This window comes from Longimonas halophila (genome assembly GCF_002554705.1).
In the GTDB taxonomy this organism is placed as follows: domain Bacteria; phylum Bacteroidota; class Rhodothermia; order Rhodothermales; family Salinibacteraceae; genus Longimonas; species Longimonas halophila.
Genome location: NZ_PDEP01000005.1, coordinates 1 through 57671, shown reverse-complemented (window position 1 = coordinate 57671; position 57671 = coordinate 1). Strand labels below are relative to the sequence as shown.

The window sequence follows — 57671 nt, the reverse complement described above, 5'->3', positions numbered from 1 at the left end:
TCGGCGTCACGCTCATCGCCGTCGCGTTTGGCGGATACCCGGCCTATAAAGCCGCTCGGTTGGATCCGATCGAGTCGTTGCGATACGAGTAGGCGGCGGCCAGCTTTTTAGCAGCATGTCTTGCCGCTCATTCGGTCTTGTAGGGCGAATGGACCTGCTGTGTGCACCACGAGTCGCAGTGGCATCGCTCCCGCCGTGCGCAGTCCCGCGTCCTATCTCACACTCAGGACGCCGGAGCGTCCGCATGCGCGTCCAACGGGGGACCGTTGGATGCAGCAAACAGGAGGTTGGTACGTGAACGAAAACCCTCCTTCTGACGGGCGCGGGCCGTATCTGTTTAGCCCTCTCGTCGCATGGCACAACAGGCATGACCTACGGCCCCTCCGCCGTGCGACGCAGACTGTTCAGGGGCTCTGCCCCGCTAACCCGGCCTGAAGGTCGCCCAGGACGTCCCCCCGTGAGCATGCGGTCGCTACCGAGACGCCGTACCAGGGGCAAGACCTGTCAGGTTTTCGAAACCTGACAGGTCTACAGATACCGCTATTTGCCCAATCTCTGCTTGCAGTTGCAGGCCGTAGCTGAGAAATTCCAGTGCACTTGTTTTCCACGCCTTCCCCTGCTACACTGCTCCATGCCCAACGCCTCAGCCGCCAAACAAGCCGCCGGAACCGCCGCTGCCGATCTCGTCGAGTCGGGCATGACGCTCGGACTGGGCACCGGCTCCACCACCGCCTGTGCGCTGGAGGCGCTGGGCACGCGCATCCAAAACGACGGACTCGACATAGTCGGCGTGCCCACCTCGTTTGCCGCCGAGCGCCTGGCGAATCAGCACGACATCCCCCTCACCACCCTCGACGACGTGCCACGCCTTGACCTCGCCCTCGACGGCGCCGACGAAGTGGACCCGGAGGGCCGCCTCATCAAAGGACGTGGCGCGGCGCACACGCGCGAAAAGGTCGTCGCCCACGCCGCCGAGCGCTTTGTCGTGCTCATCGACCCCTCAAAGCCCGTTGACGAACTGGGCCACGCATTTCCACTCCCCATTGAGATTGTACCCATGGCCCTGGGTCCTGTGCAGCGCCTCATCGAACAGCTCGGCGGACACCCAGAACTGCGCATGGGCGCTGCCAAAGACGGCCCGGTCATCTCCGATCAGGGGCTGTGGATCGTAGATGCCCACCTCGACGGCATCACCGATCCCGAAGCGCTCAACCGCACCCTCAACGACCAGCCCGGCATCCTCGACCACGGCCTGTTCTTGGATCTCGCCACCGATATTCTGTGCGGCGAGGCAAATGGCAGCGTGACGCATACCGTGGTGTAGCGTTTGTTTTGCATCCCGATACTGCATCCCTCACACAATCGGGTTATGCATCAGCGCGGCCACGCTTCAGCGTTAAGAGTAGCCCGGCGAATAGTGAGCCTGCCAAAGTCGGGGCCCTCGTCGTCCTCTATGAAATAGAAGGCATCCGTCACGCTCCTCAGCACCCCCGGCGTTTCAATTCCATGAGCGAGTAGCGTCCCCTCCCGATCGAACACGTCAAGAAAGTACCTGGGAGCGTCATCTCCCCTGTTTTTGTTTTGGTGCTGAACAAAGACGTAGTTCTGATGGACGAAAAGGTCGCGAATGGTGGAGTAGGGCTGACTGAACAGCTCGCGCCGGTCTGCCATGAAGGCTTCACGCGAATCGTACTGCTCTGATTCTGCCTCCAAAAACGCCGTAGACGGCGAATCCACGGGAAACGACACGACATGCTCTCCCTCCAATGTGTAGCTCTGGACGCCAGGGTTATGCACATTGGCCACAAACACCGTATCTCCTGCAACATTGCCTTTCCAGGTTGCCGTAAACGGCGTTTCGTCTACGAAGGCCATGTCCTGGAGGGGAGTCCCGTCTGCATCATACACCCGCACCGCACAGATCGAAGACTCACACGCATTGGGCCCAATGGTCACCATCCGAGAACGCCCCCCGTGCTCCACCGGAAACAGATGGTCGGTCTGAATGGCCCGGCCCCACATGGCTACATGATTCAGTGCAGCATCGAACACCTGGATACGCAAGTTGCCACGTTCGTACACGAAGATCTGTTCGGAATCGGGATCCGGCTTCATTTCAAACGGCATCTGGACATCGCCTGGCCCCTGACCCAACTGTCCGGTTTCGGCAAGGCGCGTGCCATCGTGGTCGTAGATGGCGATCTGATGGCTCTGATAATCGGCAATATAGATGCGCTCCGCGGTAATGTGCGGGTTGATGATCGCAGTCAGGGGAACCGTCTCATCGCCTTCCAGCACGGTCTCGCCTGTGACGGTGAAGGCGTCGTCGAAGGGAGTGGGATCGGCTTGTCCCCGTGCGTTCGCTGCGGTAAGGGCGGCCACAACGAACAGCAGCCCTGTCAGCATGCAGTGCGTACGTAGACCATGTGGCATAGTGATCGTGGCGTTTTTTTTTGCGTTGGCGACCTGCAACAGACAGATGTGAAGTCTACAAAAAAGAGGCGCCCTGCACAAGGACGCCTCTTTTTGCTACGCCGATACTGGTATTTCGTAACTGGTCAGCGGTTGGTGATACTGTGCGAAGTGCCGTTGCGTCGTTAGGGGAGACGCAAGGGCACTCTTGTTACCGTCCCTGCCCCGCCACAATGTCGGCGGCTTCGTGCTCTTGGGACATCTGTTCGAGCGTTTTGCCCATCGTTTCTTCGATGTACTGCTGCACGAACACGATACAAAAGCCCCAAGGTAGCACTACTTTTTACGATGCAACGTCACAGTTTCCACATCGCCAGGCGGTGTATGTACGACAACGAAAAACGTCTCCCCAGCGTCGACGAGTTCGCCGTCTGCCGGGAAGCAGTGCATCGCAGCACGCTCTCTGCTTGCATCTTCATAGGTCCAGCGCTGACCGTCGTGCTTGTGGGCTCTGAGCACCCAGATCCCGCCTGCTGGATCGCCCTTCATCTCCAGAACGGGAGCAAACGTCTCTGGAAACGGGACCTCCTCAAGCGCACGGGGGCGGATCTCGCGATATGGATTTTCCCGTCCAAAAAGCACTTCACCTTCAGGAAATCTGCGATGTGCCCATGCCGCTTGGTCTTCATCTGTGATCGGAATCGGCTCTTGCTCTGCCAGCGGAAGGCGGCGCTCCAATGTGCCTTCCAGTGTTTCTATGATGATAGTGCCCGAACCGGGCGTCCATACGGCTCGGTGTCCGTCATGGGTGACGGTCCATGTCGTTTCGGGCCGAAACGGAACGGCTACGCTCATGCTTCGCATCACCTCGCCTCCGTCGATACGCACAGTGGGCTGCTCCTCCTCGATTTCATCAATAACCGTTTCCGCATCACCGGAAACCCGCAGTACCGTTTGCTGACTTTCTTGAAATGGGCTTACGCGCACAAGCAGGCCGTTACCTGCTTGTTCAAGGCGTGCGGCTACCCCCGACGCTTCCACGCGGCGCTCTTCTTGTGGCGTGCCATCGTGCATATATGCAAGAATGCGGTTGGCACCGGGCTGTGTGTCGAGTAGGTATACCGCGTCTTCGTCAACAGCCAACCCCTGTGGGTTTTGCACCTCGCCCGGTCCTTCTCCCTTTGCTCCCCAGGCCATGTACGAACCCGATTCCAAATCGAACCGATGTAGCACCGGATCCGACTGGGTCAGCACGAAAACCGTCTGATCGGCCACCCGTGCAGTTACAACCTCATGAAGGATCTGCTCTTCTCCAAGGGTGTGAGCAATATCAGGCGATATGCAGTCGTTTTGGGCGTATGCAGTTGTCGATCCTATCGAGCAATAGCACCCAAAGACAAGAACAAGCGCACCGACCCAGATGGCACGTGGAGACCTGTTGCTCATGATGCAACACTGAATTCTAATACCAGATGCGAGACGTCGATGTATACGTTTGGTTGGAGGCCGCCCGGGATATGCGCTTCGCGCTCCTGATCCCGGGCTAAGGAAACCCATAGCCGGGGACCACTTGCGTCCCCGGCAACAGTAAGGCACGATTCGTCGCCCACCGATTGCAAACACCTCTCTGACGCTCTTACGCAGATGGTATAGCTCGTAGAGGGGTATGCACTTGAACCAGAAGCTCATCATTTCCTGTATGATGACACGCACGGGGCGGAGCCCCGAATCATAGCGTCACGAGGCGGAGCCTCGCGACGAGAAGACAGAGGATGTTCAATAATGGGGTCACTGCATGTTTCTCAACATAAGAAAAGAGGCCAGATAATCAAGTTAGAACAGCCTGAATGCGGCTTCCCTTCGTGTTGTTGAACCCAGTCAGTATCCGTACAAAAAGAAACGCCCTCTTCCGAGAGCGCCTCTGTAGTTTTTGGGATACGTGGGCTACGTGTTTACGACCGCTGCCCCGCCGCAATGTCAGCGGCTTCGTGCTCTTGGGACATCTGTTCGAGCGTTTTGCCCATCGTTTCTTCAATGTACTGCTGCACGAATACGAACGCAATCACGCCAAAAGCGGCGTAGATGCCGTACGATACGCCCAATCCTACACTGGCGAGCAGCACCGGAAAGGTCATGGTAATCGTAAAGTTCGAGAGCCACTGCACCAGTCCCGCCATGGCCAGGGCAGCCCCCCGGAAGCGATTCGGAAACATCTCGCCGAGCATCACCCACATGATGGGGCCCCACGAGAATGCAAAGAACGCAATGTACGCATTCGCCGCCAGCAACGCCACGAGTCCGGCATCGTCGCTGAGTTGCAGCCCACCGTCTGGGCCGAGGCCCCCGGTGCTGAAGACAAAGGCCATCACTCCAAGTGCGGCAGCCTGCCCCAGCGCGCCAATCAGTAGGAGCGGACGGCGACCCACTTTGTCGATGAGCGCAATCGCGATGAAGGTAAACCCGACGTTAACGGAGCCACTGATCACATTCTGCATCAGCGCGCTCGACTCGTCGAATCCGGCAGCCTGCCAGAGCGTAGCGCCGTAGTAAAAGATGACGTTGATGCCGGTGAACTGCTGCAGCGCCGCGAGCCCGAGTCCGACCCAGACGATGGGATGCACGCGCCCGGTGTGCTCACTGACGATGTCAGAGAGGCGCGGCTTGCGACTTCCCACGACCGTTTCCTTAATGTCGGCAACGGTTTGGCGCGCCGTCTCTTTGGCGTTAAGCAGGCGTTGCAGCACATCCTGCGCCTCCCCTTCGCGTCCGGCCGCCACCAGGTAGCGGGGCGACTCGGGAATAAACAGCAGGCTAATTAGGAAGATGGATCCGGGGATGATCTCCACCCAGTACATCCAGCGCCAGGCCGGAAAGTCGAACCAGAACAGGTCGGAGGCGCTTCCAGCCGCTCCCGCAATGAGGTAGTTGCTGAGGAACGCAATAAACAGCCCCACCACAATCATGAGCTGCTGCAACGTAGCCATGCGACCGCGAATGTGCGCGGGCGAGATCTCGCTGATGTAGGCCGGCGCCAGCACGCTCGCCGCCCCCACAGCGACGCCACCTACGATCCGAAAGAAGACGAACGAGGTCGAGCCCCACGCCACGCCCGAGCCCCACGCGCTAAAGATAAACAGGCAGGCCGTGGCAATCATTACCAGGCGGCGGCCAAACTTGTCGGCCACGGTACCGGCAAAGAACGCCCCCACTGCGCTTCCCAGCAGCATCGAGGCCACGTTGAAGCCGGTACCCACCGCATCCGAGTTGAACGCCTCTTGCAGCGCGTCCACGGTGCCGTTGATGACACCGCTGTCGAATCCAAACAGAAACCCGCCCAGGGCGGCGGACATCGAGATGAGGATGACCAGCAGGGTGTTGCCCTGACCTTCGTCGGGCGCGGGAATCTCTAAGTCGTTTTCTTGCATGGAGACGGGTGGGTCGATGCGCGTAGGTGAGTGCAGACGTGCAATGTAAGAATGCTACGGCAGCGATGCCAATTCGGCGTTTGGGATGCGCAGCGTGTGCGCGGTGTCGAGGGATGCATCCATAATTTGAATGTGTAGCTGCTGCGTGTCGGCGTCGTAGTGGAAGCCGCCGTTTTCGGCGACCTCCTCAGCCGAGTCGCGCTGCGGCAGGTCGGTGCCGTTGTGCATCACCGCCGTGGGCGCGTCGGCAAGGCGGTGCACGGTCGGTGCCAGCGTGCGCGTGGTGGGCTGCCCGTCGTACGATCCAGTAGCCGCTTCTACCGTGAGGTCAAGCGCGGGCATGCCGTCCACGGTATGGCGGGTCTGGTGCAGTGCGGTGGTCGCGTAGGCACCGTCTTCGTACGCCAGCGTGCTGCCGTCGTCTTCGTAGAGCGAGGCGCTGTACTGGGCATCGGGGCCTGGGTAGACGTCCAGGTGCAGTTCGTTTTGGGGCTGCGCGCCGGTGTGCGGTGCCACCGGACGCATTGGGATGATGCTTCCGGCCCGCACAAACAGCGGCATCTCATCAAGCGGCGCATCTACGGTGACGGACTGTCCGCCTGCGTGGGCCTCTCCGCTCCAGTAGTCGATCCACGTGCCTTGGGGCAGTTCAACTGTTTTCTCGCGCTGCCCTTCGGCCATGACCGGGGCTACGAGAAAGGCATCGCCAAAGAGGTAGGCGTCGTCATAGTTCGCAAGCGCCGGGTTGTCCGCATCCGCAAAAAAGAGCGGACGCGTAAGCGGCATGCCGGTGGTGTGGTTTTCGTGGGCGAGCGTGTAGAGGTACGGCATGAGGCGGTAGCGCAGCTGCACGTAGTCGCGCACAATGGACAGCGTTTCGTCGCTGAAGCGCGTGGGCTCGGTGGCCTGGTCGTCTACGCCGTGCGGACGCATGGTGGGCGTGAAGGCGCCATGCTGCAACCAGCGCGTGTACAGCTCGTCGGTCGTGGTGCCGTTGGTGAACCCACCCAGGTCGGAGCTGTAGTAGGCGAGCCCCGACAGGCTCATGTTCAAGAGCATGGGCGGCTGCGACTGGAGACCGGTGAAGCTGCGCCCTACGTCGCCCGACCACAGGAAGGTGCTGTAGCGCTGCATGCCTGCCGATCCGGCGCGCGTCAGGTTCACGAGGCGCTGGTTGGGACGCCAGTCGCGGTAGCCGTCAAAGAGCGTCTTGGCCCAGAGCAGGTTGTATGCGTTGTGCACCGAGGCCACGCTGCCTTCGTAGTGCCGCATGCCTTCGGGATGCTCTTCGGGCTCGCCGAGGTCGGTCCAGAGGCCGCCCATTTCCTCACCCATGAAGACGGGATACTGCCCCCACCACCAGGCGCGGGCGGCGGGATTCGTAAGGTCGACCAGCGCGGCCTGGCAACCTTCGTCGCTATTGGTCACCGATTCGGTGCACGACCACCAGTTGTCAATCAGATACGTGTCGCCGCTGTCGTCTTGGGCGAAGTAGCCCGCCTGGTCGCCCTCATCGAAGAGGTCCGATTCGGGAACGAGGAAGGGCTCGGTGATGGCAATCGTCTCGACGCCGTCGGCGCGCAGATCGCGCATCATCTGGAACGGCTCCGGGAAGCGCTCGCGGTTCCAGTCCAGGTCGCCCATGTGTTCGAACCAGTAGAGGTCGAGGATGAGCGCGTCAATGGGGATGTCGTTGGCGCGCAACTCGTCAACGATGGCGCGGGCATCGTCTTCGGTGCGGTAGCCGTACTTCGACTGGATGTAGCCGAGCGCCCATTTCGGCGGCATGGGCTGGCGTCCGGTGAGCGCGGTGTACTGCTCCAGTTGCGCCGGGACGTCCGGGGCTGCCATCAGGTAGTAGGTGAGGGCACCGCCCTCTACATCCACCGAAAAGGTATTGGATTCGGCAGCACCGATGTCGAGGCGCGTGGGCCAGGTGGTATCCACGTACAGTCCGTATCCGCTACTGGTAACGGCCAGCGGCACGTTCACCTTCATCTGCGGAGGCGCCTCCTGGTAGCCGTACTGCTGCGTGTTGTAGAGATCGAACGCCTTGCCGCGCAGGTTGAGCGATCCGGCACGTTCTCCGGTCCCGTAGACGCGGGTATCGTCGTCCAGGTGAAAGCCGAGGCGGTGGCCGTCGTCGTTACGGGTGTAGCGCGTGGATTCGCGGGTGAGCGGCGTGCCGTCGGCCTCCGTAAAGCGCAGTTGGAGCGGCGCTTTCTGCACGTGCACGGCCAGCGCCTCGCTGCGCACCCAGAGCGCATCCTCGCGGTCGCGCACGGTAGGCGGTGTAGCGCCCGCTTCTTGTACGACCGCAACCGACGAATCGGGGCGTGCGGCACTGGGCGCGGTCCAATCCACGCGCACGACGTCGGGGGCGTAGAAGGTGACATGCGCTGTGGCGCTGTCGCCTTCCACAACGACGGTAGACCCGTGCATGTCGTGGTCGATGTAGTTGCCGGTGGACTGCGCCCAGGCGGAGCCGGGCATCCAGAACAGCAGCAGGAGCAGGACACATCCGGCGTACCGAGACGGGGAGTTCATATACACGTAACAGGTTCGTCAAACAAAACAGAGAGCATACGGCCCCGAGAGGCCGCATGATGGAGAACGTGGACGCCCCGCGCTTACACGGGGTCTTCGTCGGAGGTCGCGTTTGACTCGGCGTCGCTCCAGATGATAGAGGTGGCCGGCGGCAGCAGGGCCCCGGCGTCGTTGGATCGCACCAGCGCATCGGACTCGTGCCACACGGTGCCGTAGCGCTCGCGGAGTTCGTCAGGCAAGATCACATCCGCCGCCTGTGCGCCTACGTTGTGCGCAATCAGGAGCGATTCGCCAGTATCGCTGCGGCGCTCATAGATGGAGAGGCGCTCAGGCATCCCTTCGTAGGTCACCGGATGCAGCGATCCACGGCGCAGGGCGTCGGTTTCGTGGCGCAGGTGGATGAGTTCGCGGTAGAGGTTGAGGAGCGAGCCGTCTTGCGCATCTTGCACCGATACCGGCGTCACGGTGCTGTCGGTGGAGTGCTCGGGCTCAATCCAGGTGGCGCGCAGGCTGTCTTCCTCGGCGGGGGCCCAGAGCATAGGCTCGCGGATGTTTGGATCGGGCTTGGTGCCGTACATCCCGATTTCTTCGCCGTAGTAGACGTAGGGCGAGCCCGGCAGCGTAAACAGCAGATACGCTGCGGTGCGCATATGCATTGGCTGAGGCAGTTCGTTCAGGATGCGCGGCTGGTCGTGATTCGTCAGGAACGTGGCATCAATAAAGGAGGGCGCGATGTCGTCGTAGGTCGCCCGCGTATCCGCCAGATCGACCGCCAGCGAGTCGCCCTCGCCGGTTTGAAACGCCTCGATGATGTTGCCCGAAAGGTCGAAGTTAAAGAGCGAGTGCAGCCCTTCGAAGTAGGGCGCGACCGCTTCGGCATCGTCCCACACTTCGCCCACAAGCAGCACGTCGGAGTCAGCAGCCTCCATTTCAGCGCGGAAGGTGCGCCACCAGTCTTTGGTATCGTCGGCGCGGTCGTCTTCGTAAATATGCTTTGCGGCGTCGAGGCGGAAGCCATCCACGCCTTTGTCGAGCCAGTATTCGCCAATGGAAATGATCGAGTCGCGCACAGCCGGGTTGTCGAAGTTGAGGTCGGGCATACCGCCCCAGAAGTAGCCGTAGTAGCGCTGGTCGTTGAGGGCCGCATCGACCGAGTCGACATCTTCGACCGGGTGCCACTGCTGTCTGTTATCGGTGTCGGGCCCGGCGTCTACCTCGGCTTCGGCGACGGCCTCTGCATCCTGCCAGACGTAGAAGTCATAGTACGGACTGGTCGTGTCGGCCACCGCCTGCTGAAACCACGGATGATCGCGGGCGGTGTGGTTCACCACCAGATCCATGATGATCTTGATATCGCGCGCCTCGGCCTCATCGAGCAGGCGCTCAAAGTCGTCCATCGTGCCGTAATCCGGATGGATGGCGCGGTAGTCGGTCACGTCGTACTTATGATACGAGGGCGACGGGTGCACCGGCAGCATCCAGATGGATTCGAAGCCCATCTCATCGATGTAGTCGAGCTTCTGAATCAGCCCCTCGAAGTCGCCAATGCCGTCGCCGTTGCCATCCGCAAAAGAGTGCACGAACACGTGGTAGGTGGTGCCATAGTGCCAAGCCGGTGCTTCGTCTTCATCAGGCGCGTCCGACCCGCCGCGGTCGCAGCCGGTCCACAGCATCAGGCTAAGCACAAGCACGGCCCATAGAGCAGGCACAACGCGGCGATTCCTCCAAGTCATCGTCATAAACAGCAGTGGGTTCAAGATGCAACAGCAAGCGCCACGGGGTTCAACGGGCGCTCCGAGTTTGGCGTGTGCTTCCTACGGGATGCGCGGGCGGTGTGTCCACAACGAGCCCCCACCCCGGCCCTGCTGCATACCCGCTACGGACGATCGGGCGCGGCGAAGGGCGTGAGGTCGATCTGGTTGGAGGCATCGCTTTCCAGATCCTCGGCGGTGGCGGTTACGCGGTAGTAGTAGAGCGTGCCGTTGGATACATCGGTGTCGGTGAGATCCGTGGCGCTGAGTCCCTCGCCCACCGGGGTTGCGCTGGACACGTCACTAAACGCTTCGGTGGCGCGATACACGGTGTACGTTTCGGCATCGCTCACCGCATTCCATTCGAGCGTGATCTGCGCATCGCCCGAGGTGCCATTCAATCCCGATGGCGCTGCGGGAGGGGTTGGGTCGGGGTCAGGCTCGGGGTCGGTGCCACCATCGCCTCCGCATCCCATGAGCTGCAGCGCTACGACCAGCAGTCCTGCAGCAAGTACGGAGGTCAACGAGCGGGTGTTGAACAGAGAGAGCATACGCATAGCAAGCAAAAAGATGGAAGCAGTAGGTCGATCAGACGGTGCACCAGAGCGGAGTGCTATCGCACGACGGTAATCTTCTTCGTGCGGGTTTCGCCGTCCACCTGCAGGCGTCCGAAGTACACACCGCTGGCCATGTCTTGGACGTTGAACGGCACTTCGTAGGTACCCGCTTCACGATTGCGGTCTTCAACCACCTGCACGCGGCGGCCCAGCATGTCGTACACCTCCAGGCGCACGTCTTTGGCCTCGGGCAGCGTATACGCCATGGTGGCCTGGCTACGCACCGGGTTTGGATAGACTGACAGGGTCAGTTCGGTAGGCAGCAGCTCGCGGGTCTGCCCGTCAACGTAGGATTCGGTGCCTACAGCCACCTGCAGCGTGCGCGTCTCCTCATCGCCGAGCGTCAGACGGATGCGTTCGTTGGTGCGCAGGTCGTACGTAGCGTCGTTGGCCGGGTCGATGACAGCCACCTCGTAGCCGTGTGCGGCGCTCAGATCGCGGGCGTGCAGCATAAAGTCGCCAGCGGTGGCGGCAGACAGCTCTACTTTAAAGGTTTCGCCATCGCCCGTTAGCGCACGGGCATCAGCCATGTACAGACGGGTCCGCTCGGTACGCGTTGTGCGCGTTTCGCTTGGGCGGATGCGGAGACTCACGGCTTCGAACGAGGTTGGGGGAGCAGCTACCGGGTCGGCATCGGCCTGCACGCCCATGCGCACCGTGGAGGTGGGTCCTTCGCTAACCGTGCTGCTGGCCGGAGACGCAGCCAGTTCCAGCATGGACGCGGCGTCTTCATCGGAGCGGCTCTCCGCTACGGTTGCCGCACTCGCATTCGACCCCGGAATGGTAAGCGCGTTGCGGTCGGCATCGTCGTTCAAGAAGTAGTAGGCGGTACCGCTCGTGGCCGAGCCAAAAGTGCTCGACTCACTGAACGCGCCGTCGAAGCTCCACGCCGGGTTGAGGGTGCCGCTGTTGGCCGCGTCCACCTCGCTCCAGCTTACGTCGGTGGCCAGCGGATTCGAAATGATATTCCACCCTTCGTGCAGTGGAATGGTCGTGGTGCCGCTTTCATCCAGCGCCAGGGCATTCACTTCAGCTTCGTAGGTCCAGTTCTCACGGCTGGTGAGCCAGAACCCGCGTCCAGAGCGAAAGGTGAACGTGTCTGAGGCGTCGAAACGCACGAGGAAGTCGTCCTCAGATCCGTCGTCCCAGTACGCCTGCCAGTCCCGCTCATTGCGACCCGACACGGTTTCGCCGAGGGCCGTTTCCACATCGCCCGGCAGCGCCACCAGGCGGTAGTTGGCCGCCGACTCGGGTGCTCCGCCGAAGCCACGGTCAATCGATACGGTGAGTTGATCGCGCACGAGCGCTCCGTATCCGGTCCAGTCTTGGGCCGGAAAGTCGACCGGCTCATTGGTGAAGACATGGAACTCGCTCGGCTGCAGCTCAACCGTTGCGTTTTGGTTGCTGGACGTAATCTCGGCTTGGGTACCAGGAAAGAAGTCGTACCACGTGCCGGTCGCCGGCATGTTAAGCGGTACCTCTTGCGACGTAAGCCCAAAGTTGCCAATGACGTACGCCTGCTGCTCACCGTCGGTGAGCGTGATACGGCGGATGGTGTCGCTGCCCGTCACATCGAGCTGTTCGACGCTGCCGAGCGCCTCGAACGGTGCAAACTCCTGGCGCAAGTTCAGCAGCGCTGCCCACGTTTCGTAGACCGCACGGCGATCCGGGTCTTCGTTGTACGCCCATCGCACCGGCTTTGGAGCGGTGCGTCCGGGATCGCCCGCCGAGCAGTCGCCGTTGCCGCCCCCTCCGGGCTTCAGGCATTCGTCGGGCCCCCAGCCATAACCGAGTTCGCCAAACTGCCAGAGCATACGCGGCCCCGGAATCGTCAGGAAGAAGCCGCCCATGAGCTTCTGGCGTTCGAGGGCCACCTCCAGCTCCGTCGTATCGTACGAGCCGTCATCGTTGGCATTGCCGAACTCCTTCATCTTGCGCATAAGCCACTGCTGGTCATGGCTCTCCATGTAGGTCACCGCATTGCCCACGGCAGGGTCAAGCCCCGTGTTGGGATGGTAAGCCCCACTCAGATTTGACCCGCTGTTCAGGTAGCCCATGGCCGACTCGCCATACGCGCCGCTCATGCCATTCCAGAACATCATTCCCTGGCGTCCGCGATTTCGCTCGTGGGTGGCCAGCTGCAGCTCCTCATCCCGCTGAAAGTGCTCCATGATGAGATACGCCTCTGAATCCACCTGCCACGCCTCAGTGGCCATGCGGCGCAGATTCTCCACGCGCTCGCTGTTGAACGCGTTCACATCGTTGGCCACCAGGTCGTTGGCCACAAACCCTTTGGTGAGGTCGAAGCGGTAGCCGTCGATGTTGTATTCGGTGAGCCAGTGCTCGTTGGCGCGGTCGACCCAGTATTGGATGTACGGGTGGTCGTGGTTCAGGTGGTTGAACACGTTAAACGCATGGCCCGGACCGCGCAGCTCGTCTACGCCCACCTGAATGAGCGGCGAGCGGTTGGTGGCATGGTTGTACACCACGTCCAAAATGACGGCGATGCCGCGCTGGTGCGCTTCATCAATGAACTGCTTGAAGTCTTCGGGCGGACCGTACGACTTGTCGAGCGCCAGGTGGTGGTTCGGGTTGTAGCCCCAGCTGAGGTTGCCGTCGAAGTTGGAGACGGGCATCAGCTCAATCGCGTTCACGCCCAGGTTGTCGAGGTAGTCAAGTGTATCAGTGAGGGTGCTGTAGGTGCTCTCCTCCACAAAATCGCGCAGCAGCAGCTCGTAGACCACAAGCTCATCGGGGTCGGGCCGTTCGAACTCCGTGAAGTCAAACTCGGGCTGTCCCGTTTCCAGCACCGACACCATGCCGTTGGTTTCCTCCTCAGGATACGGGATGAGATCCGGGTACGTGGTGTCGTCGATGAAGCTATCCTCGGGCGAGAGCACCTTTGCCGAGAACGGATCGCTCATGCGAATCTCGCCGTCAATCAGGTACTGGAAGCGATACTCTTGCCCCGGCTCCAGCCCGTCGATCGTGATCCACCAGTGTTCTTGGCCACCCGACTCCTCGCCGCTCGGGTCGCGTGTCATCGCATAGTCGTTGCTGACGGTCCAGTCGTTGAAGTCGCCAATTACGTACACGTGCTCCTTACCGGGCCCGTACATCGAGAGGGTAACCGACGTATTGCTGGTGTACGTGATGCCGTCTTCAATCCCCGTGGGGCGCGCTTCATCAGCCATTTCGGGCGCCACGACCACGTCGAATCCCTCTGTGACCTCCGTACCATTTGTGCCACGCGCTGTGACTTCGAGCGTGCGCGTGCCGGAGGTGTTAAAGGTCAGGGGATACGAGAGCATCGTCTCGGTCGTGGAGGTTTGCACCTCGCCATCCAGCGAGAGCGTCATTTCTTCCAGTTCCTCGCCCGATTCGACGGCTTCCGCTTCGATCGTGACGGTTTCGCCGTTATCCACAATGAGCGGATTCAGATCGGGCACCTGCGGATTCGTGATCGCCAGCGAGAGCGTAGCGTCGGGATCGCCCAATTCGACGAACAGATCATCGGTCTGCGTCTCACCATCGGCATCCCGAAAGACAAAGTTCATCGTCTGGATGACTTCGTTCTCACCCAGCGCACAGCCAGTTTCGTTGTCGTTGTAGTAGGCACGAATGTCATCGATTTGGAGCTCGTACTGGTCGTCTCCAACCTCTGTGAGGCGCGTATCTGCGCGCTCGCCCTCAAAATCATCCGATGTCGGCCAGTGATTTTTGACGCATGTCCACTCCGGATCGCTCTGATCGGTGGTTACGCCCGTATGCGCATAGATATCGCCACTGAATCCGGCCAAAGGCGTACCCGAGGCATCGAACTGCACCGTCACCGGATTATTAACGGTGGGTACAGCGGGATCGGTACTGATCTGCGCGTGGGCTCCTACAGTGGCCATGCCCCATAGAAGGAGGACGGCCATGAAAGAGACAGCACGAGAGGTCGTAGACGACAGCATAGCGACGAGTTCATTCTGTGGAGGAAGCCCCGCGTGTAGCATAACGCTACAGTTTATTATGGGGCGGATACGAAGCCACCGCTGCATGGTGGACTGTTGTGCACAGGAAGACGTGCACTGCAAGCACGGCCTTCTCATACTCCAATTGAGATGTACGCAGCAGGCCTGGTACCCACCTGCTACGCACACCTCATGGAGCGATCGGGCAGAGTACCTGCCCGAAAAGACGCTTATCCGTTAGTTTCCGGTGGCGTCGATCCGGATGTCGTCGATGAGGAAGCCAGCACCGCCTGACACAGACTCAAAGCCAACATTGGAGAGGCCATTTGAAACAGCGCTGGGCGTTTCGCCCAAATCGCTAAGCGGCACTTCAACATCTTGCCAACCACTGCTGGCCTCGAATGAGAGCACAGCACCATTGTCGGCGCCAAATCCGTCGTTATCACTCGCGTTGGTTTCAAAGAAGACGCGCAGCTCGGTCGCTTCCTGAATATTTCCAATGCGGAACTTCAAGACGCCATTGCTTCCGTTCGCGATGCGAATCCCGCTCTGATTGTAGCCGAAGAAACCGACACCTTCCAAAGTACGGGCGCGGGTACCAAATGCGTTATCGGCAACCTGATCAGTAAAGCCGTAGCCGTTGGCACCGCCAAACGTAACATATGCATTGCCGGTCGTCTCAAAGTCGTTGATCTCGGCGATGGGCCCTTGCTCGGTGCCCAGCATAAACTCGTCGACTTCAAACGGTATATCAGCATCGGTCGACAGGCTCACGCTTTGCAGCGCACCACTGCCTCCTGCGCGGGCTGCCACCGGATCGAAGTTTTCTCCGATCTGCGAGAAGCCAATCCCATACTGACGCCAGGCACCCGATTCGGAGATGGGCACTTCAATGGTGTGCTCGGTGGTGCCACCGCCCGTTTCTTCAACAAACGTAAGCGTCAGGTTGAATGACCCTTCGGGCGAATGTACAAGGAACGTGAACAGATTCGCGCCGGGCGCACTCACCGTGCTTTCCATGGTGACGGATCCGCCTGCAACCGCGTCAATCTGGGCGGCATTGACACCATTGCTGTTCTCAGCAACCTCATCGCTTTGAATGGTAACCTGGCTTCCCCCCTCGGTCGTTACCGGGCGCTGTGCGACAGGGTTATTAGCGCTGGCCTCATCTACAAATTCCGCTTCATAGTCTTCGACAACAACGAACTCGGGCTGGAAGTCAGTTTGGATGATGAACGGACTGACGGTGACGCTCACCTCTTCTTCGATCGTCTCACCTTCGCCGCGCGTGGTAATTGTGATCGTTTCCTCAGCCACGCCGCTTACCGAACCGTCGTATCCGACCGTCCACCGGCGCTCGCCACCCTGCGTGGCCGAGCCTGCCTCCTCCGCCAGCTCGACAACCAGGTTACCCGACCCTTGGGCCGTAGGCGCTTCCTCAAGCCCCTGGTATGATACCGCAAGATCCGCCTGGCTGCTGGCATCGAGCAACGTCAAGCTTACGCTGCCGGGCACTTCAAGGCTGGGCTGAATGTCAATGTCTTCAACGCTTGTGATTTCGTCGTCGCACCCAACGAGCGCAATGCTTGCAACAAGCATCAGCGCTACGCCGAGCAGTCGTGTGGCCAAGTGGTTCATATCCAAGAGAGGGTAATGTGGGAAGTCAGCGTGAAACGGTGGGCATGCATGATACCGGTGTACCGAGACCTGTAGGTGCTACAGGCACCCAAAACAGAGAGCCAGCAAGCATACAAGCCCCGGTATCACACAGCATTTGGCGTTACTCACCTCCTGAGTAGCCGGGATTTTGCTCCAGCGTCGGGTTGGCGCGCAGTTCCGAGCCGGGCAACGGGAAGAGCTTTCGCGTATCGGGCGAACTGAAGCCCTCGATCTGTGTCCACGGCCAGTTGAGCGAGGAGCCGGTGAACTCATCGAAGCGGATCAGATCGGTACGGCGGTGGCCTTCCCAGAGCAGCTCGCGGCTCCGTTCATCGAGGATGAAGTCGAGCGTGAGGTCGCTGCTGGTCAGGTTGCCCGGCAGGCCAGCACGCTCTTGCAATTCGTTCACGAGCGTGACCGCGCGGCTCATGTCACCTCCCCCTCGCACAGCCGCTTCAGCGTACATGAGGTAGGCGTCTGCCAAACGGAACATGGGATAGTCAACATCCGAGAACTCGGAGTTGACTCCTGGCTCACCCTGTGACGTCACGTTTTGATACTTCGGCACGATGTACCCACCGCCATTGGCAAAGTCAGGAATGTCCGTAACCTCTTTCGATCGACCTTCCTGAATGAATTGGTTGCCTGTCGTATTTGGGAAAACAGGACGTTCATCATTGGAATCATAGCGGTCGGCTACGGCGCTCGTGGTGCGTAATCCGTACCATCCAGTGAACCCGAAGTCACCTGCTTGGTCACCAAGCGAAGCATTTCCGAGGAACGTAGTCCCTCCATAATGCTGCGTGCGCTGTCCATCGTGTGGAATCGCAAAGATAAACTCTGGCGAGAACTCGTTATCCGCAAGGAACTGGTTGTGATATTCCTCTTCGAGACTGTACGCACCCGAGTCAATAATACGAGCGGTGTAGTCAGCGACATCGTTAGAACGATTTTCGCCAACGTAGACTTCGGCGTTCTGGTACAGCTTGGCCAGCAGCATGTAGGCTGCCCCGCGATCGGCTCGCCCGTATTCGGCATCGCCGATGGGTGCCAGCACTTCTTCGGTGTCGCCAGCCTCGCCCGTAATCGCGAGCAGTTCTTGCTCTACGAAGTTGAAGACCTCTTCGCGTGTAGCCTGCTCTGGAGGCTCGGCGCCGCGCTCAAACTCTTGGGTTACGAACGGAATGTTACCAAAGAGGTCAAGGCCGTGCCAGTAGCTAAGGGCACGCAGAAAACGTGCTTCAGCGCGAAACTGTGGCATCTGTTCTATTACTTGCTGGCTGTTTCCGCGCGACTCAAGCTGGCTGCGCGTACTCTGACGCAAGAACTCGTTGGCATGCGACACCTGGAAGAAGATGCGATCATACATACCACGCACAAACTGGTTGTCTTCATTCCAGGCATGTGTATTCAGCAGTTCGATGCCGGAGTCTTGCCAGGCAATGATGGCCTCGTCTGTGGACAGTTGCTGCAGGCTCCAATACATACGCATGTACTGGGAGAAGCCTTCGTCGATGCCACCGATGTCCTGATTGCCATCAGGGCCTTGCTGACCCGTAACGTTCAGGCCACCGTACAGCTTCGCAAGGTAGGCCTCGTAAGAGCTATCGTCGGTAAAGACGCGTTCGGCGCTTGCGTCGCTCTCCGGCTCAACGCCCACGTCGGTGCATCCAGCCAGCAGCACAACTGTGGCCAACGTTAGCATGAGAAGTAATCGGGAAGGAGTCTTCAGTGCTCGATACATAGTAGTAGAGTCCGGTTGTATGAGGGCATGCGTGTAAGAAGCAGACGCGCGTTAGAACTGCAGGTTTACGCCTGCAGTGAAGGACCGGGAACGCGGATAAAGGTTGTTGTCAATACCACCGTTCACCTCTGGATCGGGGCCATCGTATCCAGTAATCGTAAGCAGATTGCTGGCCGTGCCGTACACTCGTAGTTGGTTGACGCCCGGTATCTGACGCACGGTGTAGCCCACTGATACGTTGTCGAGACGCAGGAACGAGCCGTCTTCCAGATAGATGTCCGAGAAGTACTGCGGCTGCGTAAAGCCTGTCTCGTTATACGACGTATGGATGTTCGAAGCCACGATGTCACTCAGACGCCCCAGGTGCCCAAAGTTCGATGCGTTGTTGTTGTACACATCGTTGCCGATGTGAGCACGTAGCGAGACGCTGGCGTCGAAGTTCTGGTAGGCAAACTGCGATGTGTGACCCAGCACCCAATCGGGGCTGGCATTGCCCACCGGGCGACGACTGTTCAACAACTCTCCGTAGGCTTCTGTGTCATTGGGATCGGTGAAGATCGGGTCGCCATTCTCGTCGTATGATTGTTCGTAGAGGAAAAATGTACCGAGTGACTCACCCTCACGCAGGATCTGCACATTATTCCCCGTGGCACCTGCGATGCCGCCGGTTAGTATACCCTCAAAGTTGTCATCATTCGAGACTTTGAGGACTTCGTTTTCATTATAGGCCGCGTTGAAGTTCGCGTCCCATGTAAAGTCACCTCCTCGGAAGATGGAAAGACTGAGCGATGTCTCTACGCCCTGGTTGCGTACCTCGCCGATGTTCGTCAGCAACCGGTTGCGGAGGTTTGCGCCCGCAGCAACAGGAATGATGCGTAGCAGGTCGTCAGTGTCTTCGCGATATACTTCAACGGATCCAGAGAAGCGTTCATCGAAGAGCCCGAAGTTAATCCCTGCATTATAGGTCGTTTTCTCTTCCCACTTCAGACCTTCATCCGCAGCGCTGGGGCGCAGCGTAGTGATGAAGCTGTTGCCAAACTGCACTTGCGACTGGGCATCGCCCGGCGTGTAGAGCGGCTCAAAGCCAAAGTTACCAATCTCTTGGTTACCGGTAATCCCCCACGACAGGCGCAAACGCAAACTCGACAGGAAGTCAACGTCATCCATGAACGGTTCTTCGTTCACACGCCAGCCCAGAGCGGCTGAGGGGAACGTACCCCATTGCTCCGCTGGACCAAAGCGCGAGGAGCCGTCGCGGCGCACCGTGAAGGTAGCCAGGTAGCGGTCTGCAAACGTGTAGTTGATGCGCCCAAACCCTGAAATCAGGCGGTTCGGCACCACATCCACAAAAGTTTGCGATTCAGAAGCCGGTCCCGTACTACTCCCCCCAAAGATATTATTGTCGAGCGAGAAGGCAGTAAACTCGGGGAATTTAGAAACAAAGTCCTGATACGAGTACCCCGCCGTAATGTCGAATCGGCTATCAATTTCTTCGAACTCGTTGTCATACGTCAGGTACGCATCGAGCAGCGAGTTCGTACGGGTGAAGTTAGCACGCTGCACTGTTCCTGCGTCTTCGCCCTGATCAGCCTCTTCCTTCAGGTTTGTCGGCGCAAAGAAAACTTGCTCCCCTTCTTGCACATCATATCCTACATTCAGGCGAGCGCTCAAGCCTTCTACGAACGGGATGCGATATTCAGCCTCAACGTTACCCAGGCTACGCCGCGCCTGCCCTTCGTTTTCGGCAAGCACCAACTGAGCCAGCGGGTTTTTTTCAGCCAGGCTCTCGCCCCACTCAAAGAATCCACCGTACGGACTGTCGAAGTCGCGCACAGGGACCGTGGGGTTAAAGCTGGCTGCATTCCCGACCATACCTCCCGGCTCAAATTGGTCCTGGGTTTGCGAACCACGCAGGTTGGCCGTGATACTCAACGCATCATCCAAAAACTGCTGGTTGTAGTTGAATGAGAGACTGATGCGCTCAGTGCTGGAGCCCTGTAGCGTACCTTCTTGGTCAAGATACCCAAGTGAGAGACGAAAGTCAGAGTCCTCATACCCTCGTGCAAAGCTGACTGAATGCTCCTGGCCAAATGACTGGCGCTCTACCAGGTCTTGCCAGTCGGTGCTCGTACGCCCAAGCTGGTTGATGGCCTGGCTGGGACCGTCGTTGCGTACCACGTTGCGGTACTCCTCGGCCCCCATCATACTCACGCGATCGTTGATCACCGAGGTTGAGACGGAACCGTCATAGGTAATGCGGCCTTCGTCTTCGCCTGCTTGCTTCGTCTCGATTAGAATAACGCCATTGGCACCACGCGATCCGTAAATGGCCGTGGCTGATGCATCTTTCAGCACCGTCATGCTCGCAATGTCGTTCGGATTCAGGAAGTTAAGCGGGTTGCGCTGTGCGCGATTACCGCCGTTGTCAATCGGCACCCCGTCAATCACATAGAGCGGGTCGTTCCCTGCGCTAAACGAGTTTTCGCCACGGATGCGAACCAGATTGCCGCCTCCAGGAGAGCCGTCGCCGGAGCTAATCTGCACCCCGGCCACTTTGCCCGAAATCAGGTTCTCGGGACTCACTACTGGCGCCTGATTGAAGTCTTCGGTGCGCACGCTCTCTACAGCACCTGTCACGTCGCGCTCTTCCTGCGTGCCGTACCCGATGACCACGACCTCGTCGAGGCTGCTGGCATCGGAAGTGAGCGCTACGTCGATGGTGGTGCGTCCTTCAATGGGCACCTCTTGCGCTTCGTATCCAATAAAGGAAAACCGAAGCATCTCGGCACTGCTGGGCACGTCGAGCGCATACTCGCCGTCCACGTTGGTGGCGGTACCAATGGGCTCACCTACCACGGTCACGTTCGCGCCGGGTAGGGGCTCGCCGTTTGAGGCGTCGGTCACCGTACCGGTGATCTCTTGGCTGTCCTGGGCCGAAGCGGTGCCGACCCATAAGAACAGGCAGGCTATCATCACCACGGACCGAAGATAAGGGTAGCATCTACGTCGCATGAGACCGTTTGTGTTGTTGAACATGTAGGAGAATTCGGTTGTGAAAGCGTAGAACCTACCGCCGCTGCGGCAAGGCTATGAGGGCGGGGTAGATTCGGAGGCCGTGGACGGTTTGTTTGGGGCCTGTCCGTTCGCAGATACCGATGATGACTCGGCCCCACATGTGCGGCGCACCACAAGCTGCGGCGCCAGCACTGTGCTCGATACTGGCTGGTTCTCGTTTTCGATATGGCGCAGCAGCGCCTCGGTGGCTCGCTTGCCCATGGCCTCTGCCGGCTGGCGCAGCGTGGTGAGTCCGGCAAAGCGGCTTAGGTCGGTGTCGTCGAAGCCCACAATGGCAATGTCTTCGGGCACCGAGAGTCCGGCCTCTTGCACAGCATCGAGCGCGCCAAGGGCCTGCATGTCTGACGCCGCAAACACGGCATCGGGGCGAGGCTGGCGGCGCAGCAGCGCCTGCATAGCCTGGTAGCCGCCCTTCTCGGCAAACGCAAATGGAAGCGCATCCGACGCGGCAATAAGTGTTGGGTCAATGTCGCGTCCGGCTTCGCGGAGCGCCCGCTCGTAGCCTTCGCGGCGCTGCGTAGCAGGCGGCGGCTCGGGGTCGGCGGTAATGTGAGCAATGCGCTCGTACCCCAGATCAATCAGGTGACGCGTGGCGTCGTATCCGCCACGCTCGTTATCCACCGCAATCGACTCAATGTCGGGGTGGTATGCATCGACCAGAATGGTCGGGCGGCCCACATCTTTAATGCGGTCGGCCCACGACTCATTGGGCGGCGTCGACAGGAGCAGCACGCCGTCGCTTCGTCCCGGCTGAATGGCGCTTTTCAGGCGCTTGTCGATGTCTTCCGGATGCGACGGCACGTGAATCATCAGGTCGTACTCCCGGTCGGCCAGTACATGTTGGATGCCGCGCATTACGTGCATGTAGAAGTAGTTGGCCACGACCGGCGCCACGACCGCAATGTAGTTGGTGTGCTGCCGCGCCAGGTTCTGCGCCGACGCATGCGGCTGATAGTTCAGCTCTTGCGCCGCCTCCAGCACCCGGCTTCGCGTAGACGCGCTCACCTCCGCAGGCTTGTTTAGCACCCGCGACACGGTGGCCGTGGATACGTTGGCCCGCTCTGCAATGTCGTAGATTGTAGCCGCCACAGGAAGTCGGAAGGCTGGTGGTAATAGTTTCATTATGTAAGCGCTTACATGTATAGGAAGCGCTTCGCACGATGTCAAGCGGGATTTGCCTCCTATTTCTGAAGCTGCTTGTTCGAGATGCTCTTTGCCCGCTCTTTTCCAGGTAAATCTGCGTGTTACGAACTGCTTAGCTTCTGTCTTCGCCAGTTATCTATTTCCAAAATCGGCATTCTACGACGCTGAGGCACTATTTGAACAGAAGAATGCGTTTTGTGTCTCTCGAAATGTATTCATTCGCGGCTATCAAAATCGCGCGACTGTCCTCATTCCGCTCATATCCAACCGCGTTGTTTTAACATCATCTTAATGTAATCGCTTACAAGAAGGATGTGTCAAGGAGATGAGCCACGCCATTGCATGTTTCGCTTGCTTTCAGTGTGCTTCAGTGTGCTTTCGGTCATGGTACATGACAAAATTCACATACTCCTTCACACACCCGGATTTTCGGTAGCGGTTCAACGCTACGTGGTGGAGGAAATGTGCCAGTAGCCGGAGAATGTGCACCGAACGCTATCGGTGCTGGAAGCGCCTTCCGGCGCGGACGTCTCCGGCGGGACGGGCGGGAACGAACGGAGTACCGTTCGCCTCAGGAAAGCGATCACTTAACATTTATCCGTACCTGATTTTTCGTCATTCTGAGGGGCGTAGCGAGGACCATAGGTCATGCCTGTTATACGAAGGGGCCGACAGGTCTTGCCTTGGGAAATGTGCTCCAATGAGAGCAAAGCAGTTGCGGCAAGGAGATTTGCTCGTACTCACTCGTCAGTCGCTTCGCTCGTGTTTCGACTCTTGCCGACAGCTGTCGGTATCCGCTCAAAATGACAGCCCTGCAGATGGCAACGTGGCTTATAGAAATGTGGAGCGGGAAAGCGGACGGGTTACTTAAGCGTGCCTTCTCAGGTTAATGTGTCTGTGCTCACTCAGCATTCCGTCACGTTCACGGGGATCTGCGCGGCGAGGCCGCCTTCGGAGGTTTCTTTGTACTTGCTGTTCATGTCGCGTGCGGTCTCCCACATCGACTGGATGACGGTGTCGAGGGAGATTTTGGCGTGGGCGGGGTCGCTCTCCAGCGCAATGTTGCTGGCGGTGATCGCCTTAATTGCGCCCATCGAGTTGCGCTCGATGCAGGGCACCTGCACGAGGCCGCCTACGGGGTCGCAGGTCATGCCCAGATGGTGCTCCATTGCGATCTCGGCCGCCATGAGCGTCTGCTCCACATCGCCGCCCGAGCATTCGGTAAGCGCGGCGCTGGCCATGGCCGAGGAGACGCCGATTTCGGCCTGACAGCCGCCCATCGCGGCAGAAATCGTAGCCCGCTGCTTAAATAGACTCCCAATCTGGGCGGCGGTCAATAGGAACTGCGGCACGTCGGCTTCGCGGCCTCCGTTGAAGCAGAGGTGATACATGAGCACGGCGGGAATAACGCCTGCTGCGCCGTTGGTGGGGGCCGTGACCACGCGCCCAAACGAGGCATTTTCTTCGTTGACGGCAATCGCAAAGGCGCTCACCCACTTCAAGATCGTCTGGAAGCGGTCGTCGGCAGCGCGGATCGACGTCATCCAGCTGTCGGCATCATCGTAGTCGGGCAGGTCGTGCGCCTCCTGCAGTGCCGTATGCATCCGTACGGCACGGCGCGTCACCTGCAGTCCACCGGGCAGCTCGCCACTGGTGTGGCACCCGCGATACATGCAGTTTTTCATAACGCGCCAGATCTGCATCAGCCGGGCGTCGATGGCGTCGTCGGCGCGCCATACGCGCTCGTTGCGGCGCACGAGTTCTGAGACGCGGCATCCGGTTTGGGCGCAGTGGTGCAGCAGGTCCTTGCCCGTGCCGCACGGATAGGGCAGCGTCACATCGTCGGCGCAGCTGCGGTCCTCGTCGGTTTCAGATTCGTGGACTACAAAGCCACCCCCGACCGAATAGTAGGTATCATCGGTGGTGGCACCATCTGTAAAGGTGGTGTGGATGGTAAGCGCATTAGCATGGTACGGCTTGGTTTCGCTGCGCCGAAAGATGAGGTCGTCGTCGGGCACGAAGGGAATGGCGTGGCTGCCATTCAGCGTGATGCATCCGAGATCCCGAATCGCATCCACCCGTTTCTGCACCTGATCGACAGGAATCTGCTCGGGATCGTCGCCGCGCAGACCCAGCAAGAGCGCCTTGTCGGTGCCGTGCCCCTTCCCGGTCTTCGCGAGCGAGCCGTAGAGCGTAATCGAGAGCGCCTCGACCTGCTCCAGCCGCTCAGTCTCGGCCAACTGACGCACATGCGTGGCACACGCCACCCACGGTCCCATGGTATGAGAACTGGAGGGCCCGATGCCAATCTTGAAGATGTCAAACGCGCTAATCGGCTCGGCGTGCTGAGCCGTATCGGCAGATTCGGGGGTAAGTGTCGTGCTTTTCATAGTACAGACCAGTTTGGTACGGAAGGCACACAACGAGGAGGGTTCACACGCTTCATCCCATGTTCGAAAGCGCTTCCATTGCCACAAGATACCCAATGCGCAGCGTGCTTCGAGGTTCGAGGGGTGTTATGGATAGATTGCCTGAGCCGCCGGGCCGACCTGTTGATTTCATGCACTGCAGAGGGATGTAAAGCGACGTGCCGAGGTCCACATACCGATGCATCGCGGCGCGGATGCAACTCTGATGTGCGGTTGCGGCTGTGCCGGATGGCCATGCCCCGTGCTTGCTCTATCATTTTGCTGCAATGTGCATGGATCGTTTGATTGTAAAGATCTGACAGATCTATTCTTGTGGAGCTGGTATAACACGATCGCACTCTTGAAAGCCCGCCTCACACAGCACTTGACGTATCCCTTTTGTCGTGTATCCAACACCTGCTCGGACGCAGGAGCGTCCGTCTCTATCCGCCGACGGGGGACCGTCGGCGCCAGGTGTTTCCAATAATCCTGGAGTGGAGAAAAATCAATACCGCATGCTCTGGAACGGAAGGCCCCACCGCACGGCCAGGTGCGGCGTTACGTAGGTTGTGGTGGGGCGCTCGGCATCGGTGGTGTGCTCGGCGCGGACGGCGGCTTCCAGCACCAGTTGGGGCAGCACCTCGATACCGATGTGCGCCTCGCCCATGAGCCGATTCTGGCGCACGCCCTGTAGCATGGTTACGCCCCGGCTGCGCACGCGCGTCTGGTTAGAGCGCGTGGGGTCGGCCCCGAAGTTTTCGGTGTCGGTGTTGCGTCCGCGGCGGGTGTACGCCACGTTGAATCCGGTCCGCCAGGCGCTGGCCGGGTCGTAGGTCGCCTGCACCGCCATGTCGATGCTGTTGGGTCCGGCGGGATGCCCGAGGCCGTCGTCCCAGTGCGCGTATGAGTTCGGGACGTAGGTGTGCGCGTAGATGTGCGGACGCAGCCGCGCCACTTCGCCGCGCAGCGACAGATTGGGCAGCGCGGGCGGCACCCAGTGCGCGCCGAGCGTCCACGCCCACTTGTTGCCCCACCACTGGTTGCCGATTTCGCTGGCCACGAACTCATCGAGCACGAACTGCCCGTAGAGGCGCAGGCCGCGCACCACCGTCCACGCTCCATCGATGCCTACAAGAGCGCGATCGGGGCTGCCCAGTTCGCGCTCTACCCCGCGCAGGAAGATGATCGGGTTCAGGTAGGCAATGTCGAACCCGCCCCGGTTGACGGTGGAGTCGCGCTCGGGCGCAAACACGATCGTCTCGAACAGCCCGAGCTCGAAGCGATCGGACACGCGCAGCGCCAGCCGGTGCGAAGCGCCGTAGCTACGCGGGCGACGGCTGAAGTCGGGCGTTTCGCCGGGGGCCGAGGGCCCAGCCGGGGCGGCGTAGCGCGAGAACAGGTTGGTGTACTGCACGCGCCCGACGGTGGTGCGCAGCTGTACCTGATCGTGGGGCGGACCGTAGTTGGAGAGCATCACGGAGCCGGAACCGGGCCCCCAGCGGTTGCGGTCGCGTCCGGCGCGCAGTTCGAAGAAGCGGGTGCGCAATCCCACCACGCCGCGCACATCGGCGTAGCCGTAGGTGTTGTCGCGCAGTGTGACCTTGCCCTGGCGCGGGGCGGTGGGACGGCCCGGTGTGTTGAACGCGAGGCGCGACGGACGCTCGCGGGTCGCGGTGGCTTCGACATCGAAGAAGACGTAGCGCCCCAAGCGTCCGTACGTGCGGGCGCCGAATGTGCCCTGCCAGGCGGTAGTGCCAGCGCTGGACAGGTTGCGCTCGGCCACGGGTCCGAGGGCACCATACACAACGGGCGTCGCCTGAATGGCGTACTGCGTGCCGCGTGCGCTGATGAGGTCATGTCCGTTCGCAAAGGCCCCCCACTGCTGTCCACGGGCCGCGCCCGGACGCGCTGTGCGCCGCTGGTAGCGGTCGAGGTGCTGCTGCTCGGCGGGCGAGAGCATCTCACGACGGGTGCTGAGGCTGTCGAGGTAGGCCGCTGCAGCTCCGCGTGAGAGCGGCTTGTGCGAGAGCACCGCGCGCGGCAGGCGTCCGAGGGTCTGCTGCCGCTCCAGGAAGTCGTGCAGCGGGTGGTTGATGCGCAGCAGTCCGTCGTGGTTGACGGTGGGGCGGGGCGATTCGGTGGTATCGGCGGAGACGGCGGGCGGAGACGCCACGACCGGCAGCGCCGTTCCAAACCCGGATGCATGAACGGGCCCGCCGATGACCTGTGCCGCACCAAGACCTGCCAGCACGGCAAGCAGCATCCATGAGCGTCCGGCAGGAATGAGCGGGCGAGGAGCGCTCCTCTGCATCCATCTAAAAAACAGGGGGCGAACCCAGTCGGAAAGCAGGCGAAACCAGTAGCGAAGCAGCATACGGGGGCGGGATTGAAGAGACATTGGTGTCAAACAACGGGTTTTGGCGGCGAGATACAACCCCGTGGGGGCTCGTGGAGTGGGTACCGCAAGAATAACACAATCGCTTTCTACGTGGCGAAGCAAACGCGGCAGCGGCTCGTACAGGAGATCCGACTGTTTTTCTTTCCTATCTGCACCCGGTTTATGTCCAACGGAACGCGCGGCTTGTTTTGCAACCGCACCCTGAACTTGCGCGGCATTCGCGCTATTGGCTACGACATGGATTACACGCTGGTGCATTACCACATGCGCAAGTGGGAGAAGCAGGCGTACTCCTATCTGAAACAGGGGCTTAGCGAGCGCGGATGGCCGGTGCACGACCTGTCGTTTGATCCGGACCTGGTGATTCGCGGGCTCATTCTGGATACGAAGCGCGGCAATGCGGTGAAGGCTAATCGGTTTGGCTATGTGAAGCGCGCGTTTCATGGCACCGAGCCGCTCGACTTTGACATGCAGCGGCAGACGTATCAGCGCATTCTGGTAGACCTGGCGGATGACCGCTGGCAGTTCTTGAACACGCTCTTTTCGATTTCAGCAGCGTGCATGTACATGCAGCTGGTGGACCTGATGGACGACGGCAAGCTGTCGGGTTCGATGAGCTATCACACGCTCTACGAGGAGGTGCAGTCCACCCTGGACGCCGCGCACATGGAGGGCCGTCTGAAGAAGGAGATTGTGGCCTCGCCCGAGCGGTTTGTGGATGTGGACGAGGAGATGCCGCTGGCGTTGCTCGACCAGAAGATGGCGGGGCGCAAGCTCTTGCTCATTACGAACTCAGAGTGGTCGTACGCGCAGCCGATGCTCGACTATGTGTTTAACCCGTACTTGCCGGGCGAGATGACGTGGAGCGACCTGTTCGACATCTCGATTGTGGGCGCGCGCAAGCCGGATTTCTTTTCGGTGCGGATGCCCGCGTTTCGGGTGGTCTCGGATGATGGGATGCTGCGCGAGCACACGGGCGGTCCGCTCGCGGAAGATGCGGTGTACGTGGGCGCAAACGCCTCGCTGGTGGAGGAGACGTTGGGCCTGACGGGAGAGGAGATTTTGTACGTGGGCGACCACTTGTTTGTGGATGTAAACATCACGAAGAAGGTGCTGCGCTGGCGCACGGCGCTGGTGGTACGCGAGTTGGAGAAGGAGATTGAGGCATTCCAGCAGTTCCACGAGGAGCAGAAAGAGCTTACCTCACTTATGAAGCAGAAGAATGCGCTGGAAGATGAGTACTCACAGATACGTCTGCGGGTGCAGCGCATCCGGAAGGGTTACGGGCAGCCCGAGGATCAGGGCAATCCGAAGCAGCTGGAGCGCCAGATGGTGGATTTGCGGGAGGAACTGGTGGAATTGGATAAGCAGATTGCACCGCTGGCCCGTGCGGCGGGGCAACTGGGCAACGAGAACTGGGGCCCGATCATGCGCACCGGCAAGGACAAGAGCCTGTTTGCGCGTCAGGTGGAGCGCTATGCGGATGTGTACACGGGCCGCGTGTCCAATTTCTTGCACCAGACGCCGTTTGTGTACCTGCGCTCGTACCGCGGCAACCTGCCTCATGATGCGGTATCGCTGCCGGATACGGAGCTGGTGGCACCATGACGGGAGAGGACAACGGGCGAATGTTTTTGACCCCGTAGAGACGCGCCCATGGCACGTCTCTACGGGGTGCGAATATCCCGCACGCCCCAGCCGCACACTACTCTCCCGTCTCTACGAGCTCGCCATCGCGCAGATAGGGCGCACTCTCGAAGACCTCGGCGTCTTGAATGGGGCGCAGGATGCGGTTGAAGCGCGGACTGGTGGACTCGGCGTCCCACGAGAAGTAGGTGAACAGCGCCTTGCCCACGATGTGGTCGTGCGGCACGAAGCCCCAGAAGCGGCTGTCTTCGGAGTCGTCGCGGTTGTCGCCGAGCATGAAGTAGTAGTCCTGCTCGAACGTGTACTCGGTCGTCTCCTCACCGTCGATGGCGTAGGTCGAGTCGGTCATGGGGCGTGCGGCGTGGCCTTCGTACTCCGTAATGACCGGCTCATACACCGGCCACGTGTCTTCGTTGAGCGTCACGGTCGTGCCCGCGGCGGGGATGGCGATGGGCCCGTAGTTGTCGGGCGTGTACCCCTGGTTGGGCGGGTACATATTGGCGTCGTAGTTCGCGTTGTTGAGGATGAGCGGCTCGACCGCGTCGACCCAGTCCCAGCTGCGGATCTGCAGGGCGGCTTCGGCGGTGGCCTGGGTGCGTGCAACCTCGCCGTTGGGCCCCTCACGCCACGCGCTGATGCCCAGCTCCTCCAGCTCCGACCGCGACACCTGATAGCGGGGGTCGGATTTGCGCACGACCCAGAAGTACTGCATCCCCTGCCCCATCGAAAGCCGGTCGCTGTTGATGGACACGGCTTTGTCAGAAACAGCCAGCGTATCGCCGGGCATGCCTACCACACGCTTGATGTAGTGCATTTTGCGATCGATGGGAGCATCGTCGGGCGGGAGGTTGAACACGACCGCATCGCCCCGCTCGACCGATCCAAAGCCGGGCAGTCGTACATACGGGAAACGCGGGTTGTCGAGGTAGAGGTTCGGGCTGAAGGCGCTGCCGAAGGGCACGGCCAGCGTCATGGGCAGGCGCGTGCCATAGTGGAGTTTAGAGACGAAGAGGTAGTCGCCCACCAGGAGGTTGTTCTCCATCGAGGGCGTGGGGATGCGGAACAGGTCGAAGAAGAACGTGCGGATGACCAGCACGACGACCACGGCCACCACAATGGCCTCAATCCACTGGCGGAGTTCGCTTTTTTGCGGAGGGGCGTCGTTACGGGAACGCCGTCGGGATGAGGAGCGATCGGCCACGGGGCAGGGGCGTTGTCGAGCAGAATGAGTGCGAAGGTGGGCTGACGGGCACGGCGGTCCCTGCGCTGGAATCATGACGGCAGGGGGCGCAGCGCAAGCGGGCAGAGCAAGGCTACAGGTTCAGACGTTATGGTGTTGGAGGCGCAGGCCGGTGGCCGGGCGTAAGCTGGCGGCGCGCCACAGGCTCCATGAAAAAGCGTACGCCGTTGTATCCAACACGATACCAGCGCCCATCGACTGTGTCGTAGAAATAGTCAACGTAGGGAGCCCGGTCGGGAGTTTCTTTCAGGGGCGCAAGTACAGCGCGGCGCACGTCGGGCAGCACGTCGCGCCAGCGCCGTTCGGTGGCTACGATGAGTCCACGGTCGCGAGGGCCGTTGGCATCGCTTACCACCACGGGAATAGAATCGTTAACGACAAACCAGTACGCAAACTGGTCGAAGTCATCGCGGTTGGGCTGCAGGTCGTCGGCAAGGGTGTAGGTGGGCGCGTCGTAGTGCGCCTGCAAGCGCGCCCGCAAATCGACGGTGCGGGTGGTATCGAAAAAGGTGCGCTCTGGCTGGGGCCCAAGGAACGACCACTCGGTATCGCCAAAGGTGTCGCTGAGCCACTCTTTCTCGAAGCGATGTGCCGTTCGTATCTGCTGAACAGGAAACGCATTGGAGTCCGGCGGGGCAGTGCGAGGCGGGGCGACACGATGCAGCGAATCAACGGCTACCGCGAGCGGGTGCGGTGCCTGCGGACGCGCCGCCTGGTAGCGCGAGTCTGGGTAGAGCTGGTCGAGCAGGTGCATCTGCCGGGCCTGCTGGTACCGGTCGATGATGTGCTGCCCCTGCACTGCAGCAGCGCCTGTACTTATCCACAGTACCAGGACAAGCAGCGCCACAGCGTTCCAGACGGCCGGGTATTGCGGGGTGCAACGAGACATAGCGTACCTCACGCGCAACCTCTACTCATCAACCGACAGGATGGCGAGGAAGGCCTCTTGGGGCACTTCCACATCGCCCACTTGCTTCATGCGCTTCTTGCCTTCTTTTTGCTTTTCCAGCAGCTTACGCTTGCGGGTAATGTCGCCGCCGTAGCACTTGGCCGTAACGTCTTTGCGCTGGGCCTTAACGGTTTCGCGGGCCACAACGCGGCGCCCAATGGAGGCCTGAATCGGCACCTCGAATAGCTGTTTCGGAATCTTCTCTTTGAGCTTCTTGGCCAGCTTGCGCCCCACCTCGTACGCTTTGTCGCGGTGCACGATGGTCGAGAGCGCATCGACCGGGTCTTTGTCGATGAGTACGGTGAGCTTGACAAGGTCGCTTTCGCGATACTCCATGAACTCGTAGTCGAGGGAGGCATAGCCACGGCTCACGCTTTTGAGCGTGTCGTAGAAGTCGAACACGATCTCGGCCAGCGGCAGCTCGTACTGCAGGTTGACGCGCTCCGTATCCAGATAGCGCTGATTCACGTACACGCCGCGCCGGTTTTCGCAGAGCTGCATGATGTTGCCGATGTACTCCGACGGCACAATGATGTCGGCTTTTACGAACGGCTCAAACACCGCGTCGATGTCGCCATAGTGTGGCATCTCGCTGGGATTATTGACGATGACAAGCTCCTGGTCGTCGTCGCCGGGCTCGCTCACGCGCACGCGGTATTCCACGTTGGGTACGGTCGTGATGATGTCGAGCCCAAACTCGCGATCGAGGCGCTCCTGGATGATCTCCATATGCAGCAGCCCCAGGAATCCGACCCGGAAGCCAAAGCCCAGTGCGGTTGAGGTTTCGGGCTCGAAGGTGAGCGAGGCATCGTTCAGTTGCAGCTTATCGAGCGCGCTACGCAGGTCCTCAAAGTCCTCGGTATCACTCGGGTGCACGCCGCTAAAGACCATCGGCTTTACCTTTTTGAAGCCCGGAATGGCTTCGTTGGCGGGGTTGTGTTTGTGGGTGATGGTGTCGCCCACGCGGGTGTGCGACACGTCTTTAATGGATCCGATGATATATCCCACATCACCGGCTTTGAGCGTGTCGACTTTCTGCCGTCCCAGCCGGAGCACGCCCAGCTCTTCGGCATCGTATTCCTGATGCGTGGCCATGAAGCGCATTGCATCGCCCTTGTTGAGCGTGCCATCAAAGACGCGCGCGTAGACGACCGAGCCGCGGTAGGAGTCGTAGATCGAGTCGAAGATGAGCGCTTTCAGCGGCTTATCGGGGTCGCCGGTGGGCGGCGGCACGCGGTTGATGACGAGGTCGAGCAGTTCGTCGACGCCCTCGCCGGTCTTGGCGCTGATCTTGATGATGTCTTCAGCAGGCTCGCCCAGCAGTTCTTCGAGCGACATGGCCACCTGATCGGGCCGCGCTACGGGCAGGTCTACCTTGTTCATGACCGGGATGATCTCCAGGTCCTGCTCCAGCGCCAGGTAGGCGTTGGAGATGGTCTGCGCCTCGATGCCCTGCGCGGCGTCGACAAGAAGGATCGCCCCTTCGCATGCCTTAAGGGCCCGCGACACCTCGTACGTAAAGTCGACATGGCCGGGCGTGTCGATCAGGTTGAAAGTGTAGGTCTCGCCCGCGTCGGTGGTGTGCTGCATGCGCACCGCGTGGCTTTTGATGGTGATGCCGCGCTCGCGCTCCAGGTCCATATCGTCGAGCGTCTGCTCCTGCAAGTCCCGATCGCTGATGGTGCCGGTGCGCTCCAGGAGCCGATCGGCCAGGGTGCTTTTCCCATGGTCGATATGGGCGATGATGCAGAAATTGCGGATGTGCGAGGCATCGATAGACATAGAGGGAAGCCGCTTAGAAGAAGGCCACTACTTAGGGCGAAACGCGTTGCGCCGGGCGTGCTGGGCCCGGTGGTACTGCTATGCCGAAGGAGTATCCGGCGCGCCCGGGGTACGATCTTCAGAGGATGACGCGGGTGTCGGGGGCGACGCCGCACGATGGTGCTCAGTAGACGACGACCCGGCGGACCTATCCGCAGGGGCAACATCTGACGTGCCGACGGGCTCGGCGGAGGCGTTGTCCTGTTTAGAGGCGGCCTCGGCCTGCTCTTTTGCCATCATAGCCTCGTAGAATGTGTTGTGGAAGAACAGCACGCCGACCACGCCGCACACAATGGCCATATCGGCCACGTTCCAGATGGGGAAGAGCTCCATGTAGCTACCGCCAATGAGCGGCACGCCCGGAGGCACAAAGCCCTGCCACAGGCTCACGTGGATAAAGTCAACCACACGCCCCTGAAATAGCTCACCGTATCCCAACCACACGCCGTAGAACACGCGGTCGATGATGTTGCCGATGGCACCGCCCAGAATGAAGGCCAGGCTGGCGCGATACGGCCAGTACAACCCGCGCACCTGGGCAATGTAGTAGGCCACAAGCCCTGTGGCCACGACGGCAAGCACGGCGACCGTGCCGGGCGGCCCCACCTCAATGCCAAAGGCCATGCCGGGGTTCTCTGTAAAGGTGAACTGCAGCCAGTCGCCTAAGAGGGGGATTGACTGGTGGCGGTGCATAAGTTGGAGCACCAGCCACTTGGTGGCCTGGTCGAGCGCAACAACAGCAGCAGCAATTCCAAAAACGCGCATACGTACAACACAAACCAAACAAACGATGAACTGCCGCGAGTCCCCGTATCAACGGCGCAACTCGTGCAGCGAACGGATCTACGACTGTTGCCGCTCTTGCTTCTTCTGCTCCTTCTTCGCCTTGATCGAGATCTCAGTGTGCGGCACCGCCTCCAGGCGCTCTCTGGCAATGGGCTTGCCTGTCACCTTGCAGATGCCGTACGTCCCGTTTTTGATGCGCTCCAGCGCGCGGTCGAGGTAGCCAATGTACTTCTGCTGGCGCGCAATCATCAGGTGCAGCTTCTCCCGCTCCATGGCATCGGTACCGGCATCCGCCATATGGAAGCTATACGCGGTATTGTCGCCCGCCTGCTCTTTGGCGTCTTCAATCTGATTGCGCATCCGCTCCACATCGTCTTTAGCTTTGCGGCGGCGCTCCAGAATCAGATCTTTGAAGTGCTGCAGCTCTTCCTCCGAAAACGGAGTTTCGGACGCCTGGTCGGTAGTAGTAGAGTCGGAAGAAGACGTAGCGTCGTCAGCCATAGAGGTCAATCCATACGAGGAACGAAACAGTCTGGAGGCAGGGCGGCGACGCGGGACGACAGCTGGCTTCGAGGCCCAGAGCCCCTGCTACATCCGCGACACCCGCTGGATGCCTACGGTCAAGTGCTCGTCTCCAATCTCGAAAGTTTGGGTGGCCTCGCCCGTAGGCTGATTGGAGGGCTGCAACTCCAGGGCCAACGTCTCGTTCCGGATCCACTCGGAGTAGGCGTTCACCGCACTGCGAATCGGGGCGGAGCCGTCGTAGGTCACAACAATGCGATCGGTGACGTCAAACTCGGCATCCTTGCGCAGATTCTGAATGCGCTTGACGGATTCACGGGCGAGCCCTTCGGTGCGGAGGTCGTCGGTGATCTGCGTGTCGAGCGCAACCGTCACGTCGCGGTGCTGCTCCACGAGCCAGCCTTCGATGCCGGCACTGGAGATCTCCAGGTCGTCGGAGCCCAGGCGCACGGTTTCGCCGTCCACCTCCAGTTCGATGTGGCCCTGATCCAGGTAGCGCCCAATAGCGTCATCATCGAGGGCGCGCACAGCCTTGTTCACCGGCTGCATGAGCGGGCCGAGGCGCGGCCCCAGGCGGCTGAAGTTGGGGGTGGCCGAGCGCTCAACCACTTCACTGGAGCCGTCGACGTACTCGATCGTCTTTACGTTCACCTCGTCCAGGATGATGTCGCGCACCTGCTCCACCACGTCTTCGGAGACGCCGGTGCCGGTGACTACCATGAGGCGGCCCAGCGGCTGCCGCACGTTGATCTCGGCTTCGTTGCGCAGCGACAGCACCACCGACGAGATGGTGCGCGCCAGGCCCATCCGGTGCTCCAGCGCCTCGTTGTGGCGTGCTTCGGTACGCACGGGCAAGTCTGCCAGATGCACCGAATCGCCCGCAGGCGTAGCGTCGCTCTCGTGCAACGCCTGAAAGAGCCACTCGCCAAAGAAGGGCGCAATGGGGCTCATGAGACGCGACACCACCTCCAGGCATTCGTACACCGTGTCGTAGGCGGCTTGTTTGTTAGAGACCGACACTGCGTCGTCTGCCCCTTCATCGGTTCCGTTTTGCGACTGTTTCGAGGCCCAAAAGCGCCGCCGCGACCGCCGCAGGTACCAGTTCGACAGGTCGTCTACGAACTGCTCCACGGCCCGTGCCGCATTGGTCGGATGGTAGTCGTCCAACTCGTCGGTAACGGTCGTGATGGTCGTTTGCAGACGGCTGATAATCCACTGATCGAGCTCAGGACGCTCATCCACCGGCACGGACTCGCCGGTGTACGTGTACCCGTCGATGTTGGCGTAGGTGGCGAAGAAGCTGTAGACGTTTTCGAGCGTGCCAAAGAACTTGCGGCGCAGATCGCGCAGGCCGCGCTTCGAGAAGCGGATGTTCTCCCACGGCGGCGTGTTGCTCATCATGTACCAGCGCACCACGTCGGCCCCGAACTCGTCGATCACCTCGAACGGCTCCAGCGTGTTGCCCTTCGACTTCGACATCTTGTTGCCGTTGTCATCGAGCACGAGGCCATTTACAACGACGTTCTCGTAGGCCACGTCGTCCATGATGAGGGTGGCCAGCGCATGCAGCGTGTAGAACCACCCGCGCGTCTGGTCCACGCCCTCAGCGATGAAGTTGGCGGGGAAGTTGCGCTCAAACTGCTCTTTGTTCTCAAACGGATAGTGCCACTGCGCAAACGGCATGGCGCCCGAGTCGAACCACACGTCGATGAGATCGGGCACGCGACGCATAGTGCCGCCCACGTCGTCGGGCGCGGGCCAGGTGAGTTCGTCGACGAACGGGCGGTGCAGGTCGATGTCGTCGTTGTCGTCGGGCAGCTGGTCGCCGCACTTGGCGCGCAGCTCTTCGATCGAACCGATGACTTCGACGTATTCAGGGTCTTCGTCGCTCTGCCAGATGGGCAGCGGCGTGCCCCAGTAGCGACGGCGGCTGAGCGCCCAGTCGATGTTGTTCTCCAGCCACTCGCCAAAGCGCCCCTCGCCCACACCCGGTGGCTGCCAGTTAATGGTCTTGTTGAGCTCCACCATCCGCTCTTTCACGGCGGTGGTCTCCACAAACCAGCTTTCGACCGGATAGCTCATGAGCGGCGTGCCCTTGCGCCAGTCGTGCGGGTAGTTATGCAGGTAGGTTTCGTGCTTGTAGAGCAGCCCGCGCTTCTTGAGATCGGTCGTGATCGTCTTATCGGCATCCTTGAACCACTCGCCCTCGACCAGCGGTGCCTCGTCGGTGAAGTGGCCGTCGGCATCGATCGGGTTCACAAGCGGCAGGTCGTGGTCCTGGGCCACGGCGTAGTCCTCCTCACCATACGCGGGCGCCATGTGCACCACGCCGGTGCCTTCTTCCGTTGAGACGATGCCTGCGGGTACCACGCGCCATGCCGCATTCGCCCCCAATTTGTCTTTGAAGTAGGGAAACACCGGCTCGTACGTCTGGCCAACCAGGTCGCTGCCTGACATGGTATCGAGAATCTCGTACGGCTCATCGCCCAGCACGGTATCCAGCAACTCTTTGGCCATGATGAGCGTTTCCTGGCCCTGATGCGGGTCGTCGTGGGCCACGCGCACGTAGGTGAGGTCAGGCCCTACAGCCAGCGCGGTGTTCGAGATGAGCGTCCACGGCGTGGTCGTCCAGGCCAGAAAGTAGGTATCGTCTTCGCCCTGCACGGGGAAGCGGATGTATACGCTCGGGTCCTGGGTTTCCTCGTAGCCGAGGCTGACCTCGTGCGAGGAGAGCACCGTGTGCGAGCCGGGGCTGTACCACTGAATCTTGTAGCCTTGGTAGAGCAGACCTTTCTCGTGGATCTGCTTGATGAGCCACCAGAGCGTTTCGATGTAGTCGGTCTCGAACGTGACGTACGGGTCGTCGAGATCAACCCAGTAGCCCATGCGGGTGGTGAGCTCGTCCCACAGGTCTTTGTATTCGAGCACGCTGTTTCGGCAGGCGGCGTTGTAAGCTTCGATGCCGTACTCCTCGATGTCGGCGCGGCTCTGCAGATCCAGACGCTTCTCGATCTCAATTTCGACAGGCAGGCCATGGGTATCCCATCCAGCTTTGCGAGCCACCTGAAAGCCCTGCATCGTCTTGTAGCGGCAGAAGATGTCCTTAATCGACCGCGCCATGACGTGGTGAATGCCGGGGCGTCCGTTGGCCGTGGGCGGGCCTTCATAGAAGGTGTAGGCCGGGGCGCCCTCGCGCTCGGAGAGGGTGCGGTCGAACACGTTGTGCTCGGCCCACCAGTCGAGCAGGTCCTCTTCCATATCGGGAAGCGAAAGGCGGTCGATGGGCGTGAAGTGACTCATGAAATCAGCAGACAATCTAAACAGAACGAACAGGGCGGCGTCCGGCAAAACGGCTTCTGGGCGCAACGCCGCCGGAATCAGCTTACAGGGTGGGCAGCAGTTGCGCCAGGACGCGGGCCAGGCACTTGCGTCCCGTCTCCGCCGCCGTGGCAACGTCGCTGGGCGCAGTGGGCTGCATGGTATCAGCAAAGCAGGCATCGGTGATGACGGCAGCTCCCAGCACGCGCAGCCCCATGTGACGTGCTGCGATAATTTCGGGGATGAGTCCGGTACCTACTGCATCCGCCCCAATATGCTGCATGAACCGGTACTCGGCTTTTGTTTGCAGGTTAGGCCCCGGCACGCCCAGGTAGATGCCGTCGTGCAGGCGCGTTTCGGCGCGGGTGGCGGCTTCGTGGGCGGCGGTGCGCAGGTCAGCGTTGTAGGGTGCGCTCATGTCGGGAAAGCGCGGCCCCCAGGCATCCACGTTGGGCCCTTCGAGCGGGTTTGCGCCTTGCAGGTTGATATGGTCGCTCAGCAGCATCACATCGCCCGGCGCGTAGTGCGGATTTACACTGCCCGCAGTGGGTGCCGCAATCAGCAGGTCAATGCCCAGCGCGCCCATAATGCGAACCGGCAGTGCCACCTCGCGCGCCGAGAGGCCATCGTACAGATGCAGCGGCTCGGGCACCGCCAGCACGCTGTGGCCATGTAGCATACCGGCTACGAACGCACGGTCGGGTCCGCTCTCGGCAGTCGGCAGGTGAGGGACATCGGCAAACGGCACCGTGGTCGTTTCCGAAAGGGCATCAGCAAGCGACGCTGTTCCAGCCCCGGTGAGCAGCCCAATGTGCGGTATGTCGGGTAGCGTAGTCCGCAGTACATCGGCTGCTGCGTTAACGTGGGCAAGGCGGGTATCGGGCGCAAGAACAGAATCTGCCATACGTAGGGAGCCGTAGGTGAAAAGCCGTGGGTGAACAACCATGCAAAAGAGGGCAGCGCAATATAGCGCACCGCCCTCTCTATGCTTACAAATACCGGCGAGACATGCAACTCGTGCCGGGCGCAACGCCCGTTGAATCAGTCCATGTCTTCAAGAATGCTCCAGATCTTTTCGATCTCTTCGGTCGAGGCCTCGTCTTCGTCGTCGACCGGCTGTGATTTTTTCTCTTTCGTACTGCTTTTCTGTTTCGATTCGCGCTGCTGCACATCGCGCTTGATCGCCTCAAACTGCGACTCGCTGGGCGCTGCTTCGGATGATGTGCTGGTGTCGAGCGAGGTCGTGTCGGGCTCGGGCTCAGGCTCGGCCGCACTCTGTGATGCCGTTGATTTGTTGCCGCCTGCCTTTTCTTCGAGCACAGGAAAGAGCGAGCGCATGGCCCGCTCCAGGTCATCATCTCCGTCGTCATCATCTTCAACATCAACGGGCTCGGGGGCATCAAACTCTTCGGTGGCATCGTCTGGCTCATCTTCGATGCCTTCGAACATCGAGGCAAAGTCAGTAGTGGCGGGCTCATCGGGCTCGCTCTCTTCCGCTCTGCTTTCTTCTGCCTCACCAAGCAGGTCCGAGAAGTCGAACTCGTCCGTTGGTTCTGCATCGTCAACCGGTTCCACCTCGCTGGTAGACTCTGCCTGATCAGCCGATGGGGCGTCGGACGCATCGCTTTCAGTCTCGGCCTGACCGCCAAGCATCTGGTCCACTTCCGCCATTACGTCCTTGGCTGTTGACCCGCTCTTGGGGGCATCGCTTTTCTCATCCGTATCAGTCGCCGCCTTGCTGGACGCGGTTTCGCTGGGTGCGTCAGATTTGCTTGACGAAGCGGTTTCGCTCGGCGCTTCAGCAGAGGTTGCTTCTTCTCGCACCCCGAGGTCGGACGGGGTGGGCGTGTCCGTCGATTTGGATCCCGACGCTGGGGCGCTGGATTGCGATTCTGGGGCGTCGTCTCCCTGCGCCATATCGCTGTCGACCAGGGTATCGAGCGTCCCCATGCCGGAACTGGCTTCCTCTGGCGGAACCGTTTCGGATTCTGGCGTGCGTGCAGGCGCCTTCTCGAACCGGTCGCCCTCTTTGTATGCCGAGAGCATTTCGAGCTCCGACTTCAAGAAAGCGCTCAGCCGCGAGGCAATGCGCTGCTGCCGCTGCTCCAGCGTGTGCACCTCCTGCTGGATGGCATTGCGCTCTTTTTCGGCCTCGGTGGTCATGCGTTCGGCTTTCGCCTCGGCCTTCGCCACGATGTTCTCGGCTTTGTCGCGCGCGTTGCTCAGGTGCTGTTCCGCGTTTTCGCGCGTAGCCGAGAGCGCTTCTTGCAGCGCATCCTCGACTTTTTCGACATGCGACATCTGCTGTTCCAGCTCTTCCGCGCGGCTTTTGGCGCGGCGCGCTTCGCTCTCCAGCTCTTCCCACTGGTCGGCGACCATTTCCAGGAAGCTTTCCACCTCCTCTACGCTATATCCGCGCAGACTACGGTCGAAGTCTTGTTTTCGGATGTCAAGGGGTGTGAGCTTCATATGCTGAACTGTGGGTGTGGAAAAGACCGTGAGTACCGAAACGTCCGATCTTGCGGCCGTGCCTGGTTCTGAGGATGCATGGTTGTAGACGCAAAAGGCATGCGACGCATGGAGCAATACGCGGGCCAAGAGCGCCTGTGGATTGGGGAATGCACACGCACCATGTTACATCGGTTTCACGATGGAGGGCCTCCTCTGTTTCGCTCGTTCTACATACACGGTGCGCTCCATATGAATCTTGCTGCGCATCTGACACCGCACAGGCCCCCTCTGCATCCAGACGCCTTTTTCGCGGCATCCGTTGCTACGACCGCGGCCCAAAGATAGCGCTCCCAATGCGTACCATCGTGCTTCCTTCTTCGATTGCAACTTCAAAGTCGTTGCTCATGCCCATCGAAAGTTCTTCAAGCGCTATGTTCGGAGCACTACCGGTGTAGGTACTGGCCAATGTACGCAGGTGGGCAAATTCGGAACGCACCGTTTCAGAATCGTCCACGAACGACGCCATCCCCATCAGTCCGTCGATGTGGAGATGGTCGTACTGGGCACACGTATCCAGAAAATCGTGGAGTTCGTCGGGCGGCAGGCCGTACTTCTGGTCGGCCCCGCTGATGTTCACCTGCACAAAGCACGGCAGCACGCGATCGTTCTTCCCAGCACGCTTGTTCAGCTCTTCGGCCAGGCGCGGACTGTCGAGCGCCTCAAAACGATCGGCATGGCGGGCTACGAACTTGGCTTTGTTCGTTTGCAGATGCCCGATCATATGCCAGCACACATCGCCGCCTTTCCACTGGCCGGGACGCTTCTCCACGCGGTCGCGCAGCGCGCGGGCCCGGTTCTCGCCGAAGTGCGTTAGCCCTGCCGCCACGCCAGATTCGATTGCCTGCATGGGGAACGTCTTCGACACAGCTACAAGCGTAATCTCGTCGATCGATCGTCCGGCACGCTCGCAGGCTTGCGCTATGCGCTCACGCACGTCATCAACACGGCGCTGCACCGCTTCTGGAGCCAGTTGGGTTTGGGTATCGGGCATAAGCGGAGGGGTTGGGTCAAATTCGAAAAATATGGCGGGTTTGGGGGGATGCGCAAGGTACGCCCATGGTGCAAGGTCGCTTCGGTGTCAATAGCACCGGCATGCATGCTGAGCTCATCGGTGGCCGCTGGCGGGCTGGGCGTTAAACGCTACAATCTGTCCGTTCTGCACCGTCGCCCGAATCTGGATAGGCCGACAGCACACCCAGCAGTCAACAACGTACTCGTGCGTGCCATGTACCGGATCGACCTGCTCGGTTAGTGTTTCCCAGCAGTACGGACACGTAAAGGTGTGTTCGAGCATAGCATCATGTTGGTATTGTAAGCGCTTTTGAATTGGGGTGCTACGTCAAGGAGGCACTACGCTTGGCATCTCCAACGTGCAAATGCCTGATCGTATGACCTTGAGCACTCCGCGTCAGGCTTCTGCGTTCAATACAGCACGCGGCGACTGATCATACAGGCTGCGGCTGTTGAAGAGCCCCAGGCCAAGCACCAGCGCTACGATTACAACGAAGGTAAGCGCCAGGTCGCTCCACGCTACCGCTATCGCGCTGTCGAAGACAAAATATGCAAGCAGTCCACCGGCGCCGATGGCCAGCCCAATGCCCGCGGCAGTGGCCAGCGCGCCCAGGAGGAGATACTCCACCGCCAGAATCTTGAGCACCGTAGCCCGCGATGCGCCCAGCGTTTTGAGGAGCACGCTTTCCTCCGCCCGCTGATACCGGTTTACCAGCAGCGTGCCCATGAGCACCAGGAGCCCGGTAAGTACGCTGAAGAGCGCCATTACGCGGATGACGTAGCCGAGCTTCGAAAACAGGTCTTGCGCGGTACGCAACACCAGGGTTAGGTCGATAATGGATACGTTGGGAAACGCGCTTACGACGGCATTCTGGACGCTGGCGGCCTGGTCGCTGCTTTCGGTACGGCTGAGCATGGCGTAGATCTGCGGGGCGTCTTCGAGCACGCCGGGCGGAAACACCACAAAGAAGTTGGTGCCAATGCGCTGCCAGTCCACGCGACGCAGGCTGCGTACCTCCGTGGTCATGGGCACGCCCTGCACGTCGAAGGTGAGTTCATCGCCTATGGCTACGTTGAGCTCCTCGGCAATGTCAGTTTCGAGCGAGATGGGCGCCGGCCCCTCGCCCTCGAAGCGCTCGCGCACGAACGTACCTTCGACGATCGTTTCGCTTTCGGTAAGATGGTCGCGGTAGGTGGAGCGGTACTCGCGCCGATGGGCCCACGTGGTGCGCACGTCGGGATCTTCGCGGAGGGCTTCGACCGAGCGTCCGTTTACTGCCGAGAGCCGCATGGTTACGATGGGCTCTTCATCGAGCACCGGCGCCCCGGCCTCCTCAATCGTATTTGCTACGCCGCGCACCTGGTCGGGCTGCACGTCGAAGAGCACCATGTTGGGACGGTCTTCCGCATCGCCGGTCAGGCGGATCTGCGAGAGGATGGTCTCCTGCGACACGAGCAGCGTCGCGATCAGAAACGAGCCCAGCCCCAGCGCTACGAGCAGCACGGTAGTCTGGTTGTGCGGACGGTGCAGGTTCGCGAGGCCCTGCCGCAGCGGATAGCTCCAGCTCGACGGCACTGCGCGGCGTAGCACGCGCATGAGTCCACGCGCCAGTCCCGCCAGCGCGGCGAACACGACAAGCAGGCCGCCGGCGTAGCCCAGCCCAATCTGCCACGTTGGCGCTTGCACGACGGCAAAGCCGGTGAGCGCTGCGCCAATGACACCACCCAGCGCCCAGCGGAGCCAGTCGCGCCCCTCGGCACCCTCTACTTGCTGCCGCAGTGCTTGCAGCGGCGATACGCGGCGCACGGGCAAGAGCGGAATCAGTGCGAAGAGAATTGTGGCGATGGTGCCTAATCCCAGTCCCAGACCCACCGCGCGCCACGACACCGTAAACGACACCGGCACGGGCAAGAAATCAGCAAGCACAGCAGGCACAGCCACCTGCATGGCCACGCCAAGGGCCGTGCCCAACCCGCCCCCAAGCAGGCCAAGTGCAGCGGCCTGTGTCAGATAGATGCGAAAGGTTTGCCCCGACTTTGCCCCGAGGCAACGCAGCACTGCAACCGAGGTCAGGCGCTGTTGGATGTACACGTGCATGGCGCTGGCAATGCCAATGCATCCCAGAATAAGCGCCATGAATCCCACCAGACTCAGAAACCGATACAGGTTGCCAAGTCCCTCGCGCCAGTTGCCCGCGGCCTCCTCGACTGTGTCAATGTCGACCTCAGCAGCCTCCATGGCGGGACGGATGCTGCTGACGAGCGCCTCGATGTCGCGGCTGTCGTCGAACTGAAAGTAGAGCTCGTGCTCCGCGCGGCTGCCGCGCCCCAGCAGGGTGGTGTCGAGTCCGGCATACGGCACGTACACCCGCGGACTGAACGAGGAGGCGATGCCCGCCTCATTGGGCATCTGATCGACGCGTCCGGCCACCGGATACCAGTTGCGTCCTACGCGAATGGAGTCACCCTCCGACAGCGAAAAGGCGTTCCAGAGCGTCGCATCGACCAGCGCCTCGCCGCGCTCAGCAAATCCGTCGTAGCGACCGGCGGGTGTGGTTTGCACCGTGCCGTAGAACGGATAGCCGGGCTGGGTTGCGCGGATGGTGGAGAGGCGCGTCCCGCCGTCTTCGCCACTGAAAGCGACCATGGAGGCAAACGAGATGCGTTTTGCCTGCGTGCCTCCAACCGAGTCGGCCACGGCGCGGATGCTATCCGGAAATGCATTTTCGCGCTCCAGTGCAAAATCGGCCCCCAGAAGCTGGCGCGACTCGTTGTCGATGGTGCGGGTGAGGTTATCTCCAAACCCGTTAATCGCCACGAGCACCGCCACGCCTACCACCAGCGCCGACAGGTACAGCACCAGGCGGGCCCGGCTGCCCCGGCTGTCGCGCCAGGCCATCGAGAGCGTAAAGCGATTCATCAGTGTGCTTTGGGGGGATGCGAAGGGAGACTACCGGAACCCATAAGACGGCTCGGCCTCCGCATAGGATTCGCCCGCGACGAAAGGTTTACGTCCGAGTTGGCAATTTGGGATTTTGGATTGGGGATTGGCTTCTGATGGAGGCTTGTGTGCTGTTTTCTCTGGTCAAGTACCGAATATTGGTAGTCGACAGGCATTAAGTGATCGCTCTCCTGATAAGCATCTTTCCTGGGGCGAACGGTCCCCCGTTCGTCCTCGCCAGCCCCGCCGGAGACGTCCCCGCCGGGTGGCGCTCCCCGTCTCCAGCTACTGGCATATTTCTTCCATCACTTTGCGTTGCCCCCCTCCCCGAATATTATGAGAGCGAACCGGCAAAGCTGAAGACCAGAGGGAAGGGCGCGGGTCGCACGTCACACTCAGCAGAAGTCGTGCACGCGGGCGCGACCTTCCAACGGGCAGGTCTACGGAGAGACCTGCCCGTTGCGGTACGCCTGATCCTTCATCAAACACGGCGCAGCTAAATCCCGTCGTGGTGCACCTCCTGCAGGCCGTAGACCGGCGTCGGAATCTCTTCGTGTCGTGCCTTTAGCTGCAAGGCCAGGTAGAGCGAGTAGTGGCGCGACTGATGGAGGTTGCCGCCATGAAACCACAGGTGATCGACCTGGGTCGGCTTCCACATATTGCGCTGTTCGCCTTCCCACGGGCCGGGGTCTTTGCGGGTGTCTGAGCCAATGCCCCACACTTTACCGGCCTTGCGGGCCGTAGCCTCGTCTATCAGGCCAGCCACCCAGCCGTTCATGGAGCCGTACCCCGTCGCGTAAATGACGAGGTCTGCCGGAAGCTCAGTGCCGTCCTCCAGCACCACTGCGTCTTCGGTGAGCTCAACGACCTGCCCGCGTGCCACCTTCACCTTGCCGTCGATGATGAGCTGGCTGGCCCCAACGTCGATGTAGTAACCGGAGCCGCGGCGCAGGTACTTCATGAAGAGCCCAGAGCCGTCGGGGCCAAAGTCGATCATGAACCCGGCCTCCTCCAACGCATCGTAGAAGTCCGAATCCAACTTCTTGATCTTGTCGTAGATCGGCGTCTGGAACTCGTGCAGGATACGGTAGGGCAGCGAGGCAAAGATCATATCTGCCCGGTGCGTCGTCATGCCATTTCGAACCGCTCGCTCTGAATAGAGATCGCCAAGCCCGTGCTCCATCAGCGAGTCAGACTGAACAACGTGTGTAGAGGAACGCTGCACCATCGTAACGTCGGCCCCGACCTCCCAGAGCGATGCGCAAATGTCGTGGGCGGAGTTGTTCGACCCGACTACGACAACCCGCTTGTCTTCACAGCCCTCGGGTCCCCGGTGCTCGGAGGAGTGTTGCTGCTCGCCCTTGAAGATGTGTTGCCCCTTGAAGTTTGGTATGTTCGGGTAGCCACTCATGCCTGTGGCCATGACGAGTTCTTTTGGACGCAGGACGACCTCCTCTCCATCACGATTAACCGTTACCTCCCACTCGCCGGCCTCGTCGTTGTAGCGTGCGTGTGTGGCTTCAGTCTTGGACCAATAGTTCAGCTCCATGACGCGCGTGTACATCTCCAGCCAGTCGCCAATCTTATCCTTTGGGGAGAAGACAGGCCAGTTTTTTGGGAAGGGGATGTACGGCAGATGATCGTACCACACCGGGTCGTGCAGGCAGAGCGTCTTGTAGCGATTGCGCCACGAGTCGCCGGGCCGGTCGTTCTTCTCTACGATGATGGTAGGCACCCCAAGTTGGCGTAGGCGCGCCCCAAGGGCAATGCCACCTTGTCCGCCCCCCACGATGACCGTGTGCGGCTGCTTGGTGTATCCGAGTGTTTCGAGCTCTTCCTCGCGCCGCTCGACCCAGGCCTTGCGGTCCGGGTCAACGCCATGCTCCGCACCCATCGGGCGATTCTCAGCCATTGGTTCCTCGTGGCCCTTGAGCTCGTAGAGCGCTGTCAACAGGGTCCAGGCTTTTCCGTCCTTGAGCCGGACGAGCCCTTCCCCGCGTCCGACCTTGATTTCGAAAGTGAACCACGCAGTGACCACGCCGTCGGCTTCCTCGGCCTCTTCGGCGAGCTGAAAGTTGGAAGGGACGACATGGTCGAGCGTTTCGCGGAGCATGTCTTCGACGCCTGCGGGGTTCTCTACCGTTTTGAGATTCCAGGTGAAGGCAACGAGGTCACGCCAGAAACTGGTTTTCGTGAACAGGCGGGCCGCGCCGGCGGGGTCGCCCTGTGCAAGTGCATCGCCAAACGCGCCGAGCCAGTGCCGGGCCGTTTCGCTTGCGGGATTCGTGGACGCACCAACAGGACGTTCGAGGGTTTCGGTCAGTTGACTCATGGAAGCGCTTCCTAAATGGGTGGGTAGTGGGCTGGGGAGTCGTTGATAGCCCAACCCATGACACGAGTTAGGCGGGGCTCAACATCTGGGTAAGGCGCGTGCTCAGCGACGCAAATCGCGAATAACGAACCGCGACCCTTACCTGCGCTTTACTCAACTTTTACATTACACGCCTCCTCACTTACAAAGGTTCTTCACAATTTACCCTCAGCAGCCCCGCGACCGATTGAAACTGTGTGCCGGATGCATTGCAATAATGCGAAAGCAGGTCAAGATGGATGGATCGCGAGATAGACGATAGCAGATGGAAGCTGCGTGTTCAGTCGTGCATTCCAAACTCCGTCTCCTAACAATTGAGGAGAGCGCACGCAGAGACAGATATGACCGACTTCTTCAATCTGACCCCAATATTAAGAAAATGTAAACGCACGCGATCCCGCTTGGTATTCTTTTTTTTTCTCGTACCCTGCTTTTGAAGTAAACATAATCTTTATCATTCAAAGCCCAACATCTTATGGCTGCTTTGAACCTCCAGCGAGGTGGACTCCTCGCGAGCCTCCTGATTCTCTCTGTCGCATTTCTGGGAACTTCTGTGGTGCATGCAGACGCCCCTTCTCCTGAAGAGGATGAGCCTACGGCGTACGAAACTGTCACAGTACCCGGACAAGTTCATCCTTCGGTAAAAGCCGTTTTGTCTGAAGACGCAACGTGCTCTGATGTCGTAGAAGCTGGTATGATGGGAAATATACGTCGCAGTTCAGGCGATATTGAATGCGAGTCGGATCCTTCTATCTGCTTTGAGTACATGGGCATCTCATTCTATGGCAATGCCACAATAGCAATCGATGGGTAGATGCAGTAGTTGATCTAAAGCGTTATACCTTCCACAAGCCGTTCCAGAGGAGCATACATTGCGAAGCAGTGTATGCTCCTTTTTTGTTTTAAACGTTCATATTTGAAAATGCGTGTAGCCATGCAAACGAAGCCCCTTTTTGCTATAATAACGCTCATCGTTTTACTATGCTGCGGAATCACTACTCATGACAATCAAGGTTCTGCTTACACTTCCAGTAATAATCTGAATCCCGAAAATGCTTCTGTAGCTGACGTTCCTGAAGTTATCCAGCCTGATTGGGAAGAGCTATGGCGTACGGCCGACGACATACATCCTGATTATTTTTTGGCAGATCCACGGTTCATCGACGTTCATGACGGGGCAGTTCTTGTTGGCGACTTTCGAGGCGAACGACCGCTCTGGATATTTAACGCCACCGATGGATCATTCGAACAACACGTGGGAGAAGAAGGATCGGGTCCCGGTCAGATTGAATGGCTGGGCTCCTTTCACATTATTCAGGACGAATATATTGCACTCCGAGACGTACAAAATCAGCTCCTGTCTATTTTTGACCGTGACACAGGCACGTTCATGCATCGTGTAAATGTACCTGTACCATTTCAACCTGGAATAGGGAATGCAAAAATAGTTCGGCGACCGTCTGATCCAAACGTACTTGCACATGCGCATGCTTTGCAGATCAATGAAGACGAGCGTATCGTCATTGACGAACTGGCTTGGGAAGTACAACTCAGCGAATTTGGAGATGCGTTTGTCCCCTTTGAGGAAAACTTCGTAGCCAAAAAGGGGCCTACAGTTTTAGACGAGGGTACCGCGTACATGGGCTTTGAGCACGCAAGCCACATCGTTGCCATATCTGAAACAGGTGAAGTTGTTTTCAACACGTCGGCACCGCATGACGTGAACCCTCCTGATTTTCTTGGAGCCCGCGAAGGCGTTGACATGATGGAGCCTCCACGCAATGTGTACCCAACGATGACGCTACGTTTGGATACCGATAACCAGTACGTGTACGCGCTCCATTCGGGTGCTGTAGTGAATGAAGAAAATGACATGCAAGACGTACTAACCAGCACACGTGTAGATGTTTTTGATAAGGAAACAGGAGCCTATCAATTTCAATTCACCCTGCCTTTTCCAGTTCATGACTTAGAAATCGACAGTGATCGCGTATACTTGCTTGCACTTTCTCAGGGCGGCGCCGTCGCATTTGAAAAGCCGGAGATGCTGTTGTGAGAAGACGTTGCCATGTTCCTTCGGAATCCCAAATCCAAAATCAGACATCCAAAACCGAACTGTCATTTTGCGCGCGCTTCGGGGTAGATGGGCCAGGCGTCGGTGTGCTGCTGGTCGTAGATGAGCGAGGTTTCGACCTGTTGCACCTCGTCGCGGGCGGTAAAGGCGCTCAGGATCAGGTCGCGCAGGTGCGCTGGATCGCGTACCGTAACGTGCAACAGAAAGTCGGTGCGTCCGCCCAGATGGTAGCACGCCACGACCTCTGGGCGCTGCACCGCCGCACGCTGAAACTGCTCGACTGTGGTGCGCGAGTGGCTCCGCAGTTGCACGGCCACCATCGCCTGCACGCCAATGCCGAGCGCCTCCGCATCCACCACCGTACGCGTACCGCTGATGACCCCTTCCTCCCGTAGGCGCCGCACCCGCATCAGACAGGTAGATTCGGCGAGTCCGACTTGTTCAGCCAGCGTTTTGTTGGGGATGCGAGCATTCTTCTGTAGGATACGGAGGATTTCGCAGTCCGTTTGGTCGAGCGTAGCCATAGCGGAATCGAACGAAGATAATTCGGAACGCTTGCGGATGCTGTAAGCGCTTCCGATTATACGAGCCCGTTACGTTCTTGTCCCATCGCTCCCTGATGCGCTATGTCTGCTTCTGATGATCTGTACACCACCGCGGTTCATGCCGGACGCGCTTCTGTTCATGCGCTGGGCAAGCACGCGCCGCCCATTGACCTGTCGTCGACGTATCCGTTCGACGATATGGACGCTGCCGCTCGCAGTCTCACCGAGCTGGCGCACGGCGCGGCCACGGCTAAAACGCCCGTCTACGCTCGCCTGCACAATCCAACGGTAGCGCGCGCCGAGCAGGCGGTTGCCGAATTGGAGGGCGCCACCGACACCGTGGCGTATGCCTCGGGCATGGCTGCCGTCACCGCTGTGCTGATGGCCACGCGCACGCTCCGCGACGACAATGCCACGCCGCATGTTGTGGCCGTCCGCCCCATCTACGGCACGACCGACCACCTGCTCACCAGCAACCTGCTCGGGATCGACGTATCCTGGGCCGCCCCCAACGCCATTGCGGAGGCGATGCGCCCCACCACTGCCCTCGTAATGATCGAGACGCCCGCCAACCCGACGCTCGACCTGGTAGACATCCAGGCGGTTACCGATCAAGCGGGAGATGTGCCCGTGGTGGTGGATTCGACGTTTGCGCCGCCCGTCATTCAGCGTCCGCTGGAGCACGGGGCCACGCTCTCCCTGCACAGCGCCACGAAGTTCTTGGGCGGACACGGCGATGTGATCGGCGGGGTCGTCTCGACCTCGGATGCGGACTGGGCCGCGGCGCTGCGTCATGTGCGGGTGGCTACCGGCGCGCTGCTGCATCCCCACGCCGCCTACCTGATGCATCGGAGCATGCCTACCCTTCCAGCCCGCGTGGAGCGCGCACAGTCCACCGCCACCGCCCTGGCCGACCGGCTGGAGGCGCACCCGGCGGTGCAGGCCGTGCACTTTCCGGGATACGACACTGCTCCCTGCTACACACGGCAGATGGACGGCCCCGGCACGCTGATTTCATTCGAGTTGGGTACGTACGACGCCGCACGGGCGACAGTCGAGGCGGTCTCACTCATCACCGCAGCGGTGAGCCTCGGCTCCACCGACACGCTCATCCAGCACCCCGCCTCGCTCACCCACGGCGTGGTGTCCGACGACGCGAAGTCCGATCACGGCATCACGCCCGGACTGGTGCGCCTGTCCGTCGGCTTAGAGAGTGCGGATGCGCTGTGGGCCGATCTGGAGCAGGCGCTGGAAGCGTGTGCGGTGGCGGTGTATGCGGTGGAAAATGCAGCGACCCCGGTGCAAGTGTAGTAACCAGAGGTCAGCGTCTGCTTGTACCAAATGCGAGGCGTCTATGTATGTGTGGTATCGGCAGCTCCGTTCAGCACGTCTCAAGGAATATCCGAGACATCCGCCGCCCCCGAGAGTATCCGTATACGCGTCAAGGAAATCATGAAACTGAAGCGAACGGGCCGCCGAACGTGTATCTGGTAGAAGCCTCACTGCTTACTAACGGCGAAGTACACATTCGCACGCTTTTTTCCAGCCCTCATGTTATTGCGGTTTGCTTTCTCAAGTGTAATACTGCCAGACGGCTTCAAAAACAGAGCAGAGGCCCTCGAACTCGTCGCTTGCAAGGCCCGTTACGGAATGGGGGTGTTATGTCATTGGTGGCAAAGTCACCGTATCGGAGTTATTCGTACTGACAATATACGCCCAACAACTCTTTGCATAAACCTAATGAGTCTGAGCAGATCTCTTTATCGGCAGAAAAAGTGTGATGCAAATGGTTACTTGCCGCAGGTGAACGCGCCTGGAGAACACGTTCGTTATTGAATTTGCTTCTGAACCAACATCCTGAGCTATGCCTGTTGCCCTCAACCATATTGACGAAGCTATTGCTATTGCCCGCCGCCACGGAGCCACGCGGGTCGTGCTGTTTGGCAGCACCCAGTCGGCCCCCGATGCAGCTCGTGACCTTGACCTGGCTATTGGAGGTGTGCCGGGCTGGGACTTCTACAAGTTGGCGGCTGAACTCGATGCACATCTTCCGGTGCCTGTGGACGTAGTGCCCTTAGAGCCTGCTAATACATTTACTCAGCGCATTCTGGATCGCGGACGCGTCGTTCATGAAGAGGAATCGCCATGACGAAAACCGAGCTACGTGAAGAGGTGCACGACGAGTTAACGCGAATGGACACCGTTGTTACCGAACTGGTGCACCTGCGCCGCGATGTTGGGCGTGGCGCACCTACACTCCGCGAAAAAGTGGCTGGGGGAGCCTTTCTCATGCAGTTTTACAACGGCACCGAGAATATTCTCAAGCGGATTGCCCGGTTTTACAACGTCTTGCTTCCTCGTAGTGATAAATGGCACGCAGAACTATTTGAGGGCTTCACAGCAGATGCAACGCCTGCGCTTCCCGTCCTATTCGATGATAGCCTGGCAAACGAGATGCGTGCGTACCGCGGATTCCGCCATGTTGTCCGGTCAAGCTACGGCGTTGAACTTGACTGGGAACGTATGCGGGAAGGCATCGACCGCTTGCCAATGACGTTCGAACAGTTTCAGCACGCTGTATTGCGTCATCTTGATGGTTTATAGAAGAGCGATTATGAGTTGCAATTCTCGTACAGATACGATAAAAGCGGAGCAGGGCCTGCTTGCAATTGCACAAGCGTAAATGTTGTCACGAATCCGCTCCATCAATCACTGTCTTCTCTACAACCATCCATCCTTGATCCAAGGTGTACCTGACTGTCAGATCGTACTCGTAGAACGAGTGGTCTGATATCTCGACAGCGCGTACGACAACGCATCGGCGTGTGTCCTCCGAATCCAGTTGTGTTTCGGTGCCACTGCACGCGTCTGCCGGACGCGGCGAGCCGAAGACAACACTTACAAACGATCCTTTTTCTTGGCACGCTGGGGAAGCCGGAGCCAGGGCGCCTGTGCTATCGGGCACGGGCAACCCGCTGGTGAATGCACAGTCGGCGTCCGCAACAATATCTGTTACTGGGACACCGAAGCGACGCAGTGTCTGGCTGCGCTCATCTGCGACCGGATGCACCGCATCAGGTGCCATCGAAAGAACGAGCCGCTCGGCTTCAACGTCTCGCAGGTCGAACGCACGAGCATCAGTCGGGCCGATCCACAGTCCATTTTCGTTGACGTACTGTACGAGCGTGGCGAATAGCGTGGTGTCGGGGGCTGCTTGTGCAGTTTGCTCGTACGAATTAAACCCTCCTCGTCTAAACGGGCCTAACGTAAGTCGTTCGTCCGTTAGATTCATCACATGGTAACACCTCTGCTCTCCTGTGTTGGTCACAACGCGGAGCACGGTGTCCAGTGGACTTTGCTCAAGGGCTGTAAGTCCTTCGCATTCCTCGACAAACTCATAGCTATACTCGATGCTTATTTCGCCCTCGTAATACGTCTGCTTCAGGCCGTTCTCTGTGAACTGGATTATAGCATCGGAATCTTCAGTGCTAATCCAGGTGCTGATAATATCTTCTTCCTCGGACTCTTGGGCATAGCCCGGAGCCGCGACCAGGCACAGCATGCACGCCACGAGCCAGCGGCGTTGCAAGAGGGGTTGTGCATACATGGCCTTTAGATATGTTGTTACACGTAAATCGCAACGAGATTGTACTCAGCATCAAAGACCAGAATGTTTCCAGATGCGGGTCCGAAGGGGTCGTCTCCAGGGCGCTCGTCCAACGGACGCAGTTGATTAACCTTGTAGTAATGATGGTTTGTTGCGTAGAAGAAGAGATTGTAGCGGTAGCCGTCTTCTGCTTCCGCATTTCGGGTCAGGGCAGGACCGGCAATCTCTGCACAGGCATCAGGGTCCTGGTCGTTGGTCATCAGCCGCAGTTCGCTGGGAGATGCGTCAATGCCGTCTCGCTGAAGTATATCTTGACGGTCGTCTAACATGCTCATCACCTGTGCCCGAGCGAGGTCATTGCCTTCTTCGGGACAGCCAGTTGCCTGACCGTACGCAAGTCCACTGGTTGCACTTGTGAGAATGAAGAGGGCGGCAAGTGCCGATAGGTAACGCATTTGAGTCTCATGCCGACACTACAGTGGAGGGCGTTGAAAACGAATCATTTCAACCGTTTCGGTATCATCGTTGATGTACAATACAAACTGGGTTCGCCCCATGTCCTCAATCGCTGGCGATCCGTCCTCGCTCTCTTCAGCAATGGGGATCGCAATGTCGGTATCGATATCAGGATTATCAAAAGGGGCAGTGTCACCTGAGCGACGGGGGGTTCTGAGTGCAGGACTCAGCTCGGAGAGGGCCATTCCGGGGTAGATCTTTTCTTCTCCAATGGCAAGTCCCTGCACTCACGAAGCCGCTCCATCAATCACTGTCTTCTCTACGACTGCCCATCCCTGGTCAGCGGTGTAGACCACAGTCAGATCACACTCATAGAATGAGTAGTCTGATATTTCGACGGCGCGCACGACAACGCATTTGTGTGTCAAAACGTGTGTTGGCGGATTTCACAAACTGTCTCTTCCGCATCAAAGACAACAAGCAAAACGTCATGGTCACCGGTTCCCAACCCGATGATCATCGCCGTTGCGTCGTTCTCCATATAGCTGCGTGAATTGGGAAACGAAGACGCCACTGACGCCAGCGAATCGCCGATCTGAAGCTGAGCCTCCCCCAACGACAATGTGTAGTCGGGAGATGCAATTTTGAAACTGTGCAGCTTGTCGTCTATGAACCTGAACTCCGAGCCATCAGCATAGATGTACTGCACCTCTGTCTTTTTGTCCATCTCCAGGTAATAGTCCCTGGTATGTTCGGGGTCACCGAATGCTGATGTAAGATCACCAGCACTATCCCCGTACGTGATTGCCCCTCCAATCTCTACCTCGTCTCGGTTGATGGTGTCAAATGGTGATGCTTGTGCCGAAACCAGTATGGGACATAACAAAAGCAGGAAAGCCAGTGAGGTCAGTTTTGCTTTCATACGAATCGTTAAATCGCTGATATTCGATTCAGAACCCGCTCGTTACTGCTCTGCGCTCCAAGTTGTGCCTACCAGGGACCCAAACGAGTAAATCGAATCATCTCTACCACATCGGTCTCATCGTTCGCAAACAGCAAGAACTGCGCGCGTCCCTCTTGCATCATTTCCGGGGCTCCACGACGCCCCGAGTCAGGGGCTGCAATGGGGATAGCCACGAAGCTATCGATGTCTTGAGCGTCGAATGTGGATGTATCACCCGCCTTGCGGCCGGCTTGTACAGATGGACTCAACGCCTCAACGTCCATGCCTGGATACAACCGGGTCCCTGCAACAGTCAACGACCAATCGCAACCATCTATCTCAATGTTTATGACGCCAGTTGAGCCATCATGCTCGTAGTATTCAATGCGGGCTCCCTCATAGTTCAATGTTGTTGTACGACGGGTCTCATCAACCGATACAGGTTCTCCCAGCATATTGATGATGTCATCGACTGAAGAGACCTCCAACAGCTCCTGGAATACCAGACCACGGTCCAGGGTCTGCACATCGGCGTCATCACGCCCAATTAACACCGCCTGCAAATATCCATAGCTGATGTATGGTCGTTCGCTCGTCTGTCCATGCATATCCTCGCTACGGAAAACATCGACATCTTGGGCATAGCCCGGAACCGAGACCAGGCACAGCATACATGCAACGATCCACCAGCGTTGCAGAAGACGATAAGAGCTCATAACATCTGATTACCGAGGGCGGATCGGGCTTTGAAAGAAGGATCTTAACGGTATCAAAAGCAACTTACATCGCTCCCCCGCCCAGTCGCTTTTGCTCGACGATTGTATATGTGCCTCCCTCTTGCTGGAAAACAAGTTCGTAGATGTAGGCTGAAAATGGCGTTAGCCGAAGAACTCGAACTGCCGTTTGAGTCTGTTTAGAGTGGACCGTGTCCTGATTTGCAGTTGTATCGGGGCGGATGGGCAGACTCACAGCCACGACCGTAGCCATGCACTTCTCTCGGGGACACTCGACGCGATCTACTTCCTCTTGTTTTATGAGACGCGGATCGCACGCGAACAGGCATTCGTCGTGATACGTCAATGCATCTCGCTGCGGAATGCCCAGGTGCTGAAGCACGGCCCGGCGATGCTCCATGACAGAAGCCTCTCCCTCGGCAAGATCTCCTTCTCGAAGCACCGCCCCCTCTATGTCAGAACGAAGAGGACGCGGATCAACGTGAAGGGGGAGCCGGATCGCCCACGCAGACGCATTGCTGGTTTCTGCTTCTCCCCACCGCACTGCTGCCTCAAAAAGCGATGTGTCGGGCTCTGCAGGAACGTGCGTACCGGTCTGAACCGCAGAGGCTGGAGTTGCAAGCAGATACAGGACACACGCAGTCGAACAAAGTAGCAGTATTGTCAGCGCTCTTCTTACGACCACGACTCTATCTCGCACGGGCATCACAGCGGAGGACGTTGAAACCGAATCATTTCAACCGTTTCGGTATCATCGTTGATGTACAATACAAACTGGATTCGCCCCATATCTCTAATTTCTGGCATCCGTCCTCACTCTCTTCAGCAATGGGTATCGCAATGTAGGTATCGATATCAGGATTATCAAAGGGGGCCGTGTCACCTGAGCGACGGGTGGTTCTGAGTGTAGCACTCAGTTCGGAGAGGGCCATTCCGGGGTAGATCTTTTCTTCTCCAATGGCAAGTCCCCAGTCTGACGAGCGCATTTCCAGCGATGTCACGCCCCGAGGGCCCTCTTGATACATTTCGTATTCGATTGTTGCCCCATCATAATTCAGTGTATGCACGGACCGGCCCCTCGGAAAGTCAGCCTGGTCTGTGGCATTCGGGCTTCCTAACAGCCGGTATATCTCTTCCAGCGAGGAAGCTGATACGAGTTCTGCAAAAGCAGGGGTCTGTCCAAGAACCGACTCGGCAGATTCACTTTCTCCACTCGCGCTTTCACGATGCACCGTGACATGCTGTAGATCACTTGCCTGGATGTACGGTACATCTTCGGTCTGGCCATGCGTGCCTTCATCTGATGTTGCTCTTATCTCCTGAGCATAGCCCGGAGCCGCGACCAGGCACAGCATGCACGCCACGATCCAGCAGCGTTGTAAGAGAAGTTGGTGACACACAGCGTTTGGATGCTTGGTCGCAGATCGATACCAACACGTACGTAGTCGGCGTTGATGACCAGAAAACTATCGGACGCAGTAATACAAATGAAATGGGCTTCGCCCCATTTACATCATGACAATAGTCACGACATCGAATGCACCATCGAAAACGATTATTCTCGCTCTTCCAGCAGGAAGCCCATCCTCTGGCCATTTTGACGGAGGGCGCACGTACGTTACCAAGAAGTAGTATGAGTCGAAGGCGTAGGGGCTATGATCCCGATTCCACTCGCTCGTACGAATTAAACCCTCCTCGTCCAAACGAGGCTAATGTAAGTCGTTCGTCCGCTAGATTCATCACATGGTAACACCTCTGCTCTCCTGTGTTGGGTACAATGCGGAGCACGGTGCCGAGTGGACTTTGCTCAAGAGCTGTAACTCCTTCGCATTCCTCGACAAACTCATAGCTGTACTCGCTTCTCATTTCGCCCTCGTAGTACGTCTGCCGCAGGCCACCCTCTGTAAACTGGATTGTAGTATCGGGATCTTCAGTGCTAACCCAGATGCCAATTATATCTTTTTCCTCAGTCTCCTGAGCATAGCCCGGAGCCACAACCACACACAGCACGCATGCTGCAATCCAGCAGCGTTGCAAGAGGTGTTGGAGATGCATGGCCTTTAGATATGTTGTTACGCGTATATAGCAACAAGATTATACTCAGCGTCGAAGACCATAATGTTTCCAGCTAAAGGTTCCCAGGGGTCGTCCCCAGGACGCTCCTCTAACGGACGAACGGTCTGAACTTTAAAATAGTATGCCCCTGTTGTGTAGAAAAAGTTTTGATAGCGATAACTATCTTCTCCTTCTTCCATGTTTAGATAAGGGCGAACAAGCTCAGCACAGGCATCAGGATCGTGGTCGTTGGTCATCAGCCGCAGTTGGCTGGGAGAGGCGTTGATGCCGTCTCGCTGAAGTATATCTTGACGGTCGTCTAACATGCTCATCACCTGTGCCCGAGCGCGGTCATTGCCTTCTTCGGGACAGCCAGTTGCCTGCCCGTACGCAAGTCCACTGGTTGCACTTGTGAGAATGAGGGAGGCTATAAGTACAGTTAAGTAACGCATTTGAGTATTTTGCCTAACAGGATTGGGTTAATTCGTACGTATATTCTAATCGAAGCACCGTGCTGGACTCCATGACAAAAGCATTATCTCTAATGGCAATTGCACTCCACGCTGCCATCACTGACAGGTTAGAAACCACATCGCTCATAACTTTCTGCCACGCCATCTTCATCATACTCAACAATTTGCTCATCGTCGATAAAAAAGTGTTCTGCTCCCTCGAAGATATCGGAAACGCCACTCACGTCACCTTCGCTTGGCTTGCCCTTGTAGGTTACATTCATAGCTTCATATGGGTCTGCAATATCGCTCAGTTCAGCTCCCAATGAGTCACTGATAAAGGCGCGATCCTGATCTGAAAGCTTTCTATCGATGATATCAACATCGGTGTAAATCTCTCCAACTTCGAAGGGGTGCGTATGTAATGCGAATCAGGAGTTGAAGGCGAGCAGGAGCATCGCGGCGGCGAAGCGTCCGAACACATGCACCATCAGCCCCCGGGTCGACCGGACCTTCGAGGCGGCCTGAATGCCGGTTTTTTCTTCAATCC

General features: G+C 59.2%; 42 protein-coding genes and 1 pseudogene (1 of these 43 running past the window's edge). 8 read left to right on the top strand and 35 right to left on the bottom strand.

Annotated elements, in window-relative coordinates; genetic code table 11:
• Nucleotides 1-92, top strand: partial view of an ABC transporter permease gene (locus tag CRI93_RS06535; RefSeq protein WP_098061822.1) — the end only. The gene continues 1138 nt to the left of window position 1, outside the view; the window shows 92 of its 1230 coding nt (coding positions 1139-1230); its start codon lies beyond the left edge, outside the window; the stop codon is at nucleotides 90-92.
• Nucleotides 93-631: 539 nt separating this feature from the next.
• The gene (rpiA, locus tag CRI93_RS06530; RefSeq protein ID WP_098061821.1) at nucleotides 632-1324 is read left to right on the top strand and encodes a ribose-5-phosphate isomerase RpiA; all 693 of its coding nucleotides are present in this window, start codon (nucleotides 632-634) and stop codon (nucleotides 1322-1324) included.
• A 50-nt stretch (nucleotides 1325-1374) separates the two neighbouring features.
• Here the strand turns inward: rpiA and CRI93_RS06525 are convergent, their stop codons facing one another.
• From CRI93_RS06525 to CRI93_RS06465, 13 genes are all read right to left on the bottom strand, one after another.
• On the bottom strand, nucleotides 1375-2433 hold the full coding sequence (locus CRI93_RS06525) for an NHL repeat-containing protein (RefSeq protein WP_176521742.1): 1059 nt from the start codon (nucleotides 2431-2433) through the stop codon (nucleotides 1375-1377).
• A 315-nt stretch (nucleotides 2434-2748) separates the two neighbouring features.
• Nucleotides 2749-3858, bottom strand: coding sequence for an NHL repeat-containing protein (locus CRI93_RS06520; protein ID WP_141491598.1), 1110 nt, complete (start codon nucleotides 3856-3858; stop codon nucleotides 2749-2751).
• A 506-nt stretch (nucleotides 3859-4364) separates the two neighbouring features.
• Complete coding sequence (locus CRI93_RS06515) at nucleotides 4365-5837, bottom strand: sugar porter family MFS transporter (RefSeq protein WP_098061818.1); 1473 nt, start codon at nucleotides 5835-5837, stop codon at nucleotides 4365-4367.
• Nucleotides 5838-5891: 54 nt separating this feature from the next.
• Nucleotides 5892-8384, bottom strand: coding sequence for a glycoside hydrolase family 31 protein (locus tag CRI93_RS06510; RefSeq protein ID WP_098061817.1), 2493 nt, complete (start codon nucleotides 8382-8384; stop codon nucleotides 5892-5894).
• An 83-nt stretch (nucleotides 8385-8467) separates the two neighbouring features.
• Nucleotides 8468-10123 carry an alpha-amylase family glycosyl hydrolase gene (locus CRI93_RS06505; protein ID WP_098061816.1) on the bottom strand — a complete coding sequence of 552 codons (1656 nt, stop codon included), beginning with the start codon at nucleotides 10121-10123 and terminating at the stop codon, nucleotides 8468-8470.
• Nucleotides 10124-10260: 137 nt separating this feature from the next.
• Entirely contained in the window at nucleotides 10261-10692 is a 432-nt protein-coding gene (locus tag CRI93_RS06500) for a hypothetical protein (RefSeq protein WP_098061815.1), read from the bottom strand.
• Between the two features lie 56 nt (nucleotides 10693-10748).
• On the bottom strand, nucleotides 10749-14675 hold the full coding sequence (locus CRI93_RS06495; RefSeq protein WP_176521741.1) for an alpha-amylase family glycosyl hydrolase: 3927 nt from the start codon (nucleotides 14673-14675) through the stop codon (nucleotides 10749-10751).
• Nucleotides 14676-14948: 273 nt separating this feature from the next.
• Entirely contained in the window at nucleotides 14949-16349 is a 1401-nt protein-coding gene (locus CRI93_RS06490; protein WP_098061813.1) for a hypothetical protein, read from the bottom strand.
• A gap of 142 nt (nucleotides 16350-16491) precedes the next feature.
• Entirely contained in the window at nucleotides 16492-18075 is a 1584-nt protein-coding gene (locus tag CRI93_RS06485) for a RagB/SusD family nutrient uptake outer membrane protein (protein WP_245850371.1), read from the bottom strand.
• A gap of 90 nt (nucleotides 18076-18165) precedes the next feature.
• Complete coding sequence (locus tag CRI93_RS06480) at nucleotides 18166-21087, bottom strand: SusC/RagA family TonB-linked outer membrane protein (protein WP_245850387.1); 2922 nt, start codon at nucleotides 21085-21087, stop codon at nucleotides 18166-18168.
• A gap of 114 nt (nucleotides 21088-21201) precedes the next feature.
• Nucleotides 21202-22278, bottom strand: a complete 1077-nt coding sequence (locus CRI93_RS06475) for a LacI family DNA-binding transcriptional regulator (RefSeq protein WP_098061810.1) — start codon at nucleotides 22276-22278, stop codon at nucleotides 21202-21204.
• A 959-nt stretch (nucleotides 22279-23237) separates the two neighbouring features.
• Complete coding sequence (locus tag CRI93_RS06470) at nucleotides 23238-24722, bottom strand: L-serine ammonia-lyase (RefSeq protein ID WP_098061809.1); 1485 nt, start codon at nucleotides 24720-24722, stop codon at nucleotides 23238-23240.
• A gap of 523 nt (nucleotides 24723-25245) precedes the next feature.
• A complete protein-coding gene (locus CRI93_RS06465) occupies nucleotides 25246-27114 on the bottom strand; it encodes a capsule assembly Wzi family protein (RefSeq protein WP_176521739.1) in 1869 nt (622 codons plus the stop codon).
• A 186-nt stretch (nucleotides 27115-27300) separates the two neighbouring features.
• Here CRI93_RS06465 and CRI93_RS06460 point away from each other — a divergent pair, with 186 nt between their 5' ends.
• Nucleotides 27301-28746, top strand: a complete 1446-nt coding sequence (locus CRI93_RS06460; RefSeq protein WP_098061807.1) for an HAD-IG family 5'-nucleotidase — start codon at nucleotides 27301-27303, stop codon at nucleotides 28744-28746.
• 97 nt (nucleotides 28747-28843) lie between these two features.
• Here the strand turns inward: CRI93_RS06460 and lepB are convergent, their stop codons facing one another.
• The 12 genes from lepB to CRI93_RS06400 form a co-directional block, all read right to left on the bottom strand.
• Nucleotides 28844-29986 (bottom strand): signal peptidase I, encoded by a 1143-nt coding sequence (gene lepB, locus CRI93_RS06455; protein ID WP_245850369.1) that lies wholly within the window; start codon nucleotides 29984-29986, stop codon nucleotides 28844-28846.
• A gap of 127 nt (nucleotides 29987-30113) precedes the next feature.
• Nucleotides 30114-30914: a hypothetical protein gene (locus CRI93_RS06450; RefSeq protein WP_141491596.1), complete on the bottom strand. Its 801-nt coding sequence runs from the start codon at nucleotides 30912-30914 to the stop codon at nucleotides 30114-30116.
• A gap of 21 nt (nucleotides 30915-30935) precedes the next feature.
• Nucleotides 30936-32756, bottom strand: a complete 1821-nt coding sequence (lepA, locus tag CRI93_RS06445) for a translation elongation factor 4 (protein WP_098061804.1) — start codon at nucleotides 32754-32756, stop codon at nucleotides 30936-30938.
• Between the two features lie 78 nt (nucleotides 32757-32834).
• On the bottom strand, nucleotides 32835-33560 hold the full coding sequence (locus CRI93_RS06440; protein ID WP_098061803.1) for a signal peptidase II: 726 nt from the start codon (nucleotides 33558-33560) through the stop codon (nucleotides 32835-32837).
• 78 nt (nucleotides 33561-33638) lie between these two features.
• A complete protein-coding gene (locus tag CRI93_RS06435; RefSeq protein WP_098061802.1) occupies nucleotides 33639-34082 on the bottom strand; it encodes a TraR/DksA family transcriptional regulator in 444 nt (147 codons plus the stop codon).
• 87 nt (nucleotides 34083-34169) lie between these two features.
• Nucleotides 34170-37403, bottom strand: coding sequence for an isoleucine--tRNA ligase (gene ileS, locus CRI93_RS06430; protein ID WP_098061801.1), 3234 nt, complete (start codon nucleotides 37401-37403; stop codon nucleotides 34170-34172).
• A gap of 82 nt (nucleotides 37404-37485) precedes the next feature.
• On the bottom strand, nucleotides 37486-38325 hold the full coding sequence (locus tag CRI93_RS06425) for a purine-nucleoside phosphorylase (protein ID WP_176521738.1): 840 nt from the start codon (nucleotides 38323-38325) through the stop codon (nucleotides 37486-37488).
• A 137-nt stretch (nucleotides 38326-38462) separates the two neighbouring features.
• A complete protein-coding gene (locus CRI93_RS06420) occupies nucleotides 38463-39890 on the bottom strand; it encodes a DivIVA domain-containing protein (protein WP_098061799.1) in 1428 nt (475 codons plus the stop codon).
• Nucleotides 39891-40194: 304 nt separating this feature from the next.
• Complete coding sequence (locus tag CRI93_RS06415) at nucleotides 40195-40923, bottom strand: YggS family pyridoxal phosphate-dependent enzyme (RefSeq protein WP_098061798.1); 729 nt, start codon at nucleotides 40921-40923, stop codon at nucleotides 40195-40197.
• 114 nt (nucleotides 40924-41037) lie between these two features.
• Complete coding sequence (locus CRI93_RS06410; protein WP_098061797.1) at nucleotides 41038-41226, bottom strand: zinc ribbon domain-containing protein; 189 nt, start codon at nucleotides 41224-41226, stop codon at nucleotides 41038-41040.
• 114 nt (nucleotides 41227-41340) lie between these two features.
• Nucleotides 41341-43863: an ABC transporter permease gene (locus CRI93_RS06405; protein ID WP_098061796.1), complete on the bottom strand. Its 2523-nt coding sequence runs from the start codon at nucleotides 43861-43863 to the stop codon at nucleotides 41341-41343.
• Nucleotides 43864-44380: 517 nt separating this feature from the next.
• Nucleotides 44381-46207: a flavin-containing monooxygenase gene (locus CRI93_RS06400; protein WP_425436969.1), complete on the bottom strand. Its 1827-nt coding sequence runs from the start codon at nucleotides 46205-46207 to the stop codon at nucleotides 44381-44383.
• Between the two features lie 523 nt (nucleotides 46208-46730).
• Here CRI93_RS06400 and CRI93_RS15105 point away from each other — a divergent pair.
• Both CRI93_RS15105 and CRI93_RS06390 read left to right on the top strand, forming a co-directional pair.
• Entirely contained in the window at nucleotides 46731-47069 is a 339-nt protein-coding gene (locus CRI93_RS15105; protein WP_141491595.1) for a hypothetical protein, read from the top strand.
• Between the two features lie 72 nt (nucleotides 47070-47141).
• Nucleotides 47142-48311 carry a 6-bladed beta-propeller gene (locus CRI93_RS06390; RefSeq protein WP_098061793.1) on the top strand — a complete coding sequence of 390 codons (1170 nt, stop codon included), beginning with the start codon at nucleotides 47142-47144 and terminating at the stop codon, nucleotides 48309-48311.
• A gap of 62 nt (nucleotides 48312-48373) precedes the next feature.
• Here the strand turns inward: CRI93_RS06390 and CRI93_RS06385 are convergent, their stop codons facing one another.
• Nucleotides 48374-48853, bottom strand: a complete 480-nt coding sequence (locus tag CRI93_RS06385) for an Lrp/AsnC family transcriptional regulator (RefSeq protein ID WP_098061792.1) — start codon at nucleotides 48851-48853, stop codon at nucleotides 48374-48376.
• Nucleotides 48854-48955: 102 nt separating this feature from the next.
• On the opposite strand from CRI93_RS06385, the gene CRI93_RS06380 reads away from it, so the two are divergent.
• From CRI93_RS06380 to CRI93_RS15435, 3 genes are all read left to right on the top strand, one after another.
• The gene (locus CRI93_RS06380; protein WP_098061791.1) at nucleotides 48956-50185 is read left to right on the top strand and encodes a trans-sulfuration enzyme family protein; all 1230 of its coding nucleotides are present in this window, start codon (nucleotides 48956-48958) and stop codon (nucleotides 50183-50185) included.
• 553 nt (nucleotides 50186-50738) lie between these two features.
• Nucleotides 50739-51023, top strand: coding sequence for a nucleotidyltransferase family protein (locus CRI93_RS06375; RefSeq protein ID WP_098061790.1), 285 nt, complete (start codon nucleotides 50739-50741; stop codon nucleotides 51021-51023).
• A complete protein-coding gene (locus tag CRI93_RS15435; protein WP_217992508.1) occupies nucleotides 51020-51478 on the top strand; it encodes a ribonuclease toxin HepT-like protein in 459 nt (152 codons plus the stop codon). Before CRI93_RS06375 ends, CRI93_RS15435 begins: the two co-directional genes overlap by 4 nt.
• An 85-nt stretch (nucleotides 51479-51563) precedes the next feature.
• Here CRI93_RS15435 and CRI93_RS06365 read toward each other — a convergent pair whose 3' ends face one another.
• The 9 genes and pseudogenes from CRI93_RS06365 to CRI93_RS15680 all read right to left on the bottom strand — a co-directional run.
• Nucleotides 51564-52481 carry a hypothetical protein gene (locus CRI93_RS06365; RefSeq protein WP_098061789.1) on the bottom strand — a complete coding sequence of 306 codons (918 nt, stop codon included), beginning with the start codon at nucleotides 52479-52481 and terminating at the stop codon, nucleotides 51564-51566.
• Between the two features lie 17 nt (nucleotides 52482-52498).
• Nucleotides 52499-52936 carry a hypothetical protein gene (locus CRI93_RS06360; protein WP_098061788.1) on the bottom strand — a complete coding sequence of 146 codons (438 nt, stop codon included), beginning with the start codon at nucleotides 52934-52936 and terminating at the stop codon, nucleotides 52499-52501.
• 18 nt (nucleotides 52937-52954) lie between these two features.
• Nucleotides 52955-53182 (bottom strand): hypothetical protein, encoded by a 228-nt coding sequence (locus CRI93_RS06355; protein WP_141491594.1) that lies wholly within the window; start codon nucleotides 53180-53182, stop codon nucleotides 52955-52957.
• A gap of 179 nt (nucleotides 53183-53361) precedes the next feature.
• Nucleotides 53362-53859: a hypothetical protein gene (locus tag CRI93_RS06350; RefSeq protein WP_098061786.1), complete on the bottom strand. Its 498-nt coding sequence runs from the start codon at nucleotides 53857-53859 to the stop codon at nucleotides 53362-53364.
• 68 nt (nucleotides 53860-53927) lie between these two features.
• Entirely contained in the window at nucleotides 53928-54596 is a 669-nt protein-coding gene (locus CRI93_RS06345) for a hypothetical protein (protein WP_141491593.1), read from the bottom strand.
• A gap of 749 nt (nucleotides 54597-55345) precedes the next feature.
• Entirely contained in the window at nucleotides 55346-56014 is a 669-nt protein-coding gene (locus CRI93_RS06335) for a hypothetical protein (RefSeq protein WP_141491592.1), read from the bottom strand.
• A gap of 672 nt (nucleotides 56015-56686) precedes the next feature.
• Complete coding sequence (locus tag CRI93_RS06325) at nucleotides 56687-57121, bottom strand: hypothetical protein (RefSeq protein ID WP_098061781.1); 435 nt, start codon at nucleotides 57119-57121, stop codon at nucleotides 56687-56689.
• A gap of 128 nt (nucleotides 57122-57249) precedes the next feature.
• Nucleotides 57250-57405 (bottom strand): hypothetical protein, encoded by a 156-nt coding sequence (locus tag CRI93_RS15350; RefSeq protein WP_176521737.1) that lies wholly within the window; start codon nucleotides 57403-57405, stop codon nucleotides 57250-57252.
• A 147-nt stretch (nucleotides 57406-57552) separates the two neighbouring features.
• Nucleotides 57553-57671: pseudogene (locus CRI93_RS15680) on the bottom strand (IS982 family transposase); the annotation flags it as partial.

Coding starts and splice junctions, on each gene's coding strand:
- rpiA (WP_098061821.1), top strand. CDS start 632: ATGCCCAACGCCTCAGCCGCCAAACAAGCCGCCGGAACCGCCGCTGCC.
- CRI93_RS06525 (WP_176521742.1), bottom strand. CDS start 2,433: ATGCCACATGGTCTACGTACGCACTGCATGCTGACAGGGCTGCTGTTC.
- CRI93_RS06520 (WP_141491598.1), bottom strand. CDS start 3,858: ATGAGCAACAGGTCTCCACGTGCCATCTGGGTCGGTGCGCTTGTTCTT.
- CRI93_RS06515 (WP_098061818.1), bottom strand. CDS start 5,837: ATGCAAGAAAACGACTTAGAGATTCCCGCGCCCGACGAAGGTCAGGGC.
- CRI93_RS06510 (WP_098061817.1), bottom strand. CDS start 8,384: ATGAACTCCCCGTCTCGGTACGCCGGATGTGTCCTGCTCCTGCTGCTG.
- CRI93_RS06505 (WP_098061816.1), bottom strand. CDS start 10,123: ATGACGATGACTTGGAGGAATCGCCGCGTTGTGCCTGCTCTATGGGCC.
- CRI93_RS06500 (WP_098061815.1), bottom strand. CDS start 10,692: ATGCGTATGCTCTCTCTGTTCAACACCCGCTCGTTGACCTCCGTACTT.
- CRI93_RS06495 (WP_176521741.1), bottom strand. CDS start 14,675: ATGGCCGTCCTCCTTCTATGGGGCATGGCCACTGTAGGAGCCCACGCG.
- CRI93_RS06490 (WP_098061813.1), bottom strand. CDS start 16,349: ATGAACCACTTGGCCACACGACTGCTCGGCGTAGCGCTGATGCTTGTT.
- CRI93_RS06485 (WP_245850371.1), bottom strand. CDS start 18,075: ATGCTAACGTTGGCCACAGTTGTGCTGCTGGCTGGATGCACCGACGTG.
- CRI93_RS06480 (WP_245850387.1), bottom strand. CDS start 21,087: ATGATAGCCTGCCTGTTCTTATGGGTCGGCACCGCTTCGGCCCAGGAC.
- CRI93_RS06470 (WP_098061809.1), bottom strand. CDS start 24,722: ATGAAAAGCACGACACTTACCCCCGAATCTGCCGATACGGCTCAGCAC.
- CRI93_RS06465 (WP_176521739.1), bottom strand. CDS start 27,114: ATGCTGCTTCGCTACTGGTTTCGCCTGCTTTCCGACTGGGTTCGCCCC.
- CRI93_RS06460 (WP_098061807.1), top strand. CDS start 27,301: ATGTCCAACGGAACGCGCGGCTTGTTTTGCAACCGCACCCTGAACTTG.
- CRI93_RS06450 (WP_141491596.1), bottom strand. CDS start 30,914: ATGTCTCGTTGCACCCCGCAATACCCGGCCGTCTGGAACGCTGTGGCG.
- lepA (WP_098061804.1), bottom strand. CDS start 32,756: ATGTCTATCGATGCCTCGCACATCCGCAATTTCTGCATCATCGCCCAT.
- CRI93_RS06440 (WP_098061803.1), bottom strand. CDS start 33,560: ATGCGCGTTTTTGGAATTGCTGCTGCTGTTGTTGCGCTCGACCAGGCC.
- CRI93_RS06435 (WP_098061802.1), bottom strand. CDS start 34,082: ATGGCTGACGACGCTACGTCTTCTTCCGACTCTACTACTACCGACCAG.
- ileS (WP_098061801.1), bottom strand. CDS start 37,403: ATGAGTCACTTCACGCCCATCGACCGCCTTTCGCTTCCCGATATGGAA.
- CRI93_RS06425 (WP_176521738.1), bottom strand. CDS start 38,325: ATGGCAGATTCTGTTCTTGCGCCCGATACCCGCCTTGCCCACGTTAAC.
- CRI93_RS06420 (WP_098061799.1), bottom strand. CDS start 39,890: ATGAAGCTCACACCCCTTGACATCCGAAAACAAGACTTCGACCGTAGT.
- CRI93_RS06415 (WP_098061798.1), bottom strand. CDS start 40,923: ATGCCCGATACCCAAACCCAACTGGCTCCAGAAGCGGTGCAGCGCCGT.
- CRI93_RS06410 (WP_098061797.1), bottom strand. CDS start 41,226: ATGCTCGAACACACCTTTACGTGTCCGTACTGCTGGGAAACACTAACC.
- CRI93_RS06405 (WP_098061796.1), bottom strand. CDS start 43,863: ATGAATCGCTTTACGCTCTCGATGGCCTGGCGCGACAGCCGGGGCAGC.
- CRI93_RS15105 (WP_141491595.1), top strand. CDS start 46,731: ATGGCTGCTTTGAACCTCCAGCGAGGTGGACTCCTCGCGAGCCTCCTG.
- CRI93_RS06390 (WP_098061793.1), top strand. CDS start 47,142: ATGCTCCTTTTTTGTTTTAAACGTTCATATTTGAAAATGCGTGTAGCC.
- CRI93_RS06385 (WP_098061792.1), bottom strand. CDS start 48,853: ATGGCTACGCTCGACCAAACGGACTGCGAAATCCTCCGTATCCTACAG.
- CRI93_RS06380 (WP_098061791.1), top strand. CDS start 48,956: ATGTCTGCTTCTGATGATCTGTACACCACCGCGGTTCATGCCGGACGC.
- CRI93_RS06375 (WP_098061790.1), top strand. CDS start 50,739: ATGCCTGTTGCCCTCAACCATATTGACGAAGCTATTGCTATTGCCCGC.
- CRI93_RS15435 (WP_217992508.1), top strand. CDS start 51,020: ATGACGAAAACCGAGCTACGTGAAGAGGTGCACGACGAGTTAACGCGA.
- CRI93_RS06365 (WP_098061789.1), bottom strand. CDS start 52,481: ATGTATGCACAACCCCTCTTGCAACGCCGCTGGCTCGTGGCGTGCATG.
- CRI93_RS06360 (WP_098061788.1), bottom strand. CDS start 52,936: ATGCGTTACCTATCGGCACTTGCCGCCCTCTTCATTCTCACAAGTGCA.
- CRI93_RS06355 (WP_141491594.1), bottom strand. CDS start 53,182: ATGGCCCTCTCCGAGCTGAGTCCTGCACTCAGAACCCCCCGTCGCTCA.
- CRI93_RS06350 (WP_098061786.1), bottom strand. CDS start 53,859: ATGAAAGCAAAACTGACCTCACTGGCTTTCCTGCTTTTGTTATGTCCC.
- CRI93_RS06345 (WP_141491593.1), bottom strand. CDS start 54,596: ATGAGCTCTTATCGTCTTCTGCAACGCTGGTGGATCGTTGCATGTATG.
- CRI93_RS06325 (WP_098061781.1), bottom strand. CDS start 57,121: ATGCGTTACTTAACTGTACTTATAGCCTCCCTCATTCTCACAAGTGCA.
- CRI93_RS15350 (WP_176521737.1), bottom strand. CDS start 57,405: ATGAATGTAACCTACAAGGGCAAGCCAAGCGAAGGTGACGTGAGTGGC.